48 protein-coding genes and 3 tRNA genes (1 of these 51 running past the window's edge) are annotated in these 57,671 nt (G+C 61.9%); 32 read left to right on the top strand and 19 right to left on the bottom strand.

Annotated features, from left to right (window positions below):
- A protein-coding gene (locus QN084_RS11020; protein ID WP_069696607.1) for a hypothetical protein crosses the window boundary here: on the top strand, nucleotides 1-256 show its final stretch. 305 nt of this gene lie to the left of the window's left edge; only the last 256 of its 561 coding nucleotides appear in the window; its start codon lies off the left edge, out of view; the stop codon is at nucleotides 254-256.
- On the opposite strand, the gene QN084_RS11015 is transcribed toward QN084_RS11020, so the two are convergent.
- Complete coding sequence (locus QN084_RS11015; protein ID WP_069696660.1) at nucleotides 253-1,626, bottom strand: flavin monoamine oxidase family protein; 1,374 nt, start codon at nucleotides 1,624-1,626, stop codon at nucleotides 253-255. The genes QN084_RS11020 and QN084_RS11015 overlap by 4 nt on opposite strands.
- Nucleotides 1,627-1,735: 109 nt before the next feature.
- Between QN084_RS11015 and QN084_RS11010 the strand changes: the two genes are divergently transcribed.
- From QN084_RS11010 to QN084_RS10985, 6 genes are all read left to right on the top strand, one after another.
- Nucleotides 1,736-2,467, top strand: coding sequence for a TetR/AcrR family transcriptional regulator (locus QN084_RS11010; protein WP_069696606.1), 732 nt, complete (start codon nucleotides 1,736-1,738; stop codon nucleotides 2,465-2,467).
- 271 nt (nucleotides 2,468-2,738) lie between these two features.
- Nucleotides 2,739-5,345, top strand: a complete 2,607-nt coding sequence (locus tag QN084_RS11005) for a CLIPPER-2 domain-containing protein (protein WP_264398787.1) — start codon at nucleotides 2,739-2,741, stop codon at nucleotides 5,343-5,345.
- 92 nt (nucleotides 5,346-5,437) lie between these two features.
- Nucleotides 5,438-6,919: a SpaH/EbpB family LPXTG-anchored major pilin gene (locus tag QN084_RS11000; protein ID WP_069696604.1), complete on the top strand. Its 1,482-nt coding sequence runs from the start codon at nucleotides 5,438-5,440 to the stop codon at nucleotides 6,917-6,919.
- Nucleotides 6,920-7,017: 98 nt separating this feature from the next.
- Nucleotides 7,018-7,947: a class C sortase gene (locus QN084_RS10995; protein ID WP_069696603.1), complete on the top strand. Its 930-nt coding sequence runs from the start codon at nucleotides 7,018-7,020 to the stop codon at nucleotides 7,945-7,947.
- A 23-nt stretch (nucleotides 7,948-7,970) separates the two neighbouring features.
- Complete coding sequence (locus tag QN084_RS10990) at nucleotides 7,971-9,098, top strand: L-talarate/galactarate dehydratase (protein ID WP_069696602.1); 1,128 nt, start codon at nucleotides 7,971-7,973, stop codon at nucleotides 9,096-9,098.
- Between the two features lie 10 nt (nucleotides 9,099-9,108).
- The gene (locus QN084_RS10985) at nucleotides 9,109-9,807 is read left to right on the top strand and encodes a FadR/GntR family transcriptional regulator (RefSeq protein WP_062094395.1); all 699 of its coding nucleotides are present in this window, start codon (nucleotides 9,109-9,111) and stop codon (nucleotides 9,805-9,807) included.
- Nucleotides 9,808-9,961: 154 nt separating this feature from the next.
- On the opposite strand, the gene QN084_RS10980 is transcribed toward QN084_RS10985, so the two are convergent.
- Nucleotides 9,962-10,044: transfer RNA gene (locus QN084_RS10980), tRNA-Leu, on the bottom strand.
- Between the two features lie 384 nt (nucleotides 10,045-10,428).
- Here QN084_RS10980 and QN084_RS10975 point away from each other — a divergent pair.
- The 7 genes from QN084_RS10975 to pknB are packed head-to-tail and all read left to right on the top strand — an operon-like array spanning nucleotide 10,429 to nucleotide 20,046.
- Complete coding sequence (locus QN084_RS10975) at nucleotides 10,429-11,166, top strand: FHA domain-containing protein (RefSeq protein WP_062094393.1); 738 nt, start codon at nucleotides 10,429-10,431, stop codon at nucleotides 11,164-11,166.
- Nucleotides 11,167-11,171: 5 nt separating this feature from the next.
- The gene (locus QN084_RS10970; protein ID WP_031216763.1) at nucleotides 11,172-11,651 is read left to right on the top strand and encodes an FHA domain-containing protein FhaB/FipA; all 480 of its coding nucleotides are present in this window, start codon (nucleotides 11,172-11,174) and stop codon (nucleotides 11,649-11,651) included.
- A gap of 3 nt (nucleotides 11,652-11,654) precedes the next feature.
- Nucleotides 11,655-13,379, top strand: a complete 1,725-nt coding sequence (locus tag QN084_RS10965; RefSeq protein WP_069696601.1) for a PP2C family serine/threonine-protein phosphatase — start codon at nucleotides 11,655-11,657, stop codon at nucleotides 13,377-13,379.
- Nucleotides 13,376-14,806 (top strand): FtsW/RodA/SpoVE family cell cycle protein, encoded by a 1,431-nt coding sequence (locus QN084_RS10960; protein WP_062094391.1) that lies wholly within the window; start codon nucleotides 13,376-13,378, stop codon nucleotides 14,804-14,806. The genes QN084_RS10965 and QN084_RS10960 overlap by 4 nt, the downstream gene beginning before the upstream one ends.
- On the top strand, nucleotides 14,803-16,260 hold the full coding sequence (locus tag QN084_RS10955) for a penicillin-binding transpeptidase domain-containing protein (RefSeq protein ID WP_069696600.1): 1,458 nt from the start codon (nucleotides 14,803-14,805) through the stop codon (nucleotides 16,258-16,260). The genes QN084_RS10960 and QN084_RS10955 overlap by 4 nt, the downstream gene beginning before the upstream one ends.
- The gene (locus QN084_RS10950; protein WP_069696599.1) at nucleotides 16,257-18,104 is read left to right on the top strand and encodes a protein kinase domain-containing protein; all 1,848 of its coding nucleotides are present in this window, start codon (nucleotides 16,257-16,259) and stop codon (nucleotides 18,102-18,104) included. Before QN084_RS10955 ends, QN084_RS10950 begins: the two co-directional genes overlap by 4 nt.
- Before the next feature lie 10 nt (nucleotides 18,105-18,114).
- Nucleotides 18,115-20,046, top strand: a complete 1,932-nt coding sequence (gene pknB, locus QN084_RS10945) for a Stk1 family PASTA domain-containing Ser/Thr kinase (protein ID WP_062094386.1) — start codon at nucleotides 18,115-18,117, stop codon at nucleotides 20,044-20,046.
- A 101-nt stretch (nucleotides 20,047-20,147) separates the two neighbouring features.
- Here pknB and QN084_RS10940 read toward each other — a convergent pair whose 3' ends face one another.
- The 3 genes from QN084_RS10940 to QN084_RS10930 are packed head-to-tail and all read right to left on the bottom strand — an operon-like array spanning nucleotide 20,148 to nucleotide 21,679.
- A complete protein-coding gene (locus QN084_RS10940) occupies nucleotides 20,148-20,789 on the bottom strand; it encodes an aminodeoxychorismate/anthranilate synthase component II (RefSeq protein WP_021473189.1) in 642 nt (213 codons plus the stop codon).
- Nucleotides 20,786-20,956 carry a hypothetical protein gene (locus tag QN084_RS10935; protein WP_021473188.1) on the bottom strand — a complete coding sequence of 57 codons (171 nt, stop codon included), beginning with the start codon at nucleotides 20,954-20,956 and terminating at the stop codon, nucleotides 20,786-20,788. Before QN084_RS10935 ends, QN084_RS10940 begins: the two co-directional genes overlap by 4 nt.
- A gap of 3 nt (nucleotides 20,957-20,959) precedes the next feature.
- The gene (locus tag QN084_RS10930; protein WP_170828592.1) at nucleotides 20,960-21,679 is read right to left on the bottom strand and encodes a class E sortase; all 720 of its coding nucleotides are present in this window, start codon (nucleotides 21,677-21,679) and stop codon (nucleotides 20,960-20,962) included.
- A gap of 263 nt (nucleotides 21,680-21,942) precedes the next feature.
- Between QN084_RS10930 and QN084_RS10925 the strand changes: the two genes are divergently transcribed.
- From QN084_RS10925 to QN084_RS10895, 7 genes are all read left to right on the top strand, one after another.
- Nucleotides 21,943-22,197: a cell division protein CrgA gene (locus tag QN084_RS10925; RefSeq protein WP_021473186.1), complete on the top strand. Its 255-nt coding sequence runs from the start codon at nucleotides 21,943-21,945 to the stop codon at nucleotides 22,195-22,197.
- A 54-nt stretch (nucleotides 22,198-22,251) separates the two neighbouring features.
- The gene (locus QN084_RS10920; RefSeq protein ID WP_069696597.1) at nucleotides 22,252-22,761 is read left to right on the top strand and encodes a methylated-DNA--[protein]-cysteine S-methyltransferase; all 510 of its coding nucleotides are present in this window, start codon (nucleotides 22,252-22,254) and stop codon (nucleotides 22,759-22,761) included.
- Entirely contained in the window at nucleotides 22,761-23,300 is a 540-nt protein-coding gene (locus QN084_RS10915; protein ID WP_062094380.1) for an RNA polymerase sigma factor, read from the top strand. Before QN084_RS10920 ends, QN084_RS10915 begins: the two co-directional genes overlap by 1 nt.
- A complete protein-coding gene (locus QN084_RS10910) occupies nucleotides 23,297-23,923 on the top strand; it encodes a methylated-DNA--[protein]-cysteine S-methyltransferase (RefSeq protein ID WP_062094378.1) in 627 nt (208 codons plus the stop codon). Before QN084_RS10915 ends, QN084_RS10910 begins: the two co-directional genes overlap by 4 nt.
- On the top strand, nucleotides 23,920-24,636 hold the full coding sequence (locus QN084_RS10905) for an alpha-ketoglutarate-dependent dioxygenase AlkB family protein (protein ID WP_069696596.1): 717 nt from the start codon (nucleotides 23,920-23,922) through the stop codon (nucleotides 24,634-24,636). The genes QN084_RS10910 and QN084_RS10905 overlap by 4 nt, the downstream gene beginning before the upstream one ends.
- Nucleotides 24,637-24,708: 72 nt before the next feature.
- Nucleotides 24,709-25,311, top strand: a complete 603-nt coding sequence (locus QN084_RS10900; RefSeq protein ID WP_069696595.1) for a DNA-3-methyladenine glycosylase I — start codon at nucleotides 24,709-24,711, stop codon at nucleotides 25,309-25,311.
- A gap of 743 nt (nucleotides 25,312-26,054) precedes the next feature.
- The gene (locus QN084_RS10895) at nucleotides 26,055-26,696 is read left to right on the top strand and encodes a GyrI-like domain-containing protein (RefSeq protein ID WP_069696594.1); all 642 of its coding nucleotides are present in this window, start codon (nucleotides 26,055-26,057) and stop codon (nucleotides 26,694-26,696) included.
- Nucleotides 26,697-26,749: 53 nt separating this feature from the next.
- Here QN084_RS10895 and QN084_RS10890 read toward each other — a convergent pair whose 3' ends face one another.
- Nucleotides 26,750-27,601: a rhomboid family intramembrane serine protease gene (locus QN084_RS10890; protein WP_069696593.1), complete on the bottom strand. Its 852-nt coding sequence runs from the start codon at nucleotides 27,599-27,601 to the stop codon at nucleotides 26,750-26,752.
- A 6-nt stretch (nucleotides 27,602-27,607) separates the two neighbouring features.
- Nucleotides 27,608-28,150, bottom strand: a complete 543-nt coding sequence (locus tag QN084_RS10885; RefSeq protein WP_062094361.1) for a peptidylprolyl isomerase — start codon at nucleotides 28,148-28,150, stop codon at nucleotides 27,608-27,610.
- A gap of 155 nt (nucleotides 28,151-28,305) precedes the next feature.
- Between QN084_RS10885 and QN084_RS10880 the strand changes: the two genes are divergently transcribed.
- Both QN084_RS10880 and QN084_RS10875 read left to right on the top strand, forming a co-directional pair.
- Entirely contained in the window at nucleotides 28,306-29,259 is a 954-nt protein-coding gene (locus QN084_RS10880; RefSeq protein WP_021473177.1) for a hypothetical protein, read from the top strand.
- A gap of 207 nt (nucleotides 29,260-29,466) precedes the next feature.
- Entirely contained in the window at nucleotides 29,467-30,345 is an 879-nt protein-coding gene (locus QN084_RS10875) for a glycosyltransferase family 2 protein (RefSeq protein ID WP_062094359.1), read from the top strand.
- Nucleotides 30,346-30,373: 28 nt separating this feature from the next.
- Here the strand turns inward: QN084_RS10875 and QN084_RS10870 are convergent, their stop codons facing one another.
- The gene (locus QN084_RS10870; RefSeq protein WP_069696592.1) at nucleotides 30,374-31,282 is read right to left on the bottom strand and encodes a DMT family transporter; all 909 of its coding nucleotides are present in this window, start codon (nucleotides 31,280-31,282) and stop codon (nucleotides 30,374-30,376) included.
- Between the two features lie 117 nt (nucleotides 31,283-31,399).
- On the opposite strand from QN084_RS10870, the gene QN084_RS10865 reads away from it, so the two are divergent.
- Entirely contained in the window at nucleotides 31,400-33,394 is a 1,995-nt protein-coding gene (locus QN084_RS10865; RefSeq protein WP_139126907.1) for a glycoside hydrolase family 84 protein, read from the top strand.
- Nucleotides 33,395-33,502: 108 nt separating this feature from the next.
- Here the strand turns inward: QN084_RS10865 and QN084_RS10860 are convergent.
- From QN084_RS10860 to dnaA, 11 genes are all read right to left on the bottom strand, one after another.
- Nucleotides 33,503-33,578 (bottom strand) — tRNA-Ala (locus tag QN084_RS10860).
- Between the two features lie 70 nt (nucleotides 33,579-33,648).
- Nucleotides 33,649-33,768: a DLW-39 family protein gene (locus QN084_RS10855; RefSeq protein ID WP_217376508.1), complete on the bottom strand. Its 120-nt coding sequence runs from the start codon at nucleotides 33,766-33,768 to the stop codon at nucleotides 33,649-33,651.
- 41 nt (nucleotides 33,769-33,809) lie between these two features.
- A tRNA-Ile gene (locus QN084_RS10850) sits at nucleotides 33,810-33,883 on the bottom strand.
- Between the two features lie 113 nt (nucleotides 33,884-33,996).
- Entirely contained in the window at nucleotides 33,997-34,665 is a 669-nt protein-coding gene (locus QN084_RS10845; protein ID WP_062094353.1) for a DUF3566 domain-containing protein, read from the bottom strand.
- The gene (gyrA, locus tag QN084_RS10840) at nucleotides 34,662-37,334 is read right to left on the bottom strand and encodes a DNA gyrase subunit A (RefSeq protein WP_021473171.1); all 2,673 of its coding nucleotides are present in this window, start codon (nucleotides 37,332-37,334) and stop codon (nucleotides 34,662-34,664) included. Before gyrA ends, QN084_RS10845 begins: the two co-directional genes overlap by 4 nt.
- Before the next feature lie 63 nt (nucleotides 37,335-37,397).
- Nucleotides 37,398-39,473, bottom strand: coding sequence for a DNA topoisomerase (ATP-hydrolyzing) subunit B (gene gyrB, locus QN084_RS10835; protein WP_062094351.1), 2,076 nt, complete (start codon nucleotides 39,471-39,473; stop codon nucleotides 37,398-37,400).
- Between the two features lie 338 nt (nucleotides 39,474-39,811).
- Nucleotides 39,812-40,366, bottom strand: a complete 555-nt coding sequence (locus tag QN084_RS10830; RefSeq protein ID WP_069696590.1) for a DciA family protein — start codon at nucleotides 40,364-40,366, stop codon at nucleotides 39,812-39,814.
- Nucleotides 40,353-41,546: a DNA replication/repair protein RecF gene (gene recF, locus QN084_RS10825; RefSeq protein WP_062094349.1), complete on the bottom strand. Its 1,194-nt coding sequence runs from the start codon at nucleotides 41,544-41,546 to the stop codon at nucleotides 40,353-40,355. The genes QN084_RS10830 and recF overlap by 14 nt, the downstream gene beginning before the upstream one ends.
- 22 nt (nucleotides 41,547-41,568) lie before the next feature.
- Nucleotides 41,569-42,453: a phosphogluconate dehydrogenase (NAD(+)-dependent, decarboxylating) gene (gene gnd, locus QN084_RS10820; RefSeq protein WP_062094347.1), complete on the bottom strand. Its 885-nt coding sequence runs from the start codon at nucleotides 42,451-42,453 to the stop codon at nucleotides 41,569-41,571.
- 36 nt (nucleotides 42,454-42,489) lie between these two features.
- Nucleotides 42,490-43,614: a DNA polymerase III subunit beta gene (gene dnaN, locus QN084_RS10815; protein ID WP_021473166.1), complete on the bottom strand. Its 1,125-nt coding sequence runs from the start codon at nucleotides 43,612-43,614 to the stop codon at nucleotides 42,490-42,492.
- 574 nt (nucleotides 43,615-44,188) lie between these two features.
- Nucleotides 44,189-45,610, bottom strand: a complete 1,422-nt coding sequence (dnaA, locus tag QN084_RS10810) for a chromosomal replication initiator protein DnaA (protein WP_021473165.1) — start codon at nucleotides 45,608-45,610, stop codon at nucleotides 44,189-44,191.
- A gap of 465 nt (nucleotides 45,611-46,075) precedes the next feature.
- On the opposite strand from dnaA, the gene rpmH reads away from it, so the two are divergent.
- From rpmH to QN084_RS10770, 8 genes are all read left to right on the top strand, one after another.
- Nucleotides 46,076-46,213 (top strand): 50S ribosomal protein L34, encoded by a 138-nt coding sequence (rpmH, locus tag QN084_RS10805; RefSeq protein WP_011776797.1) that lies wholly within the window; start codon nucleotides 46,076-46,078, stop codon nucleotides 46,211-46,213.
- Between the two features lie 41 nt (nucleotides 46,214-46,254).
- Nucleotides 46,255-46,671 (top strand): ribonuclease P protein component, encoded by a 417-nt coding sequence (gene rnpA, locus QN084_RS10800; protein WP_082694617.1) that lies wholly within the window; start codon nucleotides 46,255-46,257, stop codon nucleotides 46,669-46,671.
- Nucleotides 46,595-47,080, top strand: a complete 486-nt coding sequence (yidD, locus tag QN084_RS10795; protein WP_069696589.1) for a membrane protein insertion efficiency factor YidD — start codon at nucleotides 46,595-46,597, stop codon at nucleotides 47,078-47,080. Before rnpA ends, yidD begins: the two co-directional genes overlap by 77 nt.
- Before the next feature lie 16 nt (nucleotides 47,081-47,096).
- The gene (gene yidC, locus QN084_RS10790) at nucleotides 47,097-48,068 is read left to right on the top strand and encodes a membrane protein insertase YidC (protein WP_021473163.1); all 972 of its coding nucleotides are present in this window, start codon (nucleotides 47,097-47,099) and stop codon (nucleotides 48,066-48,068) included.
- On the top strand, nucleotides 48,068-48,607 hold the full coding sequence (locus tag QN084_RS10785) for a Jag family protein (protein ID WP_069696588.1): 540 nt from the start codon (nucleotides 48,068-48,070) through the stop codon (nucleotides 48,605-48,607). Before yidC ends, QN084_RS10785 begins: the two co-directional genes overlap by 1 nt.
- 6 nt (nucleotides 48,608-48,613) lie before the next feature.
- The gene (rsmG, locus tag QN084_RS10780) at nucleotides 48,614-49,264 is read left to right on the top strand and encodes a 16S rRNA (guanine(527)-N(7))-methyltransferase RsmG (protein ID WP_062098905.1); all 651 of its coding nucleotides are present in this window, start codon (nucleotides 48,614-48,616) and stop codon (nucleotides 49,262-49,264) included.
- 255 nt (nucleotides 49,265-49,519) lie between these two features.
- Nucleotides 49,520-50,404, top strand: a complete 885-nt coding sequence (locus tag QN084_RS10775; protein WP_031216754.1) for a ParA family protein — start codon at nucleotides 49,520-49,522, stop codon at nucleotides 50,402-50,404.
- A gap of 67 nt (nucleotides 50,405-50,471) precedes the next feature.
- On the top strand, nucleotides 50,472-51,716 hold the full coding sequence (locus tag QN084_RS10770) for a ParB/RepB/Spo0J family partition protein (protein WP_062098903.1): 1,245 nt from the start codon (nucleotides 50,472-50,474) through the stop codon (nucleotides 51,714-51,716).
- Nucleotides 51,717-57,671: the final 5,955 nt, after the last annotated feature.

Below are 57,671 nucleotides of genomic sequence, written 5' to 3'. Positions count from 1 at the left end.
GCACCAGGCCCTCCTCACCAAGTGGCGCACCTACGAGTTGGACCCTGCTTTCGCCATTGACTTCCCGGCAATGTCCGACGTTCGGGTGCCCGAAACCGCCGCGCTTACCCAAGCCATGCGGGAGGCCGAGCACTGCAAGGTGACGGCCGGAACCGACTACCGTGCCGCCGTCGAACGCCTTGCCCATGCCCTTGCCGCCGCTGAACGCGCGGCAGGGGTACCCGCCGGCACGGCGGGCACCCCCAGCGCCGGTTAGGTCAGAACAGACGCCAGTTTGTCCGCTTCCACGATGCGCGCGGCGGTTGCCTGGCCCATGCGCACGGCGCCGTCCACGTGCTGGTAGCCCTCGGCCGCGAGGTCGGATGAAGCCCAATAGATCGGGCCCACGTTGGCGTGCTGGTCCTTGCCGTAGCGGTGCAGGCCGCCCAGATCGTAGCTGGAGGCGTACGCCCCACGGGTCCATTCTTCCGACCCCCAGTCGGACTCGTAGTAGACCTCGGGGGCCAGGGCCTTCTCTCCCAGGAACCCGGCGATCGACTCCAGGATGGCCTTCTTCCGATCTTCAGCGCTGAGTTCGAAGACTGCGTCGGCCTTTTCGTCGGAGACAAAGCCGACCAGGGTGCCGCGGGTGTCGCCGTGGTTGGTGTTGTCGTAAACCTCCTGGACCAGGGCACCGGCGCTGAAGCAGGTCCCCGACAATCCGTCTTCGCGCCAGAACGGCGTCTTGTACACAGCGTGGACCTTAATGACCAGGCCCAGCGACTGGTGCTGGTGCATCTGGTGCTGGCGGCGCGGCAGCGGCGGGTTGAACGAAACCCGGGAGTACAGGTTCGGCGGTACGGCCATGATCACGTAGCGCGCGTTGACGGTTGCCCGGTCCGATTCGACCGTCGCACGGTTTTCTTCCCAATTGATGGTGCGCACCGGGCTGCTAAGAACGACGTCGGCGCCCAGTTCCGCCGCCTGCAACAGGGAGACCTGCTGCATGCCGCCGATTACCCGCTTGTCCAGGATGAAGTCCTCATCCGTCAGGTGGGTGAAGGACCCGGCGGATGCGGCCATGAGCACCGCCTGCAGGGCGGAGAAAGCATGTGCGGGCTTGGTGAGCATGCCACCGGCAATGAAGAGGCCGATGTTGTTGCAGGCTTCCTCATCGTGGGAGTTCCGGCGGAGCCAGTGGTGGAAGGAGATGGTGTCCAGCTCACGGGCCTTCGGATGGGCCCAGGGTTCGGTCGGACCGATTTCCGCGGCGAGTTCGTCCAGGATCCTTACCAGCTTGTCCATCTCGGCTTTGGTCGTCTCGCTGACCGGGAAAGTGTCGCCGGTGTACTGGACCCGCTTTCCGTCCGCTCCGATGTAGACGGATTCTCCGTCACGGTAGCGCGGGTACATCTCCAGACCGAGCTCTTCGAGCAGTGCCATGAGTGCGGTCTGGTCCGGGGAAACCCACTGGCCGCCGATTTCCAGCATGGCTCCGTCGACGGTGTCGGTCCATGTGCGGCCACCTACGCGGTCGCGGGCTTCGAGTACCGCAACGCTAAGTCCTGCCTTTTTCAGTTCACGCGCGGCCGTCAACCCTGACGGACCGGCACCGACGATCACAACGTCGCGCTCAAGATTCTGCATGATGTCCTTTCCGTGGCCGCCGGGTGGTGGCTGGCCCATAAATGAATGCCATTCATTTATATTCATAGTAGCGCCGGCTTCAGCTGCTGGGAAGACCTGCAATGGAATAATGCTGGGGACAATGGCAGCAGAAAGGCTTCCGATGCCCGCACCCACCCCCGACGCCGCGCCTTCAACTGTCGGCGCCGCTCCCGCCGGTAAAACCCGGCGACGCGCCGGTCGTCCCGTAGCGCGGGTTTTGGACCAGAACGGCATCACGACGGCGGCACTCGAGTTGATCAGCGCCAAGGGCTACGACGGACTCACCATGGCGGCCCTCGCCAAATCACTGGGCGTAGCGCCCTCCGCCCTCTATAACCACGTTTCCTCCAAGGACGACGTACTGCTGCTTCTCGAGGATCACCTGGCTGCCATGGTGGATGTATCGGCGTTTGGCACCGAACCCTGGGACGTCGCCGTCCGCAAATGGGCGTGGTCGTACCGGGACGTCTTTTCCAAGCACACGCCCCTCATCCCGGTCATCGCCGTCCTGCCCGTTGCCAACGCCCCCAAAACGCTGGCCATGTATGAGGCCGTCACGGCAGGATTCCGCGATGCCGGGTTCCCCGAGGAGCGGATCATCTCTGCGATCGTCGCCTTGGAGGCCTTCGTATTCGGGGCGGCCTACGACGTCAATGCGCCGGAGGACATCTTCGACGCCGGCAGCCTGGCGGACCAGGTACCCAACTTCACCGCCGCAGTGGACCGGCTTGCCGCCGAGGGCCACGCAATGCCCACGAACGTCGCCTTCAGCCTCGGGCTGGAGGCACTCATAGCCGGACTTGGAGCCCTGCGGCAATAGCCGGACCCCTTCAAAAGCCGCCCTCATGAGCGCGGCCATATTGTCGCGCCCCGGAGCCTGAATCCACGGCTTCTCTGCAATGCCGGGCTGCAAGCTCCGGTCATGAGGTAAGCGTGACTAAGGTCACATTCGTTTCGGCAACACAATTCGCCCTTTCAGCCGCCTTTAACAGCGATATCCGGTCCGATCGCATCGGACAGCCTCATGGCCCCTGGCGTGCGTCCACATCCAGCGGCCGCGCCAATTCCGGAAAGACGCTGAAGGGAAGACGTTGTTTAAGTCAACATCAAAGAAGGCGAGAGCCTTTATCGCCACGTTGGTGGTCCTCCTGGGGATACTCGCCAGCGCGATCCCGGGCGCCGTGACACCTGCGCGGGCTTATCAAGTAGCCATTAACAACGCCACCGTCAGCCCTGGGCAGGCGATCTTGACCATGCCTGGATCCAATTTGACCACCACCTACACCATGAGCGGGCTGACCGGGGTGGTGGGCGGGGCCAGGATGGACAGCCGCGGCTACGTTGCCTCCGACTACCAACAGGGGATGGCGAACAATACGCCCGGTGTGGAAATCATGTCCGAGCTCACCAACAACTGCCCTGCATCCGGCACGTGCAGCGGTTTGGGAACTCTCACCATGTCCTTCAATCAGCCCGTGCGGAACCCCGTGCTCAATATCGCCGGCCTGGGCGGCTATGTCAATTGGGATGAGAACGACAACAACACTGTTGACGCGCAGTCGCAGTACCACGCCGTCCTCAACCTTGCCACGCCGGGCCTGAGCCTGACCAAGCTTTCCGGCGGCAACCTCGCCGTTTCGGGGAACTCGGTCACCAACACCAACCACAACTCGGGATTCTCCTGCACTTCCGGCGTTCAGGGCGGCACACCGGATCCGGTAGACGCGCAGACATCGGCGGGATGTGGTTCTGTCCGCATCAACGGCGTTGTGACCAGCGTGACCTTCAATGTCACCGCCGTCTTCGTCCCGGTGAGCTCAACACTGCCGGGCTACACAGAGAACGACGTCTCCGTGCAGGTGCACAACCAGGATAACTACGTCGTTACCATGACAGTGCCGCAGGACTTCGGTGACGCACCGGCGTCGTATGACCAAAGCAACGCTGCCCGGGCCATCCTCTCCGACGTCGCACTGGGACCGAACGTCACCGAGGACAACGCACTCGTGGCCAACGGCACCTCCTCGCCCAACGCCAGCGCCTCGGCCACCCTGGACCAAAACGATGACGGCGTGACCCTTGCACCGTTCACGGCCGGAACAAGCAGTTACTCCACCACGGTTGCCATCACCGGCGCCAGCAAAGCTGGCACGGTTTGCGGATGGATCGACTTCAACAAAAACGGCCGCTTCGACAACCCGGCGGAACGGGCCTGCGCAACCTTCGCAGCGGGGGCAACACAAGCAACGCTCAACTGGACCGGGCTGTCGACAGTAACGGCCGGAGACACCTACGCTCGCTTCCGCGTGGGGTACAACAGCACCCAAACGCAGGTCCCCATCGGAGCTTCCGATTCCGGTGAAGTTGAGGACTATACCTTCACCATCTCCCCGGCAATCGTTCCCGCCCCATCCATTTCGCTGGTGAAGTCCGTGAACAAGAGCACCATGGTTGCCGGGGAAACAGCCACGTATTCCTTCACCGCCCAGAACACAGGAAACGTCACGCTGACCGGAGTCGTCATCAACGAGACCCAGTTCTCCGGCACCGGCACCATGAGCGCCCTCTCCTACACCTGGCCCGGCCTCCCTGGAATATTGCTCCCGGGCCAAACCGTGACCGCCACTGCTACGTACGTCATTAGTGCCGTGGATGTCACCAGCGGCCTGCTGACGAACACCGCCATGGTCACCGGCAATCCGCCCCTCGGCAATCCAGTGACCGCCAGCGATGATGCCGAAGTCCCCGCCGACCCCGCCTGGACGATCAAGAAAACGGCCTCCGTCAATGGCAGCGGGACCGCCGCCGGGCAGTTCGTGAACCCGGGCGACACCATCACCTACACCGTTACCGCAACGAGCGTGGTGGGACAGATCAGCGGCATTGTCCTAACGGACAACCTCGCCGGGGTCCTCAACAAGGCCACCTTCGTGAATGGCTCTGCACTCCTGACCATCGGTTCGGGCGCTCCGACTCCTGTGGCGAATCCGGTTTCACCGTCCACCACGCTCAGCACTGCGCCCTTCACGCTTCCCGCCGGGAAGACTGCAACCTTGCAGTACAGCGTCACCGTCAACCAGGGTGCCTGGAACTCCACGCTGATCAACACGGTCACCGGCAGCGCAGCGATTCCCCCGCAGCAGTGCGCAACCGGATCCGGAACGCCTGGAGCCGATTGCACCACCACCCACCGGACACCGGCCAAGATCCTGATTGAAAAGATCGGCGAATCATCCGCGTCCACCTGGGTTCCCATGGATGGGTCAAGCTGGGCCATCCACGACGATGCCAGCGGAACTCCCGGAGCGGTCAACACCGCTTACACCGTCGCGGCAATCACAGGCCAGACCGGACAATTCCAGCTCGAGGGCATCCATCCTGGCGTGTACTGGCTGGAAGAAACCGCAGCCCCGGTCGGCTTCAACCTGCTCGCGGAACCGGTGCAGTTCACCATCGCCGCCGACGGCTCCGTGACTTTGGGCCAGGGCAGCGGCGGAGGCGTTGTCACGGCCACTGACGCCAACGGAGACGGCGTCTTCCTGCTCACGGTCAAGGACGTTCCAGCGCTCAAGCTCCCGGAATCGGGAGGAATCGGCTGGTGGCCGTTCACCATGGCCGGCTCAGCGCTCCTCCTATTTGCGGTCGTCCTGGCAACGCCGGGCAACCGGGGCAAGCGCAAGCAGCAACCCATCACCTAGAACCACCGGGCGGTTCCTTCCCTTGGGCCGCCCGGCCCTGAATGTTCACTTCCGAGCATCTGCACCATCAATAAACAGAAAGAGGAAAAAGAGTGAGTAACCCAAGCTCCCGGCGGTTATTGAAGACCGCCGCCGCAACGCTTACCGGGGCGGTGCTGGCGATGACCTTCTCGGTCGCGCCGGCCACCGCCGCCCCCTTGGTGGACCCGGACCAGACAGGCTCCATCACTGTTCACAAGTTCGAACGCCCCGCCACTCCGACGGGCTTGCCCAACAACGGCACTCCCGTGGATACCTCGGGCCTGACACCGCTGAGCGGCATTGAGTTCACAGTCCAGCAGGTCAACACCATCGACCTCGCCTCCAACGCCGGATGGGACGCCGCACACAACCTGAGCAGCGTCTTCTCCCCCTCGGATCCCACAGGGTCCATCACCGGCGCCGGATACAGCCTCGGCGCGGGACAGGCACAGGCCACCGACACCCAGGGTACTGCAGCCTTCACCAACCTCCCTGTAGGCCTGTACCTCGTCACGGAGACCAACTACCCCGCCGGTGTGACGCCGTCGGCACCGTTCCTGGTATCCATTCCCTTGACCGACCCGGACAACCAGGACAACTGGCTCTACGACGTCCACGTTTACCCGAAGAACTCGGTCAGCGGAGCAGAAAAGACCGTCACTGATGTTCCCGACGTCAAGCTGGGCGACCAGATCGACTTCACCATCACCGGCGACATCCCCAATGAGGAAGTCATCGACGGCTACAAGATCGTCGACCAGCTCGACGACAAGCTGACGTACGTCAGCACTACTCTCAGCCTGGTTGACGGCACGGTCCTCACCGAAGGTGTCGACTACACGGTGGTCTTCGATTCTGCGTCAAACACCGTCTCCGTAGTCTTCACTCCGGCCGGCCTGGACGTCTTGGAGGCCCACACAGACAGCCGCGTCAAGATGGTTGTTGGCACCACCGTGAACACCATTGGTGAGATCGAAAACGAAGCTTTGGTCTACCCGAACGCTGCCAGCGTCAACGCCACCCCGGGCCAGCCCGGCGGCCCGATCGTCACGCCTCCGGTTGTTACCAAGTGGGGTGAGATCACCCTTGAGAAGGTTGACGAGAACGGCGCAGCCCTGGCTGGAGCCTCCTTCTCCATCTACACCAACCAGGCTGACGCCGAGGCCGGCACCAACCCGATCAGCCTGAACGGCGAGACCGAGTTCACCGTTGCTGCTGATGGAACGCTGACCGTGTCCGGTCTGCGTTACTCCGATTGGGCCAACGGCGTTGCCGTTGCACAGGGCGATGCCAACTTCCGTACCTACTACCTGGTTGAAACCAAGGCGCCTGCCGGATACGAGTTGCTCGCCGAACCGATCTCCTTCCTGATCAATGCCACAACGACGCCTGTGGGAATCGACCTGCAGGTCAAGAACGTCCCGTCCAACTCGGGCTTTGAGTTGCCGTTCACCGGTGGCCCCGGAACGAGCGTCCTTTACATTGCCGGCGCCCTGATCCTTGGCGGCGCTGTCCTGCTGTTCGCGCGCTCCCGCAAGGCGAGCAACAACTAGCAGTCCCAGGAGCCCGTCTCCATCCAGAACAAAGTGGGGAAGAACAGCCAGCGCCGTTCTTCCCCACTTTGCTGCCATTAGTACGTCCCAGGAGAAACATGACCCAGCCCGAATCTTCTCCCACACAACAACACAGCCGCCGACGCTGGAGCAGGCAGCGTCTGGTGGTTGTGTTGGCCGCCATTATTGGCGTTGGTGTGCTCCTGTACCCCACCGCGGCAGCGTGGTTTTCAGACCGCATCCACGCCACGGAAATCAGTGGCTATGTAGAAACGGTCGAGAGCCTTTCGCCTGCAGCGCAGGAGAGCCTGTTGAAGGAAGCACGGCAGTTTAATGCAGAGCTCCCATCAGGCCCGCTGCGTGACCCTTACACCTTGAACGAAGACGGCGGCCGGTCGCCCGTCAGCGCAGATTCGGAGACGTACCGCAAGCTGCTCGATGTGGGCCCGGGCGGCATGATGGCTCGTATCAGCATCCCGTCCATCCACACTGACCTCCCCATCTTCCATGACACGGATGAAGCGACCTTGGCCAAGGGAGCGGGCCACCTCGTCGGTTCCAGCTTGCCTGTAGGGGGTACAGGCAGCCACAGCGTGATCACAGCGCATTCAGGTTTCGTCAGCGCCAAGCTCTTCGATGACCTGGACAGGGTGAGCGTGGGCGATACCTTCACCCTCAGCGTCCTGGGCGAAACCTTGTATTACAAGGTGGACCAAATCCTCACGGTCTTGCCGGAAAAGACGGACGACCTCCGGAAGGTCGATGGTAAGGACTACGTGACATTGGTGACCTGTACTCCCACCGGAGTCAACAGCCACAGGCTCCTTGTGCGTGGTGAACGCGTCGACGGACCGTCAACTGCAGGCGGAACAGCCCTGCCAAGCCAAGCGATGGATCCTGGTTTCCCTTGGTGGGCGGTGGTGTTGGTTCTGACGTCCGTTGGCGCTGTGGTGGCGACCAAACCCCGGGAAGCAGCCAAACGTCGTCGCACTCTTGTAACACAAGTGCACGACTTGTATCCTAAGTAGCAACTTGTCACTTAGGAGACCCCATGAGCCCCGTCGACCTTGTCCGCCACGTCAAACTATCCACTGCACGGCTGCCCCTCGCGGTGCCCATCAGTGACGCCAAGGTCTTCACAGGCCGGCAAAAGCCCATGACAGAGGTGGTCTTCCTCTTCGCCGAAATCACCACGGAACAGGGCCATAGCGGCCTTGGCTTCAGCTATTCGAAGCGGGCCGGCGGCCCCGCGCAGTACGCCCATGCCAAGGAAGTTGCCCAGGGCCTGATCGGCGAGGACCCTAACGACATTGGCAAAATCTACGCCAAGCTCCTCTGGGCGGGCGCATCGGTGGGCCGTTCCGGCGTCGCCACCCAAGCGCTTGCCGCCGTCGACATTGCGCTGTACGACCTCAAAGCCAAACGTGCCGGACTCCCCTTGGCCAAGCTCCTCGGCTCCTACCGCGATTCCGTCCGGACCTACAACACCTCAGGCGGCTTCCTGAACGCCACGTTGGACGAGGTCAAAGCCCGTGCCACCCAGTCCATCGAGGAAGGCATCGGCGGCATCAAGATCAAGGTCGGCCTGCCCGACTCCAAGGAAGACCTCCGCAGGGTGGCCGGCGTCCGCGAACACATCGGCTGGGACGTTCCACTCATGGTGGATGCCAACCAACAGTGGGACAGGGCCACGGCCCTGCGCATGGGCCGCCAACTGGAGGAATTCAACCTCATCTGGATCGAAGAACCCCTGGACGCGTACGACTTCGAGGGCCACGCCCACCTTGCCCAGGTCCTGGACACGCCCATCGCCACCGGCGAAATGCTTGCCTCGGTGGCCGAACACAAGGGCCTCATCAACGCCAACGGCTGCGACATCATCCAACCGGACGCACCGCGCGTCGGCGGCATCACGCAGTTCCTGCGCCTGGCGACCCTCGCGGATGAGCGCGGCCTGGGCCTGGCGCCGCACTTCGCAATGGAAGTCCACCTCCACCTCGCAGCCGCCTATCCCGCCGAGCCGTGGGTGGAGCACTTCGACTGGCTCGATCCGCTCTTCGAGGAACGGCTGGAGACGAAGGACGGCCGCATGATCGTCCCGGATCGCCCCGGCTTGGGCGTGACACTCAGCGGGCAGGCGCGTGCCTGGACCACCGAGTCCGTGGAGTTCGGCGCGTAATCTTGAAGCCATGAGCCGGAACCTGACCGCGGACCTCGCCGCCGATCTTCGCAACCGCATCGTCGACGGCGTCATCCAGCCAGGTGAGAAGCTTCCCAGCGAAAATACGCTCATCAGCGAATTCGGGGTGAGCAGAACCGTCGTCCGCTCTGCCTTGACGCGATTGCAGGCCGAGGGACTCGTGGAAACCGAACGGGGGCGGGGCAGCTTCGCGCTGACCCCGCCTGCCGACGCGCCCGCCCAAGCCCCGGGCGCCCGTGCCGTGTCCAGCCTCGAAGACCGGCTCCAGATGCTCGACTTCCGCATCGGCGTCGAAACTGAAGCCGCCGCCCTCGCTGCGCAACACCGCACGGACCGCCAACTCAAGGCCGTACACGGGGCCCTCGAGCAGTTCACTGCCGGTTCCGGCCATCCGGCCCAAGCCATGAAGGCCGACTACGAGTTCCACCGTGCGGTCGCGGCGGCGTCCGGCAATCCCTTTTACATGGACTGCATCGACGCGCTGGGGCAGACCATGATCACCATGCCGCGCCGCCGCCTGGTCTCAAGCGACGAACCTGACTCCCCCGAACACTTCGCCCACGTGGTGCACGAGCACGCCTCCATCTATGCGGCCATCGCGGAGTCGGACCCGGCCGCTGCCGCGGCAGCCATGCGCATGCACCTGAGCAACTCACGACGCCGGCTCAGGACTTCGGCGCGCGGCTAACCTCCCGCCCCACCCCACCCAACTAGGTCGCATTTAAGCGCGTTTAGACCGCCCAGAACGCGCTTAACTGCTACCGAGTTGGGTGCGCACAGGACAAAGGTGGGCGCACAACAAAAGAGCCCCGGTCCAAAGACCGGGGCTCTTTCTGATTGCGTGCGCGAGGGGGGATTTGAACCCCCACACCCTTTCGGATACTGGCACCTGAAGCCAGCGCGTCTGCCGTTCCGCCACTCGCGCGCAACTTCTTTTTCCACAAGCTCATCGGCATTCCGGCTTCGCTTCCTTCAAAAGCAGCGAGATCAAGCATAACGGACACCGTGGGAAAAACACCAATCGGCCATCGCGGGCAGCCCGGAAGGATGATCAGCACCCCGGGTTCAGCCACCAAACACGGGCTTCAACGGCTTTTACAGAGAGGAAAATCAGATCCCTTCCTCCCCCGCCAGCACAGGCAAGGAGTGAACTTTTCCGGGCCGCACGGCGTTGTGGATTAAGGCCATTCCCAGTCACTCCAAGTAGTATCGGGAAAGAGAAGGGCCGTTTGGCGCTCACTTTGCTGTGTGCGCCTACAGTCTGCAAACCAGGCACAACGGGTGCCGCGATCAGGAAAGGAGAAGGACCATGGGCTTGCTGGACAAAGTCGAGCGGGGCATTGAAAAGGCTGTCCGCAACGTCTTCTCCACGGGGTCGCGGGCGCGTGTTGAGCCGGTGGAAATTGCCAGCAAATTGCGGCGGGAGCTGGACAACCAGTCCATCACCATTGCCGCCGGCAGGACACTCGCCCCCAACGTCTTCGATGTCCTCCTCAGCAATGACGACTTCGCCAGGGCGCAGGAGTGGGGCACTCCCCTTGCCGAAGAGCTGTGCGATGTAGTCATCCAACACGTTCGCAGCCAGGGCTACACGCTTCAGGGACCGGTAAGGATCTCCTTCCGCCGCAATGAAGAAGAACGTGCCGGCCATTTTGAAATCGCCTCAAGGACAGAAAAATCCGGAGGTGCCCAGCAGGCTCCCCGGCCGAATGTCCCCGCCGCTCCCGTGCGTCAGCCAACCCGCCTCCAGCCTGTCTTGGACATCGGTGGCCAGCGTTATTCCCTCAACGCCCAGTCCGTAATACTGGGCCGCTCTTCTGAAGCGGACATCCTGGTGGACGACACCGGTGTTTCCCGGAAGCACCTTGAGGTCCGCACCCAAAACGGCACCACTTGGGCCGTCGACCTTGGGTCCACCAACGGCAGCTATGTCAACGGGCACAAAGTGGACGGCAGCGTGGAACTCACTGACGGCTCAACCATCACGATGGGACGTACCAAGATTATTTTCCGCCTTCTCCCCCAGAACCCGGGTGGCAACGCGTGAACGACATCAGCGAACTGACAATCACGGCTCTTCGCTTCGGTTTCCTCCTGCTGCTCTGGGTCCTGATCTTCAGCATTGTGTCCACCATGCGGCGGGACTTCCAGATCGGCCGCAAAGCCGTGACCGGCGCTCCTACAGCCCGCGAGGTCCGTAAGCACCCCGAGCTGGCAGCTTCACCGCCGCCGGCCATCCAGCACGCCCGCAACCTCGTAGTCACCGAGGGCCCGTTGAAGGGCACCACGGTCCCGCTCGCTGCCAGCCCCATCCTGCTTGGCCGCGCCCAGGAAGCCACCCTGGTCCTCGAAGACGATTACGCCTCAGGCCGCCACGCGCGCTTGTTCCCGCAGGGCAGCCGCTGGTTCATTGAGGACCTCGGCTCCACCAATGGCACATACCTGGCCGATCAGCAGCTCACCCGCGCATTGCCGGTGGAGCTTGGCGTCCCCGTGCGAATCGGCAAGACGGTCATTGAATTGAGGCCGTAGTCCATGGCCTCTACCGAGACCACCGAAGGCAACGAAACACCGGCGGAGCGCCCCCTCATCATGCGTTACGCCGCGCGTTCCGACGTCGGACGGATCCGCTCCAAAAATGACGACTCCGCCTACGTGGGGCGTCATCTTGCCGTGGTTGCCGATGGCATGGGCGGTCACGCGGGAGGCGACGTCGCCTCTGCGTCTACGGTGCTGGACATGATCCACCTGGACCACGACGATTACCAGGACGGCGCCGATACCGTCCTCGCGGACGAGATCCAGACCGCCAACTCGCTGTTGTCCGAGCTGGTGCACCAGAATCCCAAACTGTCAGGCATGGGCACGACGGTCACTGCGCTCCTCCTCGAGGGACGCAAGCTGCACTTTGCGCACATCGGCGACTCCCGCGCGTACCGGCTCCGCAATAAGAAGTTCGAACAAATCAGCATCGACCACACGTTCGTTCAGCGCCTCATTGACGAAGGCAGGCTGCGCCCGGAAGAAGCGGAAACCCACCCGCACAAGAACGTGCTCATGCGCGTCCTCGGTGACGTCGATGCCAGCCCCGAACTGGACCTTGATGTCCTCGACGTCGAGCCCGGTGAGCGCTGGCTGCTCTGCTCCGACGGCCTGAACTACGTGGCCGGCCACGTCGTTGAGCGGATGGTCCGGGAGATCAAGGACCTCCGCGAATGCGTGGAAACCCTCGTTGACCTCACTCTCGAGGCCGGAGCACCGGACAACGTCACCGTGGTGATGCTCGAGATCGCGGAAGAAACGGACGACGACGTCGCAACGGCCGCCGTGGACATCGTCCCGGCCGCCGGGGCCACCCCGCGGGACGAACCGGACGCCGTTACAGCCAGCAAATCGGCGGAGGACGCCGAGGAGTCCGCGGCTTCCAAGAAGCAGGAAAAAGAGCCTTCCGTCGCGAAGACCGCCGGTGCCGGTTCCTCCTTCAGTTCGGGGACTCCGGGGTCGGCAGAAGAGCAGCCTGACCGGACCAGCCCCTCAACGAAGCCCGATGCTACGGAAACCGCGGAAGCCACAGAGGACTCCAAGGAACCTCCTGCCACCACCGACCCCAATCTCGGCGAGCACCTTTCGGCCGAAGTCCTTCGGGAGGAACTGGCCAGCCGCCCGCACCTGCTCGTGGGCGCAGCTGCTACTGCGGCCGAGACCGGCTCCATTCCAACTGTCGCTGGCCGTACGGTAGCCCGTCGGGCAGCAACCGTCCTGACCCACAAAGCGGAGCAGGACCGCCTGGAACTGCCGGAACCGCCCCGTCGCCGCTTCCGCTGGCTCATCCCGGCCGTCGCTGCGGTGGTAGTCCTGGGCGTTGTGGTGGGTCTTTGGCTGGGATACGCCTGGACCCAAACCCGCTACTACGTGGGGGAGTTCGACCAGCGCGTGGCCATCTTCAATGGCATTTCCCAACGTTTGGGACCCATCCAGCTCTCCCGCCTTGAAGCCGTCACGGACCTGCGCGTTGACTCGCTGCCCGAGTACGGCCAGCAGAGCGTGCGCCAGACCGTACCTGCGGGCGATCTGGACGATGCCCAGCGCATCGTGGAGAACTTGAAGAACTTCGGCAGCGCCTCGGCCAACTGCCCCAGTCCTTCTCCTTCTGCCACGGCCACGCCTTCGCCGACTGCAAGCGTCCCTGTCCCCAGCACGGCAGCAATTGCCACCCCAACGCCCTCGCCCGTCCCGACTCCATGTGAGGCGGCAAAATGAGCCAAACAGACATCACCCCCAAGCCCCGCCGGAACGTTGAGCTGGTTCTCATCGTCCTGGCTTTGGCGGTGGGTATCGGTGCCAGCGCCCTGGTCAGCATCAACTCTGAATCCGGCCTGGACAACGACTTTTGGTTCCAGTCGAGTCTTCTGGCTGTAGCTGCCTTCGCCTTCCACGTGGTCCTGAGGCTCCGGGCTAAATATGCCGACCCAGTAATACTTCCAATTGTCGTTGCACTCAACGGTTTGGGCCTGGCCCTCATCCACCGCATGGATGCCCCCGGCGACGACACGGGAAACAACCAGCTCCGATGGACCCTGATCGCCATGGCGGTCGCTATCGCGGTGATCTGGTTCCTCAAAGACCACCGGATCCTGCGTCGCTTCACCTACATTTCATTGGCAGTGAGCGCGTTCCTGCTGCTCCTTCCCCTGATTCCCGGCATCTCCGCCGGAGAAATCCTTGGTGCAAGGGTGTGGATCCGGGTAGGGCCCATGACCTTCCAGCCGGGCGAAATCGCAAAGATCACCCTCGCTATATTCTTCGCAGGGTATCTATCCTCCAACCGCGACCTCATCCTGTTGGCCGGCCGGAAGATCGGCCCCATGCAGTTCCCGCGTTTCAAGGATCTTGGCCCCATGATCACCGCGTGGCTGGTGAGCATCGGCGTCCTGGTCTTCCAGCGCGATCTTGGCTCCTCCATCCTCTTCTTCGGCTTGTTCATCGTGATGATCTACGTGGCCACGAGCCGAATCTCATGGGTGGTCATTGGTGTCACCCTCATACTCGGCGGCGGCTTCATCGCCTCGCGGATCTTCGCCCACGTAGCTTTCCGCATCGACAGCTGGATCAATGCCTTCACCCCGGAAGTCTTCGGACGTTCTCCCGGCGGCAGCGGCCAGATCGTGCAGGGCCTGTTCGGCATGGCCGACGGCGGCCTGGTGGGCACCGGCCTCGGCCAAGGCAGGCCGGACCTGGTCCCCTTTGCCAACAGCGACATGATCGTTGCGCTGATTGGCGAAGAACTGGGACTCATCGGCTTGTTTGCCGTGGTGATGCTTTATCTCCTGCTGTTCACGCGCGGTTTCCGCGCTGCCCTCGGAACCAGGGATGCCTTCGGAAAGCTGTTGGCCTGCGGACTGTCGTTCGCCATCGCCCTGCAGTGCTTCGTGGTGATCGGCGGCGTTACCCGGCTCATTCCGCTCACGGGCCTCACCACGCCGTTCCTTGCCGCCGGCGGATCCTCGCTGCTGGCCAACTGGATCATTGTCGGCCTGCTGCTGATGATCTCCAACACGGCGCGTGGCCCTGTGGATACCACCCCCATGGTCACTAAACCTCCAGCAACCAGCAGCACTCCGGCCGCACGCAGGCCGGCCACCGGACAGACACCCAGCGCACCAACAGAGGCGGTGAAGCAGCAATGAACCAGGCTATTAGGAGTTCATGGATGGCTGCCGTCGCCATGTTCGCGCTGATCTTCGGTGCCATCAGCTACGTGCAGGTCATCGGCGCTGACGAGCTCAACGCCAACCCGTGGAACCAGCGTGCCATCCTGGCGTCCTTCTGCAACGACCGCGGCGCCATCATCGTGGACGGGAAGCCCATTGCCGAGTCGGTGCCAGGGACGGAATCCTGTGCCTTCCAGCGGAAGTACACGGAGCCGGAACTCTATGCCGGTATCACCGGGTACTTCTCCAAGGGATTTGGCTCCACCGGCCTGGAACAGTCAATGGGCGACACCTTGGCCGGCAACTCGGACCAGCTCTTCCTGGACCGCGTCAGCCAAATGTTCCTTGGCAACGAGCCCAAGGGCGCGTCCGTTGAGTTGACCCTTGATCCGGACATCCAAAAGCTCGCATACGACCTCATCCCTGACGGCCAGCGCGGGTCCATTGTGGTGACGAACCCCAAGACCGGAGCGATCCTGGCGATGGTGTCCAAGCCTTCCTACGATCCCAACCTCATCGCCACTCATGACACCAAGGCAGCACAGGCCAACTACACCGAGCTGAACCAGATTCCCGGCATCAACCTGAACCAGAACGTCAGCGGCCCCACGGGCAACCTGCTGTCGCCGGGATCGGTCTTCAAGCTCGTCGACACCGCAGCAGCGCTGAACTCGGGCAAGTACAACAAGGACAGCGAACTGCCGAATCCGGCCAGCCTTCCGCTTCCGGGGTCCAGCGCAAGCCTCCCCAACTATGCCGGCGGTAACTGCAACGTCCGGGAGACGGCGTCGTTCTCTTTCGCCCTTGAGCAGTCCTGCAACACGCCTTTTGCCAGCATCGCCCTGGACCTCGGCCAGGATGCCATCAGGGAGCAGGCTGAGAAGTTCGGATTTGGTGACAACTTCGGCGATCAGCTCAAGCTCCAGATGGCCCCGAGCGTCTTCCCCAAGGACCTTGACCAGGCCCAGCTTGCCCAGTCCTCGGTGGGACAGCGCGACGTGAAGGCTACGCCGTTGCAGATCAACCTCATGACTGCGGCCATCGCCAACGGCGGAACGCAGATGAAGCCCAGCCTGGTGAAGACCGTCAGGGCGCCGGACCTTCGCGTCATCAGTGAAACCAACCCCGAAACCCTCCGCAAGAGCACCACTGAACCCATCGCCAGCCAGATCACCGAATGGATGACCAGCGCCGTGGACAACGGCATCGCCAACGGCGCGTCCGTCCCGGGAGTCAAGGTGGCCGGTAAGACCGGCACCGCCGAACTCGGTGATTCAGGCCTGAACAATTCATGGTTCACCGGGTTTGCCCCGGCGAACGACCCGCAAGTGGCCGTCACCATCGTCATGGAAGGTGTGGATGTGCTCAGCGGCTCAAAGCTAACCAGTCCGAACGCAAAGAAGATTTTTGAGGCGGTGTTGAATAAGTGAGGCCTACTTCGGGAATCACACTCGGCGGCAGGTTCCAGCTGACCAGTCGCATTGCGATTGGCGGCATGGGCGAGGTCTGGAAGGCCAAGGACCAGATTCTGGGCCGGATCGTTGCCATTAAGGTGCTCAAGGAGGAATACACGGGCGACCCCGGGTTCCTCCAGCGTTTCCGCGCTGAAGCACGGCACACCGCGCTCCTCAACCACATCGGCATCGCCAACGTCTTCGATTACGGCGAGGAGGCCGGTTCGGCGTACCTGGTCATGGAACTCGTCCCCGGCCACCCGCTGAGCGCCATCCTGGAGCGCGAGCAGGTGCTGTCTCCGGACATGACGCTTTCCATCATTTCCCAGACGGCACGCGCCCTGGCGGTGGCACACGCACAAGGCCTGGTGCACCGCGACATCAAGCCGGGCAACCTCCTGATCACCCCGGACAACCGGGTCAAGGTCACGGACTTCGGCATCGCACGCTTGGCCGACCAAGTGCCGCTGACGCAGACCGGACAGGTCATGGGCACCGCCCAGTATCTGGCTCCGGAGCAGGCCACGGGGCAGACCGCCACGGGTTCCTCGGATATTTACTCCCTGGGCGTCATCGGTTACGAGTGCCTCACCGGGCACCGGCCGTTCTCCGGCGAATCCCAGATTGCGATCGCCCTTGCACAGGTCAACGACGCTCCACCGCCGCTTCCGGAGACGCTGCCGACGCCCGTGCGCGCACTCTTGATGTCCATGCTGGCCAAGGACCCCAAGAACCGTCCCGCCAACGCCATCAAACTGGCCGAAGCCGCGGAAGCGATCCGTAACGGAGACATCGCCACCGCCCACGCCGCGGTGCCCGGCATGCTCCTCTTCGAGGACTCAACCGGTCCCCTCACCGCACCCGTCAACACCGCCACGGCACCCACCGGCGTCGTCGCCTCACCATTCGGAAAAGAGCAATCGACGACGGCGACTTCCGCACTTCCGGTGGTCGGCGCAGCTGCCGCCGGGGCTGCTGCAGGCGCCGCAGGCGCTTCCGCAGCGTCATCGGACAACGCCTTGGCCCGGGCCAATGCGTTGGAGGCAGAGCGTCAGCTCAATGACGAAGAAGTGATCTACAGCGACGACGACAATTACGACGACGCTGAGCCCGACCGCAAGAAACGCAGTCCCTGGACCTGGCCTTTGGTGGCTTTGATCCTGCTGGTTCTCTTCGCCTTGGTTGGATTCCTGATTTCACAGTCCGGGTTCTTTTCACCGAGCCCTTCTCCGAGTGAATCCACATCGTCCAGCCCCAGCCGGACGTCGACGCCGTCGTCAACTTCGGCAACGCCCACACCCACGCAAACCTCCCAGGCGCCCTCGCCGACCCAGACCACACCCCAGAAGGTCAACGTCATTCCGGAAGAGTACCTGGGCCAGCCGTTTGAAACGGCCAGCGCGGCTCTTCGGGGCCTCGGCCTTGGCGTCAACGGCCAGGAGGTCTTCGACGACACCGCCGCCGTCGGGATTGTTGTTGAGGTGAACCCGAGCGGTCCTGTTGACCCCGGCACCACCATCACCGTCAAGTACTCCAAGGGACCCGAGAAGCCCGCCACCGTCCAGGTTCCGAACATCGCTCCGGGTGCCAGTGAGGCGCAGGTGCGGGCCACCCTCGAAGGCGCCGGCCTCCGCTGGATTCCGGGAGATCCCGTCAACGGTGCCGTCGGCCAGGCACCGAACACCTTCGTCAGGTCATCACCTGCCGTCGGAACCGAAGTTGAGGAAGGCTCCACCGTCACGTACTTCCTCTCCCGGTCCGTTGTGCCCACCAGTCCGTCAACCTCCAGCGGCAGCCCCAGCGGCCGCCCGAGCAACTAAGTAGTCCTTGATGACATCGTCACGGCAGGGTCCTGCACACCGGGAGGAGGGCACATCTGTGTCTGAGCAACGCATCCTCAACGGCCGCTATGAGCTGGGTGAGCTGATCGGTCGTGGCGGGATGGCTGATGTCTACCGCGGGACGGACACCCTGCTGGGACGGACCATAGCGGTGAAGGTACTGCGCGCCGACCTCGCCCGGGACCCCCAGTTCCAGGCCAGGTTCAAGCGCGAAGCCCAGGCAGTCGCTGCCCTGAACCACGCCTCCATTGTGGCCATCTTCGATACAGGTGAATACTCCATCCCGGGCGGACCCGGCGAGGACGTGCGGGTTCCCTACATCGTCATGGAATTCGTGGCAGGACGCACCCTGCGGGACATGATCAAGGCCAAGGAACTGACGGTCGAGGGCTCCATCGGCTACACCTTGGGAGTCCTGTCGGCCTTGGAATACAGCCACAGAGCGGGGATCGTCCACCGCGACATCAAGCCTGCCAACGTGATGGTCTGCGCCGATACGGGCGAGGTCAAGGTCATGGACTTCGGCATCGCCAGGGCAATGGCTGATTCTTCCGCGACCATGACCCAAACCCAGGCCGTTGTGGGCACTGCCCAGTACCTTTCCCCGGAGCAGGCCCGCGGCGAAACAGTCGATGCGCGGAGCGACCTCTACTCGGCCGGCTGCCTGCTCTACGAATTGTTGACCGGCAGGCCGCCGTTCGTTGGTGACAGTCCCGTCTCCGTCGCGTACCAGCATGTTCGGGAAACCCCGGACAAGGCCAGCATCCACAACCCCGACGTGTCCGAGGCATTGGACTCCGTCCTGGCCAAGGCCCTGCAGAAAAACCGCGACGACCGGTTCCAGGATGCCGCTGCCTTCCGCCGTGCCTTGAGGGCGGCCAGCAACGGCGTCCCCGTACCTGCCGTTCCGGCCAGCGAGGCACCCACGGACCCCAACGACCTCGTGGACGACGACAATCCCTCCACACAGCTGCTCAGCGCCACCGCCGTCGGATTCCTCAACGTCGACCAGATCAATGACGATCCCGAGCACGCCGACTACGCGGAGCCACAGGGCTATGCCCTCAGGCAGGCGGATGACGACCTTCCTCTTGGCCTCCCGCCGGAACGCGAGCGTACCGCGCGGCAGAAGTCCCGCCGTCGTGCCTGGGCGGCAACCTTGGCAATCTTCACCATCCTGGTCCTCGCCGGGGCCGGGTTCTGGATCTACAGCGTGGTGAACGCGGCGCCGCCGGCACCTGCCAAAGTTGCCGTACCTGCGGTGGCCAATATGTCCGAATCACAGGCTCTCCAAGAGCTGTATGGTGCCAAGTTGGTTCCCAAGACCACGCGGGTAGCGAGCGACACCGTGGCGAAGGACATGGCAATAGGCACGTCCCCGGATGCGGGGGCAATGCTGGAACAGAACGCCGAAGTGGTGCTCAACATATCCAGCGGGCCCAGCTCGGTCACCATCCCCAAGGACATAGCCGGGCGGACAGAACCCGATGCCCGCGACTACCTGAAGCGCCTGGGCATTACCGGCGCCATTTCCACCGTCCGGACGCACAGCCCCACGGTGCCCTTCGGCCTGGTGATCACCACAGGACCGGCTCCGGGCGCACCCATTGCAGCCGGCTCCAACGTTGAGCTGCAGGTGTCTTCCGGACGCGTCCTGATGCCCCAGCTCGCAGGCCTCACCCAAGCCGAGGCGGAGGCTCTCCTGAAGGAAAACGGCCTGCTGATGGCCGTCGTCGAACAGGAGAATACACAGGTTGAACCGGGCAAGGTAACGGCCCAGAGCGATGCCGCCAACACCGAAGTGGAACAGGGGAAGACCATCACGGTAACGCTGGCCAAGGCGCCCGCCCCGGAGCCGACACCGACCCCCAAACCCACGGAAACGGACAAGCCGAAGCCGACTCCCACCAAGAAGGACTAGTTTCAGGCATGCCTGAGGGCTGGGGGCATCCGGCAGCCTGCGTCAAAGCGACGAAGGAGCAGCACGCAGAGGATGCCTCCAGCCCTCAGCAGAGCGGCTTCCTAGTGCTGGATCAGCGGGCTCAGTTTGGCCGCGCGTTCGGCTGCGCCGTGCATTCCCAGGGACTCGAGCCAGTTGCCGAGCATCTGGTAGCCGCCCTCGGTGAGCACGGATTCCGGGTGGAACTGGACTCCGCACAGAGGTGCCGTCTTGTGCTGCAGGCCCATCACTACACCGTTGGTGGTCTCGGCAGTGATCTCCAGGACGTCGGGAATGGAATCACGCACCGCGGCAAGCGAATGGTAGCGCGTTGCGGTGACGGGGGAGGGCAGGCCCGCGAAGACGCTCTTGCCGTCGTGCCGGACCGGTGACGTCTTGCCGTGCATAAGCTCCGGGGCGTGCGTGACGACTCCGCCGTATGCTTCCGCAAGTGCCTGATGGCCGAGGCACACGCCGAACATGGGCTTGCCATTCTCGCCGCACCACTTGATGAGGTCGATGCACACGCCGGCTTCCGCCGGCGTGCCCGGGCCCGGTGAGATCAGGACGCCGTCGCGCGCTGCGGCGAGCTCCTTCGCTTCGGCAAGGGTTACGTCGTCGTTCCGGACGACCGTTGTCTCGGCCCCGAGCTCCTGAAGGTATCCAACAAGGGTGTAAACGAAGCTGTCGTAGTTATCCACGACCAGGATTTTTGCTGTGCTCATGGCTGCTGCACTGAACCAATCGTTGAGTCGGTCAAGGTGGTGAACTGGGAAACCCAGGGGAACAGGAACTCGATCATCAGGATCACGGCTACCGCCACGAGTACCACTGATGTCAGGATCCGGACCCACAAGGGGCCCGGAAGATTGCGGAATATCCATGCGTACACCGGTTACCCCTTTCCTTGGGCCTGGGCTACTTGAGCGGCAATTTCCGACGGCGGGCCGGCTGAGGAGGGCTGCCAACTGTCCAGGATGGAGTAGGCAATAATCCGTTCCTGGGACCCGAAGCGGGGATTGCAGCTGGTCATGGTCAGGAAGCTTTCCGTGGGAGTGGCCTTCGGCTGGGTGGGCACGGGCAGCAGCACGTCGGTTTGGCTCGGGAGGACGATCTGGTTATTGCGGAACACGTAGGTGTAGTAGCCCTCCTTGGTCTGGACGTAGACCTTGTCCCCGGGCACCAGGGTGTGGATGCTGTCCAGGACGGCTCCGTGGGTCTGGCGGTGGCCTGCCACCGCAAAGTTCCCCACAGCACCGGGCATACTGGTGCTTCCGTAGTGACCCAGGCCCAGCGTGTCCAAAACATCGGAACCGGTTCCCTCGATGATGGGGCGCGTGTAACCCGGACCGAAGCGCGGGATGTACATGATGCCGATTGTTTGACCGTACCCCGGGGCTGCTGAAACCACCGGAGGGCCGTAGTCAGCAGGGGCGGGCGCCGGCTCCACGGGACCGGAGAGTTCCTGGGCGAAGCTCTTTACCGCCTCTGACTGCTTGGCGTCTGCCTCGACGTTGGTCCACCACAGCTCCCAGGCAACGAAGAGAAGCAGGACGATTCCTGCGGTGATCAGGAGCTCGCCCAGAATTTGGATGATCTTGCGGATAACGTCCATCGGTCCGGTCTTCCGGCGCGGTGGTCTCTTTCGCAGGTCCTGGGCAGGGGGCGCTACAGCAGTGGTTGACGACTGCTGGTGCGCCACGGGATCTCCTCGTTTCAGGGGGCGCGGGCGGCGCGGGCGGCCCCTTGGTTGCGGCTAGACTTGACAGCTAGTACCACCCCGGAATGCCGCGTGGCCGTTGACCGCTGGAATTTTCCTTCCTGCAGGATACCAAGGCATGCCGTTACGGGTTTAGTTGCATCAGCCAAGGAGGATCCGTGCCCGAGTCCAAGCCCCGCAAGCGGCCTGCCCGTCAGGAGCAGCAGACTTCCGCAGCGCAGCAGTACAAGCCGAACCCCGTGTGGTTCAAGCCGGTGATGTTCGGCCTGATGATCCTCGGCCTGCTGTGGATCATCACGTTCTACATCACCGAAGGTCAGTTCCCGGTACGGGACTGGGCTTCGTGGAACATCGTGGCCGGCTTCGGCATCGCAATCGTGGGCTTTCTGATGACCACTCGCTGGCGGTCCTGACGCCGCCGGGAAAGTCCCACCTCACGTTTTCCTGCCCGTGAACGTCTACAGGGTATGAGCACCAGGCACACCACCATGGACTCCCCGCTGGGGCAGTTGACGCTGACTGCCAGCGGGCAGTTCCTCACGGGCATTTTCTACGAGGGCCATTGGCACCTGCCGCCTGCGGATTACTTCGGCTCATTGGCCGCTGGCGGGGATCCCGTTTTCTCACGGGCGGAAGCCGAATTGGCCGAGTACTTGGGCGGGAACCGAACACACTTCGAGGTGCCCTTCAAAGTGCGGGGAAACCAGCTCCAGGAAAAAGTCTGGCATCGCCTGCAGTTGATCCCCTACGGGGAAACGGTCACCTACGGGCAACTGGCAACCGAACTCGGCGATCCCCACCTTGCCCAGGCGGTGGGCTCCGCAGTGGGACGCAATCCGCTCAGCATCATTGTTCCGTGCCACCGCGTGGTGGGAAGCACGGGCCGCCTCACTGGTTACGCGGGCGGCTTGGACAATAAGAGATTCCTTTTGGAATTGGAGGAGCCTGCGGCTGTCAAAGAGAGCAAGCTCTTCTGATGGGACCAATTCCCCCGGCACCCCCAAAGAGACCGTTCGAAACCGTGGTGCAGGAACACGGCGCCACGGTCCTGCGCGTGTGCCGGGCCATTGTTGGCATTCACGACGGCGAGGATGCTTGGTCCGAGACTTTCCTGTCAGCACTGAAGGCCTATGGAGACCTGCCGGCAGATGCCAATACGGAGGCATGGCTTGTGACCATTGCCCATCGGAAATGCATCGACATCCTGCGCGCGTCGGTTCGGAGGCCGGTGCCGGTACAGCAAACGCCCGATGTGCCCTCGAGCCTGGGTGTGCCGGATGAGGGGCAGGTGGAACTACTCGACGCCGTCGGTCAGCTGCCGCCGAAGCAACGTCAGGCGATCGCCTACCACTATCTTGTCGGGCTTCCTTACAAGGATGTTGCGGCCCTTGTGGGCGTAACTCCGGACGCTGCCCGCCGGGCAGCAGCGGACGGCGTCAAAGCTCTCCGGGCTGCGCTCGGCCGGCCTTCACCCACCGTTCTATTGCCGACTGCTTTGAGAGGAGTACCCGGATGACCTCCGTGGAACAGGAACCCGGCGATGTGGGCACCATGTTGAAGTCCTTGGACTCCGGGCTGGAAGCTTCACTGGTAGCCCTTCGTGCCCGCTTGGCCCGTGCGGCGTGGGAAGACCACTCCCTGGATATCGCCTACCGGGTGGTGGAGTCACCGGTCGGAAGGCTCCTCTTGGCCGCTACTGCACGGGGCATGCTCCGGGTAGCTTTCCAACTCGAAGACCACGCGTCAGTACTTCAACAGCTTTCCAACACCGTCAGCCCACGAATCCTTGAGGCCCCCGGGCTGCTGGACGAAGCCGCCCGCCAACTCGATGAATACTTCAGCGGCCAGCGCCGGACGTTCAACCTCCCCTTGGATTTCAGCCTCTCGCGCGGCTTCCGCCTGGACGTCCTCCATCATCTGCCGCACATTGCCTATGGAACCACGGAGAGCTACTCGCAGGTGGCCAGGGCAGCGGGCAGCCCCAACGCAGTCCGGGCGGTGGGCACAGCCTGCGCCACCAACCCTCTGCCGGTCATCGTGCCATGTCACCGGGTGGTCCGGACCGATGGAACCTACGGAGGGTATCTCGGCGGCACGGAAGCGAAACGAACTCTCCTGACCTTGGAGGCCGCGGCATGACCGAGGACGCCCTGTTCCCGGTCGAGCTCGTCCAACCGCAGGGGAGCCACTCCGGCCCGCGTCTGGTCGCACCCGGCGCAGTGCACGTTCCCGGTTGGCTCACCGATGAGCAACAGCGCTGGATCGTGGCCCGGTTTGGGGAGTGGACACAGGGTCCGGTGCCGCTGCGTGCGGCCACGTTGCCGGGCGGCCAGCAGATGTCCGTCAAGACCGTATGCCTGGGCTGGCACTGGCAGCCGTACAAGTACACGCGGGAAGCAACAGACGTCAATGGCCGCCCTGTCCTCGATTTCCCCGACTGGATGGTTCGGTTGGGCAAGAAGGCAGTCTCAGAGGCATATGCACCGGAGTTGGTCCAGGACGCCTCCCTGAGCGGCCTGGCCGACGGCTACGCACCGGACGCTGCACTGGTGAACTTCTACGGCGATGGCGCGGCCATGGGGATGCATCAGGACAAGGACGAACGGTCCAGTGCGCCTGTGGTGTCCATCAGCATTGGCGACTCCTGCGTATTTCGGTTCGGAAACACCCGGACCCGTACCAAACCCTACGAGGACGTGCAGTTGCGGTCGGGCGACCTGTTTGTGTTCGGCGGGCCATCGCGGTTTGCCTACCACGGCATCCCCAAGGTCCACCCCGGCACGGCACCCTCGGATTGCGGTCTTTCCCACGGCCGCATCAACATCACCATGCGCGTCACCGGGATGTCGTAGCCCGCGGGCACAATATCCCCAACGGGGAAATCCAATGCAGGGTTTTCCACACTTAGCCAAAAGGAGCTACGAATGAATCCCGCGGAGAACGGCACGGTCATTGGCGGGGACGGCCTGGCACGGCCTGCGTGGGCAGCTTCGGATCCCTTGATGCAGGCTTACTACGACCATGAATGGGGAATGCCTGTCCGGGACGAGCAGGGGCTATATGAACGCATCAGCCTGGAAGGCTTCCAAGCCGGGCTGTCCTGGGCCACCATCCTCCGAAAGAGGGAAGCGTTCAGGGAAGCCTTCCTTGATTTCCATCCGGAGAGCGTGGCCACCTTTACCGAGGCTGATGTGGAGCGGTTGATGCTGGATGCGGGCATCGTACGGAACCGCCTCAAGATACGTGCAACGATCACCAACGCCAAAGCCACCATTGCCCTCCGTGAGGAAGGTGGGCTGGTTGACTTTGTCTGGTCATTTAAGCCCGACAAGACGCCCGCTCCCAAAACCCTCGCGGACATTCCCACGACGTCGCCCGAGTCCATAGCGCTGTCCAAAGCGCTCCGGAAGAAGGGCTTCGCTTTCGTTGGCCCCACCACCATGTACGCCCTCATGGAAGCTGTGGGAATCATCGACACCCACTTGGTGGACAGCCATCGACGCGGCTCCTCGGGCGTCTGGAACTGAGCGCTCCTCAGCCTTCGAACTAGCTCCGCGGGCTTTGGAGAACTCCGCCAAGGCCCACCGCAGTGCCTGACGGCGTGCTTGCCTTCCACAGAAAGTGCGTAACTTTATCCACAGCCGTGGATAACTTCTGTGGACATCCACGGAACTGGCGCCAAAAGCCCCGGACTGGTGCGTTCTCCGGGCTACCCGGCAGTAGCAACCGGGTTTTACCCACTGTGTACGAGGCTGTGGATATTGCAGGTTCATTCGGTCAAAGTTCATCCACCCGAGCTTGTGCTTGTTCGCCGACGTTCGAACAGGCACCTGAAAGACGTCCTCACAGAGTTACCCACTTAACAACAACGAGCCGCTCACGAGTTATCCACAGATGGGGAAAAGTTGTGGGTATAGCGGCGGAAACCCTTGTCATGGCAGGCTTCAGCGCCCGCAGGAGCTCCGAAACTACACGACTGTAAGTTATTAACAGTGTTGATAACTCTGTTGATAGGCGCTTGTTAACAGGCGGATTAACAGCTTTTTCCACACCCCTGCCCTCAGGGCTTCTCTTGTCCACAAACAGCCTCCTGCAGGGGACAAAGTTATCCACAGATGTGGATCAACACATGCCAAACGGGGGATATCTGCCCCATTTCACGTGCCGGCTGGCCTTTAGCGTCCTAACTACACGTATGTAAGTTAGTCACAGTGTGGATAACATCTGTGGATAACGCCGGAGCGGGGATGACCTGCATCGAGGAGGAGCGGTGGGCACACAGTCCAAGACCAAGGTCGACTTCAAGAAGGAGATCACAAGCTACAAGGCCACGGCAGGAACGTTCGCATTGGTCAAGGTACCGGAGCTGCAATTCCTCATGATCGACGGCCACGGCGATCCCAACACCGCCCAGGCTTACAGGGATGCCTTGGAAACGCTGTATCCGGTCGCGTACAAGCTGAAGTTCTTCAGCAAGCAGGAACTCGGCCGGGACTACGGCGTGATGCCGCTGGAAGGTCTGTGGTGGTCTGAGGACATGGCCAGCTTCACCACGGGACGGGATAAGTCCCGTTGGGACTGGACCATGATGATCATGACGCCTGACTGGATCACCCCGGGGCACGTAGACGCTGTAGTGGAGGCCGTACGGAGCAAGGGTGGAGCGCCGGCATTGGAGTCGCTGCGGCTGGCCTCGTTGAATGAGGGACTATGCGTCCAGACCCTGCACACAGGCCCGTACGACGCAGAGGGCCCGGTTCTGGAAGAGATGCACAAGGACTTCATCCCTTCGCACCGTCTTCGGCCCACAGGGAAACATCACGAGATTTATCTGTCCGACGCGAGGCGGACTGCTCCGGAGAAGCTCAAGACAATCCTGCGGCAGCCCGTAGTGGAAGCAAGCGATGCCTGATGGGCTTGGACCCAGTCGCAGAAGGAAAGAGTCGCAGAAGGAAAGAACTGTACTTAGGCGCTGATCCTGAACCAGGTGACGATTGCCAGCAGCGCCCCCACCAGGACCAAGCCTCCCGCTTGGAGCAGCCCTTGGTTCTTACCGCGGGGGGCATAGGCGATGGCAGCGGCCGCAAGGCCGCCCGTGATCAATCCGCCGAGGTGCGCCTGCCAGGCAATGCCCTGGACGAAGAAACCGATTGCTCCATTGATGGCTATCAAGACCCACAGCTGGCGGGTTTCCCCACCGCGGTGCCTTTGGACCACCAACATTGCCCCGAAGAGACCGAAGATCGCCCCCGAGGCACCCACCACGCCTATGACGGGGCGGTCCGGGGTGAGGAGCAGGAATCCAATGGAACCGCCCACGGCGGACAGCAAGTAAACGGCCAGGAACCGGACCCGCCCGAGCAACGGCTCAAGGGCTTGTCCGAAGATCCACAAGGTGTACATGTTCAACACGATGTGGAGAAGGAAACTTTGGGAGTGGAGGAACGCCGCCGTCAGCATCCTCCATGGCTCACGGTCTGCAAAAACGTTGGCAAAAGCGAACTGCTGGTAGACAGCCTCGCCGGGCAGCAGCCACTGCAGAACGTAAACCAGTACGCATAGTGCGATGATCGCGTACGTCACCAAGGGCTTGCCGACGGCCAACGCGCCGCCGTAAGGGGCCCGGTAGGCCGGCGTCGTACGCTTTTGTTCGTTGACGCAGTCAACGCATTGGAACCCGACGGCGGCCGCCCGCTGGCACTCCGGACACGCAGGGCGCCCGCAACGCTGGCACCGTACGTATGAAGGCCGGTCCGGGTGCCTGGGGCACACCGGGATGTCAGCGGACGGCTCGGCCGACGGAATTCCGTAGCTCATGAAGGACTAGAGCTGTTCGATGTCGATGCTGTTGATGACGACGTCTTCAACAGGACGGTCGCCCATGCCGGTGCGTACGCCCTCGATTGCGTCAACAACCTTGCGGGACTCCTCGTCGGTGACCTCGCCGAAGATGCTGTGCTTGCCGAACAGCCAGTCGGTGTTCACCGTGGTGATGAAGAACTGGGAACCGTTGGTGCCCTTGCCCATCTGGACGCCCGCGTTGGCCATGGCCAGCTTGTACGGAGCGTTGAAGGTCAGCTCGGGGTGGATTTCGTCGTCGAACTTGTAGCCGGGTCCGCCCACGCCGCGGCCGAGGGGATCGCCGCCCTGGATCATGAAGTCCTTGATGATCCGGTGGAAGATGGTGCCGTTGTAAAGCGGTGTGCCGGTCTTGTCCTCGCCGGTCTCCGGGTGGGTCCAGGACTTTTCGCCAGTGGCCAGGCCAATGAAGTTGGCAACGGTCTTGGGGGCGTGGTTGCCGAAAAGGTCAACCTTGATGTCGCCCAGGCTCGTGTGAATTGTGGCTTTTGCTGTTGCAATGGTCATGCGTCCCATTCTTTCATGCAGGGTCAACGCCGCCACTGGCCGTGAAGCCGGTTCCGCGCTCGGTGAAATCGGGCAAGAATCTTGACGATGAATAGCCCATGAAGTTTGGGGCACGTAGGCTAGCAACAAACGAGCATGTGTATCGGGAGGTAGTTGTGAAGAAATCAGACCGTATTGCCCGCGACCTTGAACACACAGTTGTGGCCAGCGTGGATAACGCCCGCGACTGGGCAGCGCCACGTGTAGAGGCAGCTGTCAACTGGGCTGTTCCGCGAATCCAGCACGGCATTGACACTGCTTCCCCCAAGATCCAGGAGGGACTGAAGTCGGCCGCACACAACCTCGCCGACGGCGTGGAGAAGGTCACGCCGCGGATCCAGGACGGGCTGGCCCAGCTGGCTCCCAAGATCCACGACGCTGTTGAGGATGCAACGCCCAAGATTCAGGAGACGCTCAACCGCGCCACGCCTGCCCTCGGCGTTGCCCGGGACAAGGTAGTGGAAGAGTACTTGCCCAAGCTTTCCGAACAGCTGGGCCACGCATCGGTTGCGGTCCACCATGTTCTGGAGAATGCACCGGCACAGGTCGATGCAGTCGCCCAGCGCCTGGTTGAGTCCGGCGTCGTCCATGGCGTCCAGGAACAGGCGCAGGCCACCAGCAAGCAGATCAAGGCTGTGGCGGAACAGACCAGCAAGGCAGTCAGCAAGCAGCTGGCTACCCAGCAGAAGCCCAAGAAGCGCGGCTGGTTGGTTGTCACGGTCATTGCCGCCGCGGTTGCCGCCGGCGTCGCTGCGTGGAAGGCCGCCAAGCCGGTGGAGGACCCGTGGAAGACACCTTCCCCGGTAACGCCGACCCCCGCTCCGGTTCCTGCGGACGCAGCAGCCTCCGCAACTGCAGCAGCTGCGGCCCCGGCTGAGTCCAAAACTTCCGACCTCACCCCGGAAGAAGCCAAGGCAGAAGTAGAGCAGGCCACCAAGGACGCGTTCGCGAAGACCGAGGACAACGCCTCCAACGTCGCCACGGACGCAAAGACGGCAGTGAAGAACATTGCTGCCGCCACCCACAAGGATGAGGACAAGGGCACGGACTCCAAGGATTCCGCTCTCTAGTTCAAGCCATCGGCGGCGTTCGATCAGCAAACCATGAAGGGACCCCGGTTAGCCGGGGTCCCTTCATTGTTTTCCAGGCCAGGCAAGGTCCCGGCGCCAGGCAAGGTCCCGGCCGAGGCAACTTCCCGGCCCTGAATTCCCGTCAAGCGGCCTTCCCACACCGAACAGTCCGCTGGGGCTCCGTGGCCGGGTGCTAGATTTGAAATGATGTCAGCTGATAGACCCTTCGAGGGTGAACTTAAGGAGCGCGCGGAACCTCCGGGCGTTTCAATTGTCATCCCGGCGTACAACGAGGAAAGCGTCATACGCCAGTGCCTCATCGCGGCCATTTATCAGTCTGTTCCTGCGAAGGAAATCATCGTGGTGGACAACCTGTCCAAGGACCGAACGGCAAAGATTGTTCGCCGGATGCAGCAGGAATATCCGGAGAGCCCGATCATCCTGCTGAAGCAAGCGGACGTCCAAGGCCTCATTCCCACGCGGAACTACGGCCTCAATAGCGCCACCGGCGACATCATCGGCAGGATCGATGCCGACTCGGTCCTGGAACCTGACTGGGTGGAGCAGGTCCAGAAGGCCTTCGCTGATCCCACCGTTCAGGCAGCAACGGGTCCGGTGGTGTACTACGACATGCCTATGCGCCGTTTCGGCCTTAAGGCAGACGACAAGATGCGCCAGCTCATGCTGCGCCTGGCGAAGCACCAGTACCACTTCCTGTTCGGCTCCAACATGGCGCTTCGCCGTTCGGCGTGGGAAACCATCAGGGATGAAGCCTGCCTGGATGAGAAGGACGAAATGCATGAGGACATCGATCTCTCACTGCACCTCGCCGAACACGACCTCCGGATCCAGTACTGGCCCCAGATGGTGTCTGGAATGTCAGCCCGCCGGCTTGAGGACTCGCCCCGGGATTATCGCTACTACGTGACGCGCTTTGACCGCACCTACAAGGCCCACAACGTCAAGAAGATGGCACTGAAGGCGCCGATGGTGGTGTTCTTCTCCGTGTACTTCCCGGCTAAGCTCCTCCGGGCAATCCACGCTGCCAACGCGGTTTCCGGCGGCGTCCGCCGCGGCGGTCTCTGACACCGCGTCAAGTACGACGGCGGCTGGTTCAGTCCGTTCCCAGCTCAGCTTCGCGCCGGTCTGCCCGCGCACGCCCCCTCCGCTGCCCGGACACCACCACGGCGAGTCCCACCAGGATCAAGGCCAGGCCGGCGTAGGTCCCGCCGGGCAGGGTCTCATTGAGGAAGATTGCCGCCAGGATGGCCGCTCCCGGAATCTCCAGCAGGATGATCATGGAAACCACCAGCGGACTCATGGTCGCCAGGAGATGGTTGAAGGCGGTGTGGCCTACCAGCTGCGCACACACGGTGATGGCAAGAATCCCAAGCCACCCTCCGGCGTCGAACCCTGCCAGCGGCTGCCCGCTGAACAACGCCATGACAGCCACCAAAGCCGCGCACATTCCGTAGCAAAGCGTGGTGTAGGTTCCGGTTCCCATCGACTGGCGCGCTTTGCCGCCCGCGAGCGTATAGAGCCCTGCCAAGGCGCCGCCGGCCAGGGCGAGGACGTCACCAATAAGCGCGTCCGTGGACGAGCCCATGTCGAATCCCGTGATGGCAACGACGCCGCCGAATGCGATGCCCAGGCCCAGCAGGACGGGCCAGCGGTGGCGGGTTCCCCTGAACAGCTGGAAGACAGCGATCCACGCGGACTGCAGGCACACCAACGCCGTAGCGGCGGCGACGGACGTGAGCTGCAACGCCGTAATGAAACAGGCAAAGTGGAAAGCCAACGCCACGGCAGCCACGGCGGACCAGCCGAACTCCCGGCTGGTGATTCCTGTGAATTGCCTCGGTTCGCGGACCGCCACGGGAACGGCCATCACGACGGCAGCTATGGCGTTCCGCCAGAACGCGATCGCCAAGGCAGTTACCGAGGTAGCACCGAGCGTTCCGGCGATGAGTGGTCCGGATGAGGCTACGCCCAGTACACCCAGGGCCGAAATAAGGAGATTCACGGATCAACCTTAGTTCGGCGGGGACTGCGCATTACCCCTATCTGTGGAGGAAACAGTGTGATTGTCTTGACACATCATTCCAGCCGGCCGGAGACGGCGAATCCAAAGGGCTACCGATTGAATGCACCATCCGCTCGCGCAGGCTCCCGGCGACGCCGCTTCCTGCTGCTTTCCGTCGCCGGTTTGCTGGTTGCTGCGGTCATCGCCGGCTGGTTCATCAGCGCGCGGGAGGTGCCCGGCGGCGGGGACCGTTCAAGGGGGGATTTGCCCGCGGTTCATCCCGTACCGCAGCACGCAGTGTCGCAGTCCGGCGAATCAGTACCCCTCACCGGACGGGTCCACGTGGTCGCTGCCCCCGAAACCGACCAGCCGGCCCTGGACGCGCTACTGGACGTGATAGCCGCTGCCGGTGGCACCGCGGAGGTGGTCGCAGCCCTCGACAAGCCGTCGGAGGGTTCCTCAGCCGTCTATCTCGGCCTCGGCGGGGAAGCATCTCCGGCACGTTCCGCCCTGAGGGACTTGGGAACGGAGAGGCCCGAGGACGGGGAGGCCTTGGACCGGGCGGAAGGGTACGTCGTCGCCACTGGAAAGTTGGAGGGGATTCCGACGGCGGTCCTGGTCGGCCACGATGGCGACGGCGTCTTCCACAGCGTGCAAACGCTGCGGCAATTGCTCAAGGCCGGATCGGTCCCCGCGCTGCATGTCAGCGACTGGCCCCTGATGGAAACCCGGGGTGTGATCGAGGGGTTCTACGGCACGCCGTGGTCGCACCAAGCCCGCCTGGACGTCATCAGCTTCGCGGGGCGGCAGAAAATGAACACCTATATCTATTCACCCAAAGACGACCCCCTGCTCCGGGAGAAGTGGCGGGATCTCTATTCAGCTCAGGAACTCACGGAACTCCAGGAGCTCATAGAGGCCGCAGAGGCCAACCATCTCAGGTTTACGTACGCGCTCTCACCGGGCATCGATGTTTGCTACTCCCGGGATTCGGATCTTGAGGACGCCATCACCAAACTCGAGTCGCTGTACGGCCTTGGCGTCCGGTCCTTCGTCATTCCGCTGGATGACATTGCTACCAAGGTCCAATGTCCGGAGGACCTGGAGGAGTTCGGCTCGGGCCCATCCAATCTTGCCAAGGCCCAGGCCGGCTTCCTGAATTCCTTGCAGGAGCGTTTCACCGCCGGGAAGCAAGACCTCCAGCCGCTGGAAACAGTGCCCACCTTCTACACGGGTTCCGGAAGCAACCCGTACAAGAAACAGCTGGGGCGGCTGCTCGATCCCGCCATCGTGGTGCAGTGGACGGGTGAAGACGTGGTCTCGCACAGGATCACACGGGATTCGGCACAGGCTGCCCGGCGGAGCTACGGTCGTGAGGACGCAGGCCGGCCGATCGTCATTTGGGATAACTACCCCGTGAACGATTTTTCACAGGACCACTTGTTCATGGCGCCACTGATCGGCAGGGACGCCGACCTGTACCAGTCCGTGCAGGGCATCGTCACCAACCCCATGATCCAGCCCTACCTTTCGCTGCCCGCCATCTTCAATTACGCGGACTTTTCATGGAACGGTCCGGCGTACCGTCCACAGGAATCCATGGACGCCGCCCTCGCCCAGCTCGCCGGACCGGACCAGCAGGTCCAAGCTGCCGTGAGGGCATTCGTGGACCTGAACCAAGACTGGCAGGACGACGAACTCACGCCTTCGGCTCCCGCCCTCCGCCGGGACATCCGGCAGTTCTGGTCGGATTACGACGCCGGAAAGGCACCTTCGGGAGATTTGCTCCGGCGCGCTGAGCTGCTGCAGAAACTGCCCGAACTCCTGCCGCGGATGGCAGAGCCGGGCTTCGCTGCCGACGCTGAGCACTGGGCTGCTGCCGCTGCGGAATTCGGGCGCGGGGTAGAGGAGGCCATTGCCATGCTGGAAGCCGCACGGCGGGGCGACTCGGAGAGCGTGGCCGAAAGCCGCCGCAACGTGAACAGTGCCCTTACTGCAGCAGGGGCGAGAACCCAGCCGACGCTGGCACTCGGCGTGGTGACCCCCGTCTTTGGCGACGGCGAGTTGAAGACGTTTTTGGAGGATGCCCTACGGCGGGCGCCGGGTTCCTGACCCCATGACGCGCCCGGGGTTTACACACGTTTTGTCCTATAACCCCGAAAAGCAATCCGTTGGTTAGAAAGCAAAAGTCCCGGTCATTTCTGACCGGGACTTTCCTTATGGTGGAGGCAAGGGGACTCGAACCCCTAACCCCCTGCTTGCAAAGCAGGTGCGCTACCAATTGCGCCATGCCCCCATAAGAAGCAACCCGTCTATCATACCCTACGTTCAGACCCGTATTTACCGGGTCCCGCCGGGCTCTTCGGCTAGTCGACCTTGTCGGTTGACTTGCTCCAGACATCCTTCCGGGCTTCGGATTCCTGTGCCTTTTTGAAGACCAGGACACCTGCGATCGCCGCTGCAACTACAACCAGCAACTTCTTCACAAGTACCTCATTCCGGTTCAGTTTCCTGAACCTGGGTTCCGTGGGCGTACCAGGACTTGAACCTGGGACCTCTTCGTTATCAGCGAAGCGCTCTAACCGCCTGAGCTATACGCCCCGATGCCTCATCGGGCCGAGATATGACTGTACAGCACATCCCGGCCCGATCTCAAATCGAGGCCCGAATCCCCTTCTTTACGCCGTTTTTCCGCGTAATTCCGGGGGTTTTCACTAGTCGTCCGTCAGGGTCACACCGATGCCGCCAACCAGCGTTGCCGAAATGTTATACAAGACGGCGGAGAGCATGGAAAGGGCGGTCAACAAAACCACGTTGACGACGGCAATAATCGTGGCAAAGGATGCCACCTGACCCAGGGATGCAATCTTCTTCAGCTCAAAACCGCTGCCCTCGGAACCTGCAAGCGTCCCAAGCAGGCTATCCACCTGGTTGAAGATGCCGGTGAGATCCAGAACAGTCCACAGCACGATGGCGGCCACCACGGTGACGATGCCAAGGGCAACGGACAGGAGGAACGCCATCTTGAGCACCGACCATGGATCCACCTTGCTGACCAGCAGCCGTGCACGGCGAACCTTGGCCTTGGGGGCGGGCTTCACCAATCCGGGTCCGCCTTGGGCGGGGCGCTGGGCAGTTGCTGCCGGGCGTTGGCCCGGGGCTCCGGCGGGGCGCTGCCCACTCGAGGCGGGACGCTGGCCCGGGGCTCCGGCCGGTCGCTGCGGAGCGCCGGAGGAAGCAGGACGCGCCTCTGAAGCGGCGGGAGCTCCGCCCGGCCGCTGCTGGGGCCGGGCAGGCGTTCCTGATGGGGCGTTGCCTGATGGCTGCCGGAGTCCGCCGGGGACACCTGTGCTCGGCTTGGGATATGAGTCGGAATTACTCACTCGTTACCTCCGGTGTTGTCTTCATTCAGCGCCGCGCCGGCTTCGGTATCCGGATCTGCGTCGGTTTGCGTTTCTGACTCGACGAGCGCCTCGGCAGCGCTGTCTTCTGCAGCCAACGTTACGTCATCGTCCTGCCCGTCCTCGGACTCTTCGCCTTCCAATCCGCGTTCCGAGTTCCGGGCAACCTCGATGATGCGGTCGTTCTTGTCGGGCTTGGCGAAGATGACGCCCATGGTGTCGCGGCCCTTCGCAGGCACGCCGCTGACGGCGGAGCGGACCACCTTGCCGCCCTCCATGACCACCAGGACTTCGTCGTCTTCCTGCACGATCAGGGCACCCACCAGGTCCCCGCGGTCCTCTGCAAGCTTGGCCACCTTGATGCCCAAGCCACCGCGACCCTGCAGCCTGTATTCCTCGGCAGCGGTCCGCTTTGCATAGCCTCCCTCGGTGACCACGAAGACGAACGAATCGTCCTTGACAACATCCGCTGCCAACAATTCGTCATCTTCACGGAACTTCATGCCCGTCACGCCGGACGTTGCACGGCCCATGGGGCGCAGGGCGTCGTCCGTTGCCGTGAAACGGATGGACTGGCCCTTTCTGGATACCAGGAGGAGATCATCCGATTCGCTGACCAGCTGGGCGGAGACAAGTTCGTCGCCATCGCGCAGGTTGATCGCAATGACGCCCGCGGACCGGTTGGTGTCGTAGTCCTCCAGCCTGGTCTTCTTCACCAGGCCGTTCTTGGTGGCCAACACCAAGTAGGGCGCCTGCTGGTAGTCGCGGAGATCAAGGACCTGCGCAATGTGCTCGTCCGGCTGGAAGGCAAGCAGGTTCGCGACGTGCTGGCCCTTCGCGTCCCTTCCGGCTTCGGCGAGTTCGTATGCCTTTGCGCGGTAGACGCGGCCAAGGTTCGTGAAGAACAGCAGCCAGTGGTGGGTGGTGGTCACGAAGAAGTGTTCAACGACGTCGTCACCGCGCAACTGGGCGCCCTTGATGCCCTTGCCGCCACGCTGCTGCGAACGGTAGTTGTCACTACGGGTCCGCTTGACGTAGCCACCGCGGGTAATGGTGACCACCATTTCCTCTTCGGGAATGAGGTCTTCCACCGACATGTCGCCGTCGAACCCCATGAGGATCTGCGTCCGGCGGTCGTCGCCGTGCTTGGCAACGATTTCGGCGAGTTCTTCGCTGATGATCCGGCGCTGGCGTTCCTCGGAAGCGAGGATCGCGTTGTATTCCTCGATCATGGCTTCGAGTTCGGCATGGCGGTCCTGGATCTTCTGGCGTTCCAGGGCTGCCAGGCGGCGCAACTGCATATCAAGGATGGCCCGGGCCTGGAGCTCGTCGATTTCCAGGAGCTCCATGAGGCCTTCACGGGCAGCCTCCGTGGTGCTGGACGCACGAATAAGGGCAATGACCTCATCGAGCATGTCCAGCGCCTTCAGGAGGGCACGCAGAATGTGTGCTTCTTCCTCGGCCTTGCGGAGGCGGTAACGCGTACGGCGTGCAATGACGTCCATCTGGTGCGCCACCCAGTGCCGGATGAAGGCATCCAGGCTGAGGGTGCGCGGAACGCCGTCGACGATCGCCAGCATGTTGGCGGAGAAGTTGTCCTGCAGTTGCGTGTGCTTGTAAAGGTTGTTCAGCACCACCTTGGCCACCGCATCACGCTTCAGCACGATCACAAGGCGCTGGCCCGTACGGCCGGAGGTCTCGTCGCGAAGATCGGCGATGCCTTGGATCTTGCCGTCCTTGACCAGCTCGGCAATCTTGATCGCAAGGTTGTCCGGGTTCGCCTGGTAAGGCAATTCCGTGACTACAAGGCAGGTACGGCCCTGGAGCTCTTCGACGTTGACCACGGCCCGCATGGTGATGGAACCACGGCCGGTGCGGTACGCCTCTTCGATGCCCTTGTGGCCGAGAATGGTGGCCCCTGTGGGGAAGTCCGGTCCCTTGATGCGCTTCATCAGGGCTTCCAGCAACTCTTCACGGGAGGCGCCAGGGTTTTCCAGAGCCCACTGCACGCCGTCGGCGACTTCGCGCAGGTTGTGCGGCGGGATGTTGGTGGCCATGCCGACGGCGATGCCGGAAGAACCATTCACCAGCAGGTTCGGGAAACGCGCCGGCAGGATAGTGGGTTCCTGGTTCTTGCCGTCGTAGTTGTCCTGGAAGTCGACGGTCTCTTCGTCGATGTCCCGGACCATTTCCATGGCCAACTGGGCCATCTTGGTTTCCGTGTAACGCGGGGCAGCAGCTCCGTCGTTGCCGGGAGAACCGAAGTTTCCTTGGCCGAGCGCCAAGGGGTAGCGCATGGTCCAGTCCTGGATCAGGCGAACCAACGCATCGTAGATCGCCATGTCGCCGTGCGGGTGGTAGGTACCCATGACGTCGCCCACAACACGGGCACACTTGTTGAACGCGCGGTCAGGGCGGTAGCCGCCGTCGAACATCGCGTAAAGCACGCGGCGGTGGACGGGCTTCAGGCCGTCACGAACGTCGGGCAGGGCGCGGCCAACGATGACGGCCATTGCGTAGTCGAGGTAGGACCGTTGCATTTCGGTCTGCAGGTCCACCTGCTCAACTCGGTCCGTCAGCACGTCGCCTTCAAGTACGGCATCCGTACCCTCGGGGTTTTCCGCCGGGACTTCAGGAGTTTCGTCACTCATAATCTAAGATTTCCGTTTCAGGTATATGTCGATTCAGGAATATTCAGGCAGTGATGGCGGCTGCTAAATATCCAGGAACCTGACGTCCTTGGCGTTCTGCTGGATGAAGTTTCTGCGTGATTCAACGTCCTCGCCCATAAGGACGGAGAAGGTCTGATCGGCTGCAAGGGCGTCATCCATGGTGACTTGGAGGAGGGTCCGGCGATCGGGATCCATGGTGGTATCCCACAGTTCCGTGTAGTCCATCTCGCCAAGGCCCTTGTAGCGCTGGATGCCGTTCTCCTTGGGGAGCCGCTTGTTCATCGCAGCACCCTTGCGGATGGTTTCGTCCCGTTCGCGATCACTGAACACGTAGTCATGTGCGGCGTTGGACCACTTGATCCGGTACAGCGGCGGCTGGGCCAAATAGACGTAACCGTTTTCAATGAGGGGACGCATGTAGCGGAAGAGCAGCGTCATCAAGAGCGTGGTGATGTGCTGGCCGTCAACGTCGGCATCTGCCATGAGCACGATCTTGTGGTACCGGAGCTTCGAAATATCGAAGTCCTCGCCAATGCCCGTACCGAACGCCGTAATCATGGACTGCACTTCGGCGTTGCCCAGGGCTTTGTCCAAGCGTGCTCGCTCAACGTTGAGGATCTTGCCTCGCAGCGGAAGGATGGCCTGTGTCTCCGGGTTGCGGCCGCGCTTGGCCGAACCGCCTGCGGAGTCACCCTCCACCAGGTAGACCTCGCAACGCGAAGGATCCTTCGACGAGCAATCCGAGAGCTTGCCGGGCATGCCGAAGGACTCAAGCGGGCTCTTCCGCCGCGCATTGTCGCGGGCTTTGCGCGCGGCCATGCGTGCCTGCGCAGCCTGGATGGCTTTCCGGATGACATCGCGGGCGGGACCGGGGTTGCGCTCCAACCAGTCACCGAGCTGATCGGTCACAACGCGCTGGACGAAGCCCTTGACCTCGGAGTTGCCCAGTTTGGTCTTGGTCTGGCCTTCGAACTGGGGCTCGGAAAGCTTCACCGAGATGACGGCGGTCAGGCCCTCACGGATGTCATCACCCGTCAGGTTGTCTTCCTTCTCCTTGATGATGTTTTTCTCGCGTGCGTAGCGGTTGATGAGCGACGTCATCGCAGCGCGGAAGCCCTCTTCGTGCGTACCGCCCTCATGGGTGTTGATGGTGTTCGCGTACGTGTGGACGCTCTCGGAATACGCGGTGGTCCACTGCATGGCGACTTCCACCGAGATGTGCCGTTCGGTGTCCTCGGTTTCGAAGGCGATGACGTCCTCGTGGACGATTTCCACCTTCTTGTTGGAGTTCAGGTGCTTGACGTAGTCCAGCAAGCCGTCCGGGTATTCATAGACAACAGTGCGGTGTTCGGCTGCTACCTCACCTTCGGTGGCAACGGCGTCGAGGTCGAGCTCGTCGTCACCGGCCCGGGCAGCCGGGCGCTCGTCCGTCAGGGTGATTTTCAGGCCCTTGTTGAGGAACGCCATCTGCTGGAAGCGGGCACGCAGAGTCTCGAAGTCGAACTCCGTGCTTTCAAAGATGCTGCCGTCCGGGTAGAACGTCTGGGACGTCCCTGTCTCTTCCGTGGCCTCGCCCTTGACGAGTTCGCCCTGCGGCTTGCCGCCGTCGGCGAAAGACATGCGCCAGACGTGGCCCTGCCTCCGGACTTCGGTCTCGACACGACGGGACAGCGCATTGACGACGGAAATACCCACGCCGTGAAGGCCGCCGGAAACGGCGTAACCGCCGCCGCCGAACTTGCCTCCGGCGTGCAGGATGGTCATGACCACTTCAACCGTGGGCTTGCCTTCGGAGGGGTGGATGTCAACGGGGATACCGCGGCCGTCGTCAACCACTTTCACTCCGCCGTCAGCCTGGAGCGTCACCTCGATGTGGCTGCAGTAGCCGGCCAAAGCTTCATCTACAGAGTTGTCCACCACTTCATAGACCAAGTGGTGCAAACCGCGCGGACCGGTGGAACCGATGTACATGCCGGGGCGTTTGCGTACGGCTTCGAGGCCCTCCAGCACGGTGATGTCGCTGGCACCGTATTCCCTTGGCGCTTGCGCCTCACTCTGCGTGGGAGCAGCCTCCTCTGCGGGCTCTACTGCCAAGGTCTCTGCATTGTCGTTAGCCACAGGCGCTTTCGACTCCTCTGTGTTCGATGACGGCCGTTCCCTTGACGGCTCACGGATGACCGCAAGCCGTCAAGGGCACGTGACTGATTGCGCCGATTACTCCGGCGTGAGGGGTCCTGGTTCCCGACTGGCGGATTCCAAAGCCCTGACGACGTTTCATCGGCGCTCAGTGATCTGTGCCAATTCTATCGTGGAAAAACGCTAATCCCTGCAAATAAGGGGGCGGCTCACAGCTGAATATGCCGATGAGAGGCCGTTGGCCCTATCGTGGACGGCCCTGCGGAGGTGGAGGTGGGGGCCTATACGCCCCGGGGTCCTTGAAACGCCCTGCACGGCGCTCAGCCGTATGTGTCCCGGGGTCCGCGACCGTTGACACTGCGGCCGCCTTTCCGCCAGCTCGGTGCCGAGGGTCCGAGGACCTGGATGCTGGTGACGACGCCTTCACCGAGTTCCTTCCGGAACAGCTCAAGCAAGCTCGAACTCAGCAGGCGCAGCTGCGTTGCCCACGCGGTTGAATCGCAGCGCACATGGAGGGTTGTGTCCGTGAAGCTCTCAGGCGTGCAGTGCGCCGAGATGTCCGGCCCCACAAGTGTGGCCCATTCAGCCATGACGGAGCCCACGGCAACGGGTGACGTCCAGCCGCGTTCGGCCACCAGGCGTCCAACCACTTTTCCCAATCCCAAGGGGTCGCGGCCGCTTCCATGGAATTGCGAGAACCCTTTGGTTCCCCGGAGCCCGGTTCGTTTTTGAGTCGTCCCCGGCCGGGGTGCCCGCTGACGCACTTCGCCTCGCGCCGCGGCCGCCTCGCGCATCCTGTTCAGGGCCGCCTGGGCAGCGTCGATCTGGTCGGGAACCCGGTCGGGTTGGAGTCTGTCAGCGTCACCCTTCACCATCGATGCCTCCCGGAACAACGGTTACGCGCCGTCCGGCCAGCTCCTCCGGAATATCGGCGTCGACTGCGGCCGTCACGAGCACCTGTTCGGCGCCGGCCACGATTGCTGCCAGTTTACGCCGTCGCTGGACGTCCAACTCGGCGAAGACGTCGTCAAGAATGAGAATGGGCGCGGTCCCGCCGGTGCGTGCGTCATCGAGCATGACGTAGTAGGAAGCCAAGCGCAGGGACAAACACATGGACCACGTCTCACCGTGCGAGGCGTACCCCTTGGCCGGTGCCTGGCCGAGCATCAGCTCGAGCTCGTCCCGATGCGGGCCAACCAGCGAGATCCCGCGTTCGAGTTCCTTCTTGCGGGCTACGGCAAACGCCTGGATATAGCGTTCGGTGAGTTCGTCCACGGACAACTGCCGGAGTTCCTCGCCCGACGGCGGGCCTTGCGTGGGCTGCTCGGCCGGACCGCCGTCGTCGTCGAGTACGCCCTGGATGGTTGAGCGGTAAACCGCGCCGGCGATCTTTGAACCGTCGGTGAGTTGCGCGTAGGCGCTGTTCAAGTGCGGACGGAGGCGTTCCACCAACTCGAGCCTTGCGTGCAGAAGCTGTGCACCGGCACGGGCCATATGCTGGTCCCAGACGTCAAGGGTGGCCTCATGGCCCGCGGTGAATTTTCCTGTTCGGGCAGATTTCAGGAGGGCGTTACGCTGCTTCAGGACGCGGTCGTAGTCACTGCGTGTGGCAGCATGCCGCGGGACCAGGCTGACCAGGAGCTCATCCAGGAAACGCCGCCGGTTGGAGGGGTCTCCCTTGACAAGAGCCAAGTCTTCCGGGGCAAAGAGCACTGTTTGGCAAATGCCAAGGATGTCCCTCGCCCGTACCGGATTTCCGCGGTTGATGCGTCCGCGGTTGGCCCTGCCGGCATTGATTTCGACTTCTATGATGCTTGACTGTTCGCCGCGGACCAGGCGGGCGCGGATCATGGCACGCTCGGTGCCGAACCTCAGCAGCGGGGCGTCGCTGCTCACACGGTGGGAGCTGAGGGTTGCCAAGTACCCGATGGCTTCCATGAGGTTGGTCTTGCCGATGCCGTTTGACCCTACCAGAACGGTGACACCCGGCCCGAGCTTGAGGTCTACCTGTGCATAGCTGCGGAAATCCGTGAGCGAGAGATGTTCCAAATACACGCTGTTCGTGTGGCTCCTGCGGCTAGTTGGCCGGACGGGTGGCGTGGCCGCCGAACTGGTGGCGCAGCGCCGAGACCATCTTCATGGCGGGTGAGGTGTCCTCGCGGGAAGCGAACCGGGCAAAAAGCGCCGCCGTGATTGCCGGAGCCGGGACCGCGTTTGCGATCGCTTCTTCCACTGTCCAGCGCCCTTCGCCTGAATCCTCGACGTAGTCATCGATGGAGGCGAGGCCCGGGTCCTCGTCCAGTGCCTTGACCATCAAGTCAAGCAACCAGGAGCGGACAACGGTGCCCTTCTGCCACGCCCGGAACGTACCGGGAAGGTCCTTCACGATGTCCTTGGCCGCCAGCAATTCGTAGCCTTCGGCATAGGCCTGCATCAGGCCGTATTCGATGCCGTTATGCACCATCTTTGCGTAGTGTCCTGCACCTACGCCGCCTACGTGCACAAAGCTGTCCGCCCTTTCGCCCTCTGGACGGAGGGCATCAAAGACCGGCATGGCAAGTGCGATGTCTTCTTCGGAACCGCCGGCCATCAGGCCATATCCGTTCTGAAGTCCCCAGACGCCACCGGAAACACCGCAGTCAGCGAAACGGATTCCCTTTTCGGCCAACGCGGCGGCGTGCTTTTGGTCTTCGGTGAAGCGGGAGTTCCCGCCGTCGATGACGAGGTCGCCCTCGCTCAACTTCCCGCGCAGCTCGTTCACAACCGCGTCAGTGATTTCGCCGGAAGGAACCATCACCCAGACCAACCTTGGCGTAGGCAGCGCGGCGATCAGTTCATCCACCGAAGCTACGTCCGTGACGTCCGGATTGCGGTCAAAGCCTGTTACCTCAATGCCACCGTTCCTCATGCGTTCCCGCATGTTGAACCCCATTTTTCCAAGGCCAATCAGTCCGATGTGCACGCTGTGAACTCTTTTCTGCGTAGGTGGCGGTAGTGGCTAGTTGGGAAGGCGGACAGGCATCACGAGGTAGCGGTAGTCGTCCTGGTCCTCGCCATCGGCCTCTGCCTGCGCCGTGATCATGGCGGGCTTGGGAGCTGACGTGAAGGAGAAGCGCACGTATTTCGTTTCGATGACGCTGAGGCCTTCAACCAGGTAGTGCGGGTTGAAGGCTACCGTGATGTCGTCGCCTGAAAGTTGTGCCTCGAGTTCTTCGGAGGCCTGGGCGTCTTCGCCGGTGCCGGCATCCAGGTTCAGCAGGCCTTGGGTGAAGGCGAGGCGCACCGGTGTGTTGCGTTCGGCAACCAAGGACACTCGGCGTACGGCTTCCACGAGTTCCTGGGTCTGGACCGTGGCATGGATCGGCGTTGAATCCGGGAAAAGCGAGCGGATCTTCGGGTAATCACCGTCAACCAACAAGGACGTGGTGGTGCGGCCGCCGCTTTCGAAGCCAATGAGGCGGCTGTCGTCATCGGCCAGGGCAACGTTGATGTCGCCGCTTCCGCCAAGGGTCTTTGCCACCTCGTTCAGGGTCTTGGACTTGACCAGGGCGCTGGTGGAAATGCCCGGAGTGACGGGTTTCCAGGGCACTTCGCGCATGGCGAGCCTGTAGCGGTCAGTGGCAAGAAGCGTGATCATGTCATCCTCGATCTCCATGCGGACACCGGTGAGGATGGGCAGGGTGTCGTCCTTGCTGGCAGCGATGATCACCTGGGAGACGGCCTGCGCGAACGAATCACCCGGCAAGGTGCCGCTGATCGCAGGGAGTGCAGGCAATGCCGGGTACTCGGACTCGGGCATCGTTGCCAGGTGGAAGCTGCTTCGACGGCACGTGAGGGTGACCTTGCTGCCGTCGGTTTCCACTTCCACCGGAGCTGAGGGGAGGCTTCGACAAATATCTGCCAAGAGTCGACCGGACACCAGGATGGTGCCCTCTGTGGTGATGTCAGCCGGAATCTCGAGGCGGGCCGAGGTTTCGTAGTCAAAGCTGGACAGGCTGACGGTTCCTGCCTCGGCTTTGAGGAGGAGGCCGGAGAGGACAGGCACCGGCGGCCGCGGAGACAACGACCGCGCGGTCCACGTAACGGCTTCTGCCAGGACGTCGCGGTCGACTCTGAACTTCACGGAGGGGTGCCGCCTTTCATTGCTGCCAAATAGTAGCTGCGGATTCCAGCCATGGAAGCCGCCAAAATTCCGCGTTCCAAGGTCCCGAGGTGCATGGTCCGCACACAACGGACTACAAAACCAACCCAGGGATGGGAGCGCTGGTGACAGCTTAGCCGCAAGATCGGGGATTAACCCATCCCCGGCCGGCGGGACCCCGGCTATGTGGACAGTCCCCGGCCGGCCTGTGGCCGGTTGGAGTTCTCTCTCAGTGGTGCCTTGGGGCGTGGAGGAACGAGATTGTTATTTGAGGGATTTCAATTTTTTGGGATTCGTAGTGTTAATAACTGCTGTGGAAACTGTGGATAAGTGGCTTTCGCCGCGCGGTTCCGCGGTTAAGCCCTGTTCACGGACTGTGCGTTAACTGGGTTTTAAACAGGGTGTGGATGGGGACAACCCGGAAGCCCGTTTTTAACGATCCACAGATGCCTTAACGGTTTTAAGCCCATTAAGCGCGCTTGTCCCCTTAACAATCCACAGGGTTATCCACATGCGCCTGTTAATAAGGTATGTAGTGCGCGGAACGTCTGTGGATTCAGGAGTCGCGCTGCTGCTGCTTGATGCGGTTGGTCAGCTCGGTGACCTGGTTGTAAATCACACGGCGCTCGGCCATCAGTTCGCGAATCTTGCGATCGGCGTGGATGACGGTGGTGTGGTCGCGTCCGCCCAGTTCCTGTCCGATCTTGGGCAGGGACATGTCTGTCAGCTCACGGCAGAGGTACATGGCGATCTGCCGGGCCGTCACCAGTGTGCGGGTCCGGGACTTGCTGCAGAGCTCTTCCATGCTGAGTTTGAAGTAGTCAGCTGTCTGGTCGAGGATCTGCTTCGCAGTGATTTCCTGGGCGCCGTCGTCAGTGATCAGGTCCTTGAGGACCATCTCGGCCAATGCCACATCCACCGGCTGCCGGTTCAGGCTGGCGAAGGCGGTAACGCGGATGAGCGCACCTTCGAGCTCACGGATGTTGCTGGAAATCTTGGACGCGATGTACTCCAAGGCATCGTCCGGCGCTGAAAGACCCTCGCTCAGGCCCTTCTTGCGGAGGATGGCGATGCGTGTTTCGAGTTCAGGCGGCTGGATGTCCGTGAGGAGACCCCATTCAAACCGTGAAGTCATCCGGTCTTCGAACCCTGCCAGCATCTTGGGCGGCTGGTCCGAGGTGATGACCACCTGCTTGTTGGCGTTGTGCAGGGCGTTGAACGTGTGGAAGAACTCTTCCTGCGTACGGTCCTTGCCGGCCAGGAACTGGATGTCATCGATCAGCAGCACATCCACGTTCCGGTACGTGGTCTTGAAGCTGGTGCCTTCATCATCACGGATGGAGTTGATGAAGTCGTTGGTGAACTCTTCGGAGTTGACGTAGCGGACGCGGATGCCGCTGTAGAGGCGCCGGGCATAGTGGCCGATGGCGTGCAGCAGGTGGGTCTTGCCCAGTCCCGAGTCTCCATAGATGAAGAGCGGGTTATAGGCCTTCGCGGGCGCTTCGGCTACGGCAACGGCTGCCGCATGGGCAAAGCGGTTGGATGAACCGATCACAAAAGTATCGAAAATGTACTTCGGGTTCAGGCGTCCGAATTCATGGGAGGTGCTGGGAGGAGTCGGCTGCGGCTTCGGCTCCGCGGCCAGGTCCGGGACAGGGGAAAGCTCGACGGCGGGTTCCGGCTCCTCGTGGACCGGCACCAGATCGGTATCAACGTCGATCGCGCAGCGGATGTCATCGGAGAAGACATTGCGCAGGGCATCATCCAGAGCGTCCTTGACCTGCGTCTGAAGGACTTCGCGGGTGAGCTCGTTGGGAACGGCCACCAACAGGGTGGAACCGATCAGGCCCTGGGCCTGGGCGAGGATGACGAAACCGCGCTGTCGGGGAGATACCCGGTCATCTTGTTCCAGCAGGCTCAGCACCCGGCGCCAGGAACTTCCGACAGTATTGGCGTGGTTGGCTTCGTCTACTGTCATCAATGTGTTCCTAAATACTTGCTTGCCTGCGTTGCTGGCAGCCGAAGGGCATCCGGCTGGTACGTGTTCCATGGATTAATCCACAGAGTTATGCACAGCGGGTGGACAATGGGCTACTGAGCCACTCTAGGGGATGATTTCTCTAGAAGATAGCTGGGAAGTTGCTTGTGGATAATTACACCGTTGTTGTTCCCGATCGGTGGCTGTGAGCCAGTTCATCCACAGGCTGATGCCAGTCGTTTGCCACAGTTGTGGACAGCTTCAGGGCGGCCCTCCGGTTTGACTGGGGGTCTATTTTTGCCCTAACGTTGTGAAGTCCTTTGTGTCCGCTTTTGAGATCAGTTGCATCTCCGTACGTTTACCGTGCGAGAGGCAGCGGCGGCGGCCACATACAAAACTTAGCGTCGGCCAGTTCTTCCCCTTTTGATCGGGTGGGCGCACCTTTGATCCACTGGAGTAACTAACGTGAGCAAGCGGACTTTTCAGCCGAATAACCGCCGTCGGGCCAAGAAGCACGGCTTCCGCCTTCGTATGCGCACCCGTGCCGGCCGCGCCATCCTGGCTGCCCGTCGCGGCAAGGGCCGCGTCGAGCTGTCGGCCTAAATAACTGACTTGTCGGCCAGGGTCCTCTCGGGGGTTCGCCGGTGCTAGCCACCCCAAACCGCCTTCGGACGTCTACCGACTTTTCAACAACTGTACGTTCCGGCGTCCGTAATGGACGCCGGAACTTAGTGTTATATACGGCTCCTATCGGGGCCGGGGAGCCGAGTCGTATCGGCTTCATTGTCTCCAAAGCCGTCGGGAACGCCGTGACCAGGAACCTCGTTAAGAGGAGACTGAGAGAAGCAGGCGCGCTGTCCTTGCAAACGCATGGAACGGGCCTGGCGGTCGTAGTCCGTGCACTGCCGGCAGCTGCAACCGCCAGCTGGGAGCAGTTGCTGAATGATTACAACGCCGCATTGGCAGTGACGACGAAGCGATTGGGTGGCTCAGCTCCACGCAACGCTTCGCAGGACCGCAACGGCACCACTACGGAAGGGACACCGCGTGCATCACCATAGTGCCGCCGTCGTTCCTTCCTCCGGCGACCCCGGGAACGAGGTTCCCGCTCCAACCTGGTCGGCCACAGTCGGCCGGTTTGTTTGGGACCTGCCTCGGAACGTCCTCATTCTCCTGCTGAAGGCCTACCGCAAGGTGGTTTCGCCCCTGTACGGCCAGGTATGCCGTTTCTTCCCGTCGTGTTCGGCCTATGCGCTGGAGGCGGTCACGGTGCACGGCGCCGTGAAGGGCAGCTGGCTTGCAGCCAAAAGGCTCGCCAAATGCCACCCTTGGAATGCCGGTGGAGTGGACCATGTCCCCGCCGGCCACCGTCATTGGCCGGAAGGCCGGACGCCCACAATTGTTGTACTGAACAACCCGGACCAGTTCCTGGCTGCTCAGGCTGATGAAGAAGGCCGCCCGGCGGCCTGACGAATAGGGATATCGTATGGACTTCTTTGAAACAATCATGTTTCCGTTCAAGTGGCTGGTGTCAATCATCATGGTTGGCTTCCACGAGGGACTGAGCTTCCTTGGAATGCCCGCAGCGAACGGCTGGACCTGGACCCTGTCCATCATTGGTCTGGTGCTGGTTATCCGTGCCGCCCTGATCCCTGTTTTCGTCAAGCAGATCAAAGCCCAGCGCGGCATGCAGCTCCTGCAGCCCGACTTGAAGAAACTGCAGACCAAATACAAGGGCAAAACAGACCAGCTCAGCCGCCAGGCGATGGCGCAGGAGCAGATGGCCCTGTACAAGAAGCACGGCACAAACCCGTTCTCCGCGTGCTTGCCGATGCTGATCCAGATGCCGTTCTTCTTCGCCCTGTTCCAGGTGCTGTCCGGGATCTCCACCAACGCCAAGGCCGGCCAGGGCATTGGTGCCATGAGCCACGAGCAGGTAGTGCAGTTCGACCAGTCGAGCATCTTTGGTGCACCGCTGTCCGCTTCCCTGCTGCACGGCGACCCCAGCGGCAGCGGCAGCGCAGTTGCTGTGTGGGTGCTGTCCATCATCATGATCCTTGCCATGACTGCATCGCAGTTCATCACGCAGAAGCAGATCATGGCCAAGAACATGTCCGAGGAAGCACTCGCCAGCCCGTTCATGCGCCAGCAGAAGATGATGCTCTACATCCTGCCGCTCGTCTTCGGCATCGGTGGTATCAACTTCCCGATCGGTGTCCTCATTTACTGGACCACCACCAACCTCTGGACCATGGGCCAGCAGTTCTTCGTCATCCGCCGTATGCCCACCCCGGGTTCCCCCGCCGCCAAGGCGCTGGAGGAACGCCGCGCTGCCAAGGGCCTGCCGCCGCTGGCCGGCAAGAAGAACGACGACGCCGAGGCTGCCGCCGCCGCTGCTGCCGCCGAGGCACGGGCGCAGCGCGTCCAGCCGCAACGTAAGAACAGGAAGAAGAAGTAATGTCTGCTGAGAGCACCGAGGAAATAACCGACGCCGTGACTGAGGCCCAGGAAGAGACCCTGTCCAAGACGGCCAGCCGTTTGGAAGAGGAAGGCGATATTGCCGCCGACTACCTCGAGGAACTCCTCGACATCGCAGACATCGACGGTGACATCGACATCGAGGTCCGCAATGGCCGGACCTACATCTCCATTGCCGCGGAAGAGGAATCACCCGCGCTGGAACGCCTTGTAGGCCGTGACGGTGAAGTACTCGAGGCCCTGCAGGAGCTGGCCCGCCTCTCCGTACTTTCCGCTACCGATAGCCGCTCCCGGTTGGTGCTGGACATCAACGGATACCGCAAGGACCGCGCCGGGGTCCTTCAGCAGATCGCAGAGGACGCAGTTGCCAAGGTGAAAGAGAACGGTGGAACCGTTGCGCTGGAACCGATGAGCGCGTACGAGCGCAAAATTGTCCACGACGCCGTCGCCGACCTCGGATTCGTTTCCGAATCCGAAGGCGAGGGCGCCGGACGTCACATCGTGGTTTCGGCTGACTAACGGCCCATGGTAGAAATCTCCGCAACAGAACTGCAGGCGGCCGAGAAGATCTTCGGGGAGCGCCTGGATCTTGCCAAGCGCTACGTTGAACATTTGGCCACCTCCGGCATTGAACGCGGCCTCATCGGTCCCCGGGAAGTTCCGCGTCTGTGGGGTCGGCATGTGCTGAACTGTGCCGTCATTGAGTCCGCGATCGCAAAAGACAGTCACGTGGCCGACGTCGGTTCCGGGGCTGGACTTCCCGGCCTGTGTCTGGCCATTGCACGTCCTGATCTCGAGCTCACCCTGATTGAGCCACTGGAACGCCGTGTGATTTGGCTCCAGGAAGTTGTTGACGATCTTGGACTCGACAACGTCACCGTGATGCGTACCCGTGCCGAGCTTGCAGTGGGTCTGGTTAACGCGGACGTTGTGACCGCCCGCGCCGTCTCTGCCCTGAGCAATTTGGCTGGCCTTACCATTCCGTTGCTCAACGGAAAGGGCGAGGTCGTGGCCATTAAGGGGCGCAGCGCAGCCGAGGAGATCGAGAAGGCCAAGAAGGTTATTCGTAAGCTTGGCGGCGTAGAAACGTCGGTTGTGGTGTGCGGACAGGAGCTTTTGGAGGAACCCACCACCGTGGTGAGGATCATCGTCAACAAGCCCGGAAAGACAGCTTAGCCACCGCTTGGTTTCCCGCGTGTCGGCGGCTGAGCAGTTAGGCTAGAGAACGGCAGCAAGCGCCGAATGAGAGTGAGAGTGTGACCAGTGGGCAGTAGCGAAACCTCCACGCAGCGGATCCCCCCTTTTATGTCGTTGGGGTCCGCGCGGTCTATTGCCACACCGCCGAGCACGCTACAGCCTGCTTCCGCTCGCACGAATTCGGTTGATAAGACGGTTTCACGTGAAACTGTGGCCGATGATGGTCCCAACGTTATGGACTCGATCGACGATTCAAGCCCCATCGCACGCCAGTTGGCGAACGAGACCCGGCGGCGGGAACGTTTGATCGGACGGCAGTTGCCCAAACCTGAGCGCACCAGGATCTTCACGGTATCCAATCAAAAGGGTGGCGTCGGCAAGACCACCACCACGGTCAATATCGCTGCGGCCCTCGCGTCTGCCGGCCTGAATGTGCTGGTCATCGACATCGATCCCCAGGGCAACGCCTCGACCGCCCTCGGCATCGAGCACCATGCTGATGTAGACAGCATTTATGACGTCCTCATCAACGACCTTCCCCTGAAGGACGTAGTGGCACCGTGCCCGGACATCCCCAACCTGTTCTGCGCCCCGGCCACTATCCACCTTGCCGGCGCGGAGATCGAGCTTGTGTCCCTGGTGGCCCGCGAACAGCGCCTGCGCCGCGCGATCGACGTCTACGCGAAAGAACGCGAAAAGAACGGCGAAGGCCGCCTCGACTACATCTTCATTGATTGCCCTCCCAGCCTGGGCCTGCTGACAGTGAACGCATTCTGTGCAGCCAGCGAAGTACTGATTCCCATCCAGTGTGAGTACTACGCCCTGGAAGGTCTGAGTCAACTGCTGAAGAACATCGAAATGATTCAGAAGCACCTCAACGCTGATCTGGTGGTGTCCACCATCCTGCTGACCATGTATGACGGGCGGACGAACCTGGCGGCACAGGTCGCCTCCGAAGTGCGCCAGCACTTCCCTCAGCAGGTTCTCAGTGCGGTAGTTCCTCGGTCTGTGCGTATCTCCGAAGCGCCGAGCTACCAGCAAACAGTGATGACATACGATCCCTCGTCCAGCGGCGCGCTCTCCTACATGGAAGCCGCTGCTGAAATCGCAGAACGCTAGAATTCTTGAAACACTGCAAGAGCCTGGGCTACTCCACGCTCGGCTATTCCATCGGAGGGAAGAACTAATGAGCGAAAAGCGAAGAGGCCTTGGCAGGGGTCTTGGGGCTCTCATTCCCAGCTCGGCCTCCGCCGGCGTCCAAGGAGCTGGCGCTTCGCCGTCCCGTCCTGTGGATCTGTTCTTCCCTGATGCCCGGAAAGCTCCGGAGCCGGAATCTGTTTCCGCGCCGGCGGAAGCGGGCAACGATGCTTCAGAGGGTTCGGCCACACGAGCAGCAGTTTCGAAGACTGGCTCGTCCAAGTCGAGCGCCAAATCGGATGCCAAGGCTCCGACCAAGAAGACGGCTGCTGCGACAGGATCGTCTTCGACGGTCTCTTCCAAGCAGGCAGCTTCGGTGTCTGCTCCGGAAGCTTCAGACGAAAGCCCGACGACCGCCCTGCCGGAAGCAAGCGCTTCACCCGCATCCACTGAACCGCAGACCGACCTGGTGGAGGTTCCGGGAGCACGTTTCGCGGAAATCCCTGTCACGGACATTCACCCGAACCGAAAGCAGCCCCGTTCCGTCTTCGATGAGGACGACATGGCAGAGCTTGTGCACTCGGTCAAGGAAATCGGTGTCCTCCAGCCAATTGTTGTACGTACTTCAACCGAAAAGGGTGGAGAACCGTATGAGTTGGTCATGGGTGAGCGTCGGTGGCGTGCTGTGCAGGCCGCCGGTCTGGACACCATCCCTGCGATCGTCCGTGACACCACCGATGATGACCTCCTCCGGGACGCACTTCTGGAGAACCTCCACCGGAGCCAGCTGAATCCTTTGGAAGAAGCCGCCGCTTACCAGCAGCTCCTTGAGGACTTTGGAACGACGCACGAACAATTGGCTGACCGCATCGGCCGGTCCCGTCCGCAGGTCTCCAATACTCTTCGCTTGCTGAAGCTTCCACCCCTGGTGCAGCGCAGGGTTGCCGCCAACGTTTTGTCCGCAGGGCATGCGCGCGCATTGCTGTCCCTGCCGGACGCGGCCGCGATGGAAAGGCTCGCACAGAAGATTGTGGCTGAGGGCATGTCTGTGAGGGCCACAGAGGAAGCAGTGGCGCTTTACCAAGAGCCTGCCGCGCCCACCAAGAATTCAATTCCCAAGCCCAACGCACGGCACGAACGGTTGGACTACTTGGCCTCGTCCTTGTCTGATCGCCTGGATACGAATGTGAAGATCACGCTTGGCGCCCGTAAGGGACGGGTGAGCATTGAGTTCGCCAGCGTGGAAGATCTCAACCGGATCATGGATGTGTTGAGTCCTGGGGCAGAAAGCTAGAAGCTCCTTATCATCGGAAAAAGGGTTCACTTCATTGGAGTGGGCCCTTTTGCTGTCTCCGAGCATCCCTGAACGAGGGGCCTAGTGTGTCCAGGCCGGGGGTCGCTTTTGAGTGATGTGGATTAACGGGTATATGCGGACGCCGTTTGTTGAATCCAAGGTGCCGTCGGTTTTTGACGTCAGGGCCAATCTGGGCGCTCGTCACGGAAGCTTCCGAGGAGACAGATTGTGTGTGTCCATGGAGGTCCCTAAACCGCCCCTCGGGTCCATCGGGCTGTCGGAGCGTCGCTGAATCCGCATAAGCCGCTCTGTGGGCGGCCAGGACCGCGTTCTAAGGCGTGGGTGAGGCGTCCATCCACTCTAGAGCCTCCATCCAGGTCGCCTGTGGCGGTTCCAAGTATTAGCTCCACGAGCTTCAGTGTGGTTGATGCCCTCACTCCTGCGAATGCACTGATTGAGTGCCCTAGCGTGAGGGCTCGAGATCCCTATTGGCGCGGATAGTGCACACTGCGCTCGGCTACCGCAGTTTTGATTCACCCATCGCGGGAGTTACTCTCGCCGAGGATGAGCGTTTCACGTGAAACCAAGGACGCCTTTTGAGCTCGTTTCACGTGAAACAACGATGATTTCTTATTGGATGGGACGGCTGTCTTGGTTGGGCTGGGTGGTCCCCTTGTTTATGCCGGCCCGTTTGCGTTGTTAGCGCTGATCAGAGTAGGTCTGTCGTGAGGGCCGTCCTCTCCTTGTGTCAGTCTGGGTCAGTCTGTCGTGCGTGAACGTTGTTCATCGTGTGACATGAGGTCACTGGCATGCGCCTGGAGGTGCAATTATCCGCCCACATGCTGCCCAGGCATGTCCTACTGCCGTGTGTCGACTCCTTGCGTAATCTGGTACGCCCTGTTTTTGCTCATCCTTACTGTCACGGGCGGTTCGAGGTGAGGCCGAACTGCTGTGAGAGCGCACTGACTATCCTTTGCCACTACTCTGCAGATATATGTTTCACGTGAAGCAAGGATCATTTGCTCCGGATGCTTCACATCGACGTCGGTGGCTGGCTAGTTCAGAGAAGTGCACCGTAGGGCCAGGAGCGGGGCTTTTCGGAAGTCCGCATACGTCACGCTGCAAGCTAGCAAGTTACGTCGCCCTAGCCATCGCTGGGGTCTCCCCGAAGCGTGCTCCAGACGCCTATAGACGTTCCTGACCAACCTCACGGCGACCCACGCCGCCCACCTTTTAGGCGCCCCTAGGAAGAACCACTCCATACGCTGATCCCGGGCCGGACGCGCTAGTGCAGGATGCTCGTACCAAGCAGGGTTCCTCGACGCTGTTTCACGTGAAACCTTCGCCCGAGGACTACCAGAGCTTAGATGATGAAGTGTATGACCACGCCTGCAACTTGCCTTCGACGTACTGCAGCCCCTGCTTGATGGTCCGCTGCAATGTCCGATCAGTGCAGCCCTGCCTATGTTTCACGTGAAACGTAGCCGGAGACAGTGGTTCTTGAGCTCGGGATTGAGATCCGCGATCAAAGGCTTGAAGGTAGCGGGATATTTGTTCTTTAGAAGAGGAGCGTTGGACCGTCTCTGAGGGGCTGCGGCCAGCCGTTCCACGACAGCGGAGGACTGGGTGAGGATACGAGATGCCGTTGGGCGTGGCAGGGATTCGCCGGTAAGAAGCACCATAGTTCGCTGGAGAATCCCTCGGGCTGTAGCCTTTGGACTCGATGCTCCGACTGAGCCAGCCCTCAGGCCCTGGAACGCAGGAGTGCTCCTTTGTGGATGGGGCCGACGAGGTCGGAAGAAGGCCGTGCAGTACGAGCCGACCGTGCAAAGGCCGCTCAGAGTCGCAAGGCAGGGCTCCGGGCGTAGCTGGGTCCTGGTCACAGGCCACGGCTCCCCCGAGCGTGACTGGTCTCTTCTTAGGGCGCCCCTGCAGGCGACTCCCCTAGGCGTGGCCGCGGCTGATGCGCAATCCTAAGGATTAGCTGCTGCGATACGCACGACCCGTTGAGTTGGCTGGGCGCAACCCAGAGAGCGCCTAGCCTGAACCATCCTCAGCAGCGCTACTAGCGATTAGCTGTCATTGCTATTTGAGGAACCGCAGCTTCGAGTTTCTCTGGAGCCTAGAGATGATGGGGTTTTGGTGAGTCGACCCCAGAATCGTCGGACGCTCTTACGCCTCTCAACGCGCGGAACAGTGATGGTACGCGGCGCGATACTGGGAGACTCTACGTCTGATGCGATATTGCATTGACCGTGCCCAGCCTCGGGTGGACGCTCCCCCGGAGGATGGCTGCGTAGGTACTCGGATGACCAGACGATATGTCCGGGAGTTGCGGAAAGCCGCCTGCTTGACGACTGCCCGTCTGCTTGACGTCCGCCTGGATGCCCTACATGTGTCTAGTTGCCTTACGTGTGCCCAGACGATGGCGGTGGGCGGGCTGGAGTTTGGCGGTGTCTCCTGCGCACCCGTCTGACGTCCTCCGCATAAGAGAGCTGCGGCATTGTGCCCACTTCTGTGGCTTGGTCCCAGAGCTCCTACCACCTTCCTTGCCGGCGGCGCCATTCCTGAAGGTTTGATGCGGGCCTGACGGCGTGGCGCGATTCCGTGAAAGATCTGATGTCATGAGGTAGGTCTCAGTGATGAGGTAGGGATGACGTGAGCGTCCTGGCGTATGTGCTAAAGACCGTAGACGTGGCCTAGCTTGCGTTCGGGACTGGGCGGTACATGCCGTCTGTACCGCAGCCGGCGGCCCTGCTTCCGATGTTTCACGTGAAACAGCATCTGGTGAAGAAGAGTAGAGACTCGTTCTTATCATTGAGCCCGGGAGGACTGCATGTGGATAGCGCCAGCTCATACCGTCCGGCCGTGGATAAGCCTGTGGATAACCTTGGGGATAAGACATGAGTCCATGTGAGCTCACCGGGCACGTCTTCACTGGGGTGCTATGACGGGAAGGGCTCAACGAACAGCCGTGGTTCAATGTCCACGTTTATCGAAGGCTGCGAGGTTAGATCGCATCGCGCTGCGTCGTCTGTGAAGGCGAAATCAGTCGTATTCTGAGGAAATTGTGGCACCTGAGGGGGAGTCCCGCGTCTGAGGGCCTGGGGCAAGCCCGATGCGGATATTCAGCGGGCCGAGGGCGGTGCTTACGTGTGGGCAGGTGGATGTGTCGGATCGTTAAGACCGCGTGGATAAGCCTGTGGATAACCTTGTGAATAACTCGGGTCCGATGTGTGGATACTCATACGGTGTTTGCGGTCACCTAGGGCTCAGTGGACGGGTAAGCTCGGAGCGATCCGGCCTACTTGAACGACTGCAGTGACGACCACAGCCAAGTGGAGCTCACCCTCGGGGCCGGGAAACTCCCCCGGCCAATGGATGGAGATGAAGCAGGACCGGGGGCGGAATGCAGGACGGTACGACAACCCTAGGTGGCCCCAACCCGCGGTACCAGGAATGGGCAGGATAGTTGTTGTCCCGCATCACAATCATCGGATGTCTCATACGCGGCCTCGTCTGCGCTCATCCACGTACTTCATAACAAATCTCGACCTGAAGGAGGCAGCCTCGGCGAGCCAACGGTTGTGTGACCTCTTCAAGACCGGAACTGGGACTCCAAGGAAGGTGCGGTCCGCTCCTAGGGGTGGCCCCCTCCGCGGATTCTCGATGTTTCACGTGAAACAAGTGTGGCAGGCAGTCACACGATTCGGATCTGAAGTGCCTAGCTGAGCAGGCTGCGGATCCCAGCCCACATCTCGACGCGACTTCAACGCGCTGGCACGTGGCTCCGGGTGATGCCACGTAATGTGTAGCTGTGGATGAAATGCCACGCCACAGGCGACATTCCACCATCAGGACCGGGCACACCCGGCCCTAGGGCGACTCTGGAGACAGAGGGATTCAACCGCCAATGCGACGAACGAGGCTATCGAGTTGTTCGCTGTTAGGGCTGTGGATACCTTCGGTTTCTTTGACCTTGAGTTCGGCCCAGGCACCTCTGACATGTGCCCGCTCCGTGATGGGCCGGCCTATAGGTGTTGATGAAGGACTCGCGTCCAATTCGTCCTCGTAAGTGCTGGCGGGTGTCTCACCTTTGCCCAGGCCGGTAGGAATGCAGCCGCACGGATCCTCCATCTCCGTTGGAAAGCCCCAGAATACGAAGGCCGAAACGCCGGTGTACTTTAGGCTCGAGCAAGCTGGAGCGGGCAGCGCGGTGTCCCCCACTTCAGGGTTCGATCCGGAAAAGGTCACCGGGGACCGAGCGGCGCAACCCGTTTACTCTCGACAGTCTGCATACTGGGTCCACTTATGTTTCACGTGAAACAGGGATTGAGGTGGCGGGGTTCAAGGAAGTGCCGGTATCTCCTGCTAGTGCGTTGGTGGTGAGAGGGCCGGTTGGAACTCGGGAACCCACATTGGGTAATACCTGGGTGAAACCGTCACATCACATGTGCCCCTTAGGCCCGCTCGAGCGTCCCTCAGGGCGGAGTGCGGGAAGGAGTGGTCGATTTGGTGGCCCGCTGTCCATCGGGCTGGCCGAGTTCCGCTTGTCTGACGCCACCCGCTCAGTACAGCTGTCATGACCCACTGAGAGCCGGGTGCAAACTAGTTTTGGTGGCATCAGCATGGCTAGTTGAGGTTTAGACACGAAGCAGATTCTGTTTCAGCTCGACACGAAACGCTGCAGTTGATGCTCTCCTGCCGGAGGAACCGACTCTCTAAGCGCTTGAACGGACCCGGAAACTGGGTTTGACGCAGCGCTACGACGAGAGCAGCCTTCTCTCACGTTGCCTGCTACGCACGTATCGAGGCGGTGTACGGAGGGTCGCCTTTCTATGCACGCCATTCGATGCAGAAGACACCGTACGGGCCGGGCCCGATGTGCGGCCAAGTAGAGGTTCTGCGGAATACCTGAAGGGAGGCTTAGCTTGTCCATGCGTAGTAGTTCCTGGCGTGGCTATGGCGGGCGCGGCCGCGGCAACGCGTGCGCTGGTGTGCATCTTGGGTCAGGCGCGTTCCGATTTGTCTCACGTTCGGCACCGGTTTAGAGTCATCGGTTGCCCGTGGAGGTCAATTCCCCGCGTTCAGACGGGGTGCGCGTGACTCAGGGGACTCTCCTGAGATCGAGGTAGATCGCGCTGTTGTCAGCGCCAATTACTCGGTTTAGAAGCGTGCGCTCAAGCTTACACGGGTAGTTGGCGCAATGTTTCACGTGAAACGAAGCCCCATCGCCTATCATTCTGGACGGTTGTAGAGCTTCTGGTGACTATCTTTAGGGGCAGAGAATGAAATCCCGAGCAGGCAATCGGCTCGAGTGCAGCACAGGATGCTGTTATGCGGCGATTTAAAGCACCGCTGAGGGCAGCCAGGAATATGTTTCACGTGAAACCGGATATCGCACCACATAGCTGGCTGGTACTGACTGACTAGTTCCTAACGTGATAACACGCTTCTCGTTGGTCGAGGATGTCCACGAGGAAGGGGTGAAGTGATTGCAGGAATGCCGTAGCAATTCCTGGAGTGCTTTTGGGAAGACGCATCACATAGAAGACTTAAGCACGGGGCACCTCTGTTAGAGCCCAGACGCATAGCGCGCATCCCACGATCCAGCCAGGAGATCTCCCATGAGTCTTGCCACGCGGAGCGATTTGAGTGGTGCGAGCTGAGCCACGAGGACGCGTTGGTGCCGGTCTTGACGGAAGAGTCGACGAGTCATGACTGTCCGCGGGCCCTGAAGCGCGGTTGGCATTGAAGCACCCTAGAACGTTCTCGGACCCCGGGAGGCGCTAAGTGGCGTCGAAATGTCCCGCAGGAGCGCACCGGAAAATCACCACTCCCTGACTATCCTCTGCGGTCTACCTTTGCGAACCAGCGGCTGACCCAGGAACTCTGAACGAAGCTACTCTCATGAGCCGGCGAAAGACTGCGAAGCCCTCGACGTCCGCGGGGACC

The organism is Paenarthrobacter sp. R1, assembly GCF_030264015.1.
Taxonomy (GTDB): domain Bacteria; phylum Actinomycetota; class Actinomycetes; order Actinomycetales; family Micrococcaceae; genus Arthrobacter; species Arthrobacter ureafaciens.
This window is presented reverse-complemented; position numbering and strand designations above follow the sequence as displayed.

What these genes read in the sequence shown, in the direction of transcription:
- QN084_RS11015 (WP_069696660.1), bottom strand. Translation starts at nt 1,626, where the DNA reads ATGCAGAATCTTGAGCGCGACGTTGTGATCGTCGGTGCCGGTCCGTCA.
- QN084_RS11010 (WP_069696606.1), top strand. Translation starts at nt 1,736, where the DNA reads ATGCTGGGGACAATGGCAGCAGAAAGGCTTCCGATGCCCGCACCCACC.
- QN084_RS10995 (WP_069696603.1), top strand. Translation starts at nt 7,018, where the DNA reads ATGACCCAGCCCGAATCTTCTCCCACACAACAACACAGCCGCCGACGC.
- QN084_RS10990 (WP_069696602.1), top strand. Translation starts at nt 7,971, where the DNA reads ATGAGCCCCGTCGACCTTGTCCGCCACGTCAAACTATCCACTGCACGG.
- QN084_RS10985 (WP_062094395.1), top strand. Translation starts at nt 9,109, where the DNA reads ATGAGCCGGAACCTGACCGCGGACCTCGCCGCCGATCTTCGCAACCGC.
- QN084_RS10975 (WP_062094393.1), top strand. Translation starts at nt 10,429, where the DNA reads ATGGGCTTGCTGGACAAAGTCGAGCGGGGCATTGAAAAGGCTGTCCGC.
- QN084_RS10965 (WP_069696601.1), top strand. Translation starts at nt 11,655, where the DNA reads ATGGCCTCTACCGAGACCACCGAAGGCAACGAAACACCGGCGGAGCGC.
- QN084_RS10960 (WP_062094391.1), top strand. Translation starts at nt 13,376, where the DNA reads ATGAGCCAAACAGACATCACCCCCAAGCCCCGCCGGAACGTTGAGCTG.
- QN084_RS10955 (WP_069696600.1), top strand. Translation starts at nt 14,803, where the DNA reads ATGAACCAGGCTATTAGGAGTTCATGGATGGCTGCCGTCGCCATGTTC.
- pknB (WP_062094386.1), top strand. Translation starts at nt 18,115, where the DNA reads ATGACATCGTCACGGCAGGGTCCTGCACACCGGGAGGAGGGCACATCT.
- QN084_RS10940 (WP_021473189.1), bottom strand. Translation starts at nt 20,789, where the DNA reads ATGAGCACAGCAAAAATCCTGGTCGTGGATAACTACGACAGCTTCGTT.
- QN084_RS10930 (WP_170828592.1), bottom strand. Translation starts at nt 21,679, where the DNA reads ATGGACGTTATCCGCAAGATCATCCAAATTCTGGGCGAGCTCCTGATC.
- QN084_RS10920 (WP_069696597.1), top strand. Translation starts at nt 22,252, where the DNA reads ATGAGCACCAGGCACACCACCATGGACTCCCCGCTGGGGCAGTTGACG.
- QN084_RS10915 (WP_062094380.1), top strand. Translation starts at nt 22,761, where the DNA reads ATGGGACCAATTCCCCCGGCACCCCCAAAGAGACCGTTCGAAACCGTG.
- QN084_RS10910 (WP_062094378.1), top strand. Translation starts at nt 23,297, where the DNA reads ATGACCTCCGTGGAACAGGAACCCGGCGATGTGGGCACCATGTTGAAG.
- QN084_RS10905 (WP_069696596.1), top strand. Translation starts at nt 23,920, where the DNA reads ATGACCGAGGACGCCCTGTTCCCGGTCGAGCTCGTCCAACCGCAGGGG.
- QN084_RS10900 (WP_069696595.1), top strand. Translation starts at nt 24,709, where the DNA reads ATGAATCCCGCGGAGAACGGCACGGTCATTGGCGGGGACGGCCTGGCA.
- QN084_RS10890 (WP_069696593.1), bottom strand. Translation starts at nt 27,601, where the DNA reads ATGAGCTACGGAATTCCGTCGGCCGAGCCGTCCGCTGACATCCCGGTG.
- QN084_RS10885 (WP_062094361.1), bottom strand. Translation starts at nt 28,150, where the DNA reads ATGACCATTGCAACAGCAAAAGCCACAATTCACACGAGCCTGGGCGAC.
- QN084_RS10875 (WP_062094359.1), top strand. Translation starts at nt 29,467, where the DNA reads ATGTCAGCTGATAGACCCTTCGAGGGTGAACTTAAGGAGCGCGCGGAA.
- gyrA (WP_021473171.1), bottom strand. Translation starts at nt 37,334, where the DNA reads ATGAGTGACGAAACTCCTGAAGTCCCGGCGGAAAACCCCGAGGGTACG.
- QN084_RS10830 (WP_069696590.1), bottom strand. Translation starts at nt 40,366, where the DNA reads ATGGTGAAGGGTGACGCTGACAGACTCCAACCCGACCGGGTTCCCGAC.
- dnaA (WP_021473165.1), bottom strand. Translation starts at nt 45,610, where the DNA reads ATGACAGTAGACGAAGCCAACCACGCCAATACTGTCGGAAGTTCCTGG.
- yidC (WP_021473163.1), top strand. Translation starts at nt 47,097, where the DNA reads ATGGACTTCTTTGAAACAATCATGTTTCCGTTCAAGTGGCTGGTGTCA.
- QN084_RS10785 (WP_069696588.1), top strand. Translation starts at nt 48,068, where the DNA reads ATGTCTGCTGAGAGCACCGAGGAAATAACCGACGCCGTGACTGAGGCC.
- rsmG (WP_062098905.1), top strand. Translation starts at nt 48,614, where the DNA reads ATGGTAGAAATCTCCGCAACAGAACTGCAGGCGGCCGAGAAGATCTTC.
- QN084_RS10775 (WP_031216754.1), top strand. Translation starts at nt 49,520, where the DNA reads ATGGACTCGATCGACGATTCAAGCCCCATCGCACGCCAGTTGGCGAAC.
- QN084_RS10770 (WP_062098903.1), top strand. Translation starts at nt 50,472, where the DNA reads ATGAGCGAAAAGCGAAGAGGCCTTGGCAGGGGTCTTGGGGCTCTCATT.